We start from the raw sequence: 57,671 nt of genomic DNA on the forward strand, positions 1-57,671 counted from the left end.
AGAATAATTAAAAGTGCATAAGCCAATTGATAAACATGCTAGTAATTTTATTCCCTTAGTATTTTTCTTGATTTTCAAAAAAATCAACCCCTTCCCTTTTTTCGTATTAAGGTATGATAATTATCTATAAATAATTGCTAAATAGTAAACTTACATAAATGCTTTTAAAAGTTCTTGAACGAATGGAAGTACTCCACCTACAAATTTTAAAATTGCCATTGCGATTGTCATATGATTTCCTCCTCTGTTGTTGTTGCTCAGATGTGATTTATCTTTATGCTCTTATTATAGTAAGCGCTTACATTTTTATCAATACATTCTTGTATGCAATATTGCATATAAGAATATAACAGGTTCCCTTTGCATTGTTAATAAGGGGTACAGCCGCATTGCCATCAACTTAAGAAATGCATTGTTCCTCAAAGCAGAAAAAATGATATCAATTCCTACGGACAACTATAAAGAGATAAAATCTTTGTTTTGTGGATATTTCAAAATCTTAGCTTGATGGTCATATGTCGGCACCCCATGCCCATCAATAGAGAAAACGGCAGAACAAAATAAGGAAAAAAGAACATCTCTTTTCATCGAGATGTTCTTTTTTCCTTATACCTAAATCAATTCTTCTGTTATATTATTTCGCTTCATCTTCTGGAATTAAAAAGCTTATATCATACTCTTCTAACTTCGCAAGTAATGCTTCTCCATCGATTTTCAATAAATTCATATGAATATTAAATGGTATAAATCCAGCACGTTTATTAACTCGATACAGCCGTTGTCCTTTTGATGGTATAGAGGAGATATATCGCTCTTCAACATCATCTTCCATCACAATTCCTAAATACCTTTGCCCTTGGATTGTATAAGGTAAAACACCGTATACATCCTCCAAAGCAATTTTTACAGGATATTTTGGATTATTAGTAATTGTAATATATTCTGGCTCTAAAATGACGGCTGGTTTTCTTGCAATAATTTTTTGAATAACCTTCCAAAGAGCAATTAGTACAACTAATGCAAGAGCTCCAAATAAAAATCCAACTATAAAATTAGGCTCCTCAGATGAAAATGCATACGTAACAAAAAAGAGAAACATCGCTTCAATTACCAAAATCAAAAAAAATAATCCGACTACTTTTAGCTTTGATTCATAAATATAATATTTCCCCATACGATTCTCCCCACTAATATAAATCCACTTTGATTTTCCAACATATCGCTATGCAGAACCAAAAACACAATGCCTATCCTATCTAAAAAGAAAATTTTATGTGGTTTTTCAATTTATATAGATGATTTATTTCGCCTAATAGGACTGCAACATACAACACACATTCTCAAAGCGGCGATGTGTTAATTTATACTTGTCAATCAATGCTTCAATATGTTTTTTCATAAAAAATTCCTTGTTCAAAAATTGGTACCTATACATCATACCATGAAAACACTCATCACCTACTTTGTTTATCTCTTAAAATAAAGAAACCAGTTATGTACAAATGAAGTTGATACAGTTTCCTTATCTCTAAATACTTTTAATCTTGGGGTCTCATCCCCCATCCAGCAACTTAAGAAATGCATTGTTCTGGAGCTAATTGCTTCTGATAGTTCGGTTCGATAGTGATGAAGTGGGTTATTGGGAAAGAGAAAAATATATAAGGTGTTTAAAAAGCCATCATAAATTGCAAATGAGTAAGTAATATAGGCTCTATTTTCTTTCCAAATTATTTTCGTGACAGAGTCCCTTCTGACACAAACCAAGTTATACCATCATATCCTTATGATGAAAGGATGTGATGAGTTGAGTTACTTTACTTGTGTTCCGTATTATCAAGCCTATCCTTACTTATATTATCCTCCCTACCATGGAGCTAGAGTAATTTATCCAATGGATATTTATCATACTTATTCACCTTATCAAGATTATCGTAATTACCTAAGTTCTCCATTTCCTTCATATGAAGGAGAATATTATTACGAAAATCTTCGTCAGGCGAGTAAGGTACTGTACGCTGCGATTTGGGAGCAACAGAGTGGTCCAGACTGGCAAGCTAGACATGGTCTGACAGCAGATCAATATCAGCGGACATTCAACGAACTAGTTGCCCAAGGCTATCGTTTGACTTATATAAGCGGCTACACTGTGCACGGGCAGGATTATTATGCTGCGATTTGGGAGAAACGTGGTGGTCCTGCATGGCAGGCTCGGCATGGATTAACGTCTGCTCAGTATCAACAGACGTTCAACGAACTGGTTGCGCAAGGTTATCGTTTAATACGCGTGAGCGGTTACGGAAGTGGTGGGCAAGATCGCTATGCTGCGATTTGGGAGAAAGGGAATGGCCCAGAGTGGCAAGCCAGACATGGTTTGACAGCAGATCAATATCAGCAAACGTTCAATGAACTGATTGCACAAGGCTATCGGCTTATCCACGTTAGTGGTCACACAAATGATGGTCAGGATCGTTATGCTGCGATTTGGGAGAAACGTGGTGGTCCTGCATGGCAAGCCAGACATGGTCTGACAGCAGATCAATATCAGCGAACGTTCAATGAATTGGTCGCGCAAGGCTATCGGCTGATACAAGTAAGCGGCTATGGTAGTAATGGTACAGATCGTTTCGCGGCAATTTGGGAAAAACGTGGTGGTCCTGCATGGCAGGCTCGGCATGGGTTAACGTCTGCTCAGTACCAACAGACGTTCAATGAACTAGTTGCCAAAGGTTACCGTTTGGTGTCGGTGAGTGGTTACTACTCGCATAATTAAGTGTCTAACACTCTGCTTAAGGACCATATAAGATTGCAAAATAATAAAACTATAGGAATACGAGGTGCTATAAAGCACCTTTTCTACTTTGTTGAAAAAAGATTATGTCAAAGAAAATGCCAAATTTTTTTGGCATTTTTTGATTTCTATTTGTTTTATAAAGTAGTTCCCTCTATAATTTGATGTGTTAGGTGTAAAACAACTTGCTTAAGTGAGCGAAGTTTGGTCCACTTTTTTAAGCTTTGTATGATGGCAGTCATCAAAACTTGTACTTTAACCTTTTGAACCCCGCAGTATGGCGCATAGCACAAACCGTGGAGTTCTTTACTATGTGCAAAATTCAATTCCACCGTAGATGGACGAACAGAACGGAGAATTTTTCCTCTCATGGACAAGCGCTGTTCTATATTGATCATATGCATAATCAGTCTTTGGATTAAGGTCAAATGTTTTTGTAACTGTACTTTCTGAATTTAAAGTAATACCATAACCAAAACTTGCAGTTAATAATTGATTTACTGTTGCACCCCCCTCACAAGACCTACTTCCATCCCAATAGTATAAGATAACCCTACAGTTACATTATGCGAAATACCACTTGTAACCGCTTTGCTCCAATGATAACCTGAATTTGAATCAATTAATTTCCAATTTAATTCTTTTTTCAATTTAGTATCTTCTAAAATTGGATCGTTTTTAGGAATTGCTAGTGAATATAATAATTCCCCTTTAAAAAATTGAATTTGTATTGTATTCTCTTTATTAGTGTTATTTTTTGTATATGTGTTTTTAAGGCAAGACTGTCATTATCAGTCTTGTTTTTTATTTGAATATTTTCTCGATTAATGCAATAGGTACAAAGGAGATTTTAGATGGGATTAACAAAGCTACATAGTGTGATAGAAGATAAAAAGAGTGAATTAGTTCAACTCGCTCTCAAATATGGTATCAATCATAAAAAAGTACTTACATTAAGCCAAGAATTAGATTGTTTAATTTTTAAGTTTATGAAAAGACAATGAAGAGTTCTTTCATGAGATTTATATTCATTATATTTTCTCTTTTGGGTATTCAGCTGGGATACCTGTAGAACTAAGTTATCGATAAACATTTTTCAAAGATTTCTAAAAAGGAGTTCATAACCCCATAGTTTCGACTCTCTGTTTAGGGTGTAAAGGTTCATATACTCAATATGGGTTTAGTTGAGGATACATCAACAGCTGAATTTTGAGGTGGGAGTATTACTGCCCACGAATAGCGGGATAAATAAGTTGAAGGGATAACAGGAATTAGCAAGGGTACATTAATTCGAACGAAGAAAAAAGCGCAGATCAGTATAGTTAGAAACAAATGATATATGTTGTATATTGAAATTATTAACAACAAACATTTTAATAGATTAATTTACAATATTTTGATATTATAAAGTTATAGTTAATATATGTAAAAAAGAATGAACTTGAATACTATTTTTGAAGGGGGATATTGTAATTTGAAGCGCACCGCAGAATTTATAACTGGCTTAATTGGAGGAATCTTTGGAGTACTACTTTCTTTCCTTATGGTAATTGGTAGTGTTTCCTACATTAATTCTGGAGATAGTTTTTCCTACGATAATTCTGAAGGTTTTGAATATATGATCGTTCTTTTTAGCAGTTCCTTAATCATTCAAATAGGACTATTAGTATTAGCCTGTTGTGTAAATAAAATAAATAATACAGTTTATGGTATTTGTATGATTGTATTAAGTGTAATATCGTTATTGTTATCGGTTTTTGTATTAACTCTTCCAGTGATTTTACAAATCGTTTCAGGTGCATTAGCATTTCGAACTTTACAACAGAAATCTAATTAAAACAAACCCTTTACAAAAGTACACGATGTACTTTTTATAATTTTATTTGATTATACTTCGCAGTTTATGACAGCAAGCCTGTCACTACCCCATGCTCATCAACTTAAGAATATTCACTATCCTAAAAAGTTAAAAACGTTATTCTTTCTAAACAAGCTAAATGATTAGAAAGGATAACGTTTTTTGTCCTTTAGATTCTTACATATAAGGTGATCAATATGAATTAAAGGCTGAAAATTGCTTATTTCCTATTCACATTGATTTAACTCCGTTAAATTCAATGAAAGACTTTTGTAACATTTACGAAAGCAATTTGAAAGATATTTAAAGTAAAATAAATTTATCGCTAATACATATGCAAAACACCCTCTAAACTGCATATTTTATTTTTCTAATACAATAGTAATACCGAATTTAATATTAAATATTTTTTTGTATCTTAGTAAATTTATGAATTCGGAAGTGCATTTGGTGGAAGCATCTTATGAAGTGAGGAACAAATCGCTCAGATGTGTTAGAAAAATAAAATGGATCAAACCGAGCTTTCCCCTAAGCTCCTTTGAAATAACCAAACCCCACAAAGAACATTCTTGTTCTCCGTGGGGTTTGTTATATTTATATTTTTTCTTGAAATAAGTGTTTTTTTATAAGGGTCTCGCCGCATGCCCGTCAAGCTAATATTTTGAAGTATCCCCAAAACAAAAATTTTATCCCCTCATAAGGAACTGGGTAATGCTCCGAACACATTATCTTTCCTCTCTGCACAAATGAATATATTGACCAAATTCAGGGAATACGTCCCAGTTTCTCTCAAGGGTATCGCTCGTCCCACGCTCTTCGACTGAACCAGTCTTAAAATCCCTCTTTTCCATCGCTATATAGCCATATTCTTGAAAGCCCAAAATTAAACTACTTACCTCCTTGTCAGTTTCATCATCATATTCCCAATACATGGCTGTTCTTAAAAAAATTTTACCTTTACTCATAACTTTAAAATCATATTTTAAATACTTACGATTCAAATCATCATAAAATCCGACCGAAACCCATTCATTTGTCACATTTACAATATACTTAGGTTTTTCATCTTCGCTTAATACCGCCGTATATGGTTCATGTTCTTGATGGCACAAATATGCAGTACGGTCATCAAAAATGTTCCAAGGCTTCTTTTTGATGTCGGACCATTTGTCACAATAATAAACTTTCATAATCGATTATTCACCTTCCCCTTAATACCCCTAATAATCCTATTTTTTGTTATTTCATCAAGAACTATTTATAAAACTGGTACCTCTAATATTAATTCACCTTTAAGAACATTAGGATTAAAAGTACCATCTAATATTTTGGAACCTAAAGAATATTTTTTAGTAACCTTATTCAAGTACCTTAGTGCTGCCTTTTCTTGAACTTCACTAAATTAGGTAAACCTCAATACGATTTCCTTATTGTGAACATATGAGTCAACTAGGTGAAATAAGCCTTCTAAATTTATCAAGCGTATTTGTTGATTCTCTTTAAAAACAGCTCTTAGGCCTTACTCAATTTATGTAGAATGCCTTCTCTTTCTTCATATTTGAAAGAAAGCTCTAAGCTAGATTTATAGTGCTCCCCGATGTTCATAATTCATTAATCTTTCTATAAATGTCATATTCAAATTGCAACATCCTGGTAACCTACTTCAGTTACTTTTTCATTTAATAAACGAAGCCCTAGTCCATTTTCCATGTCCCAGGCACAATTAAATGTAATTCCGATATCTCGACCTTCAAAAATCCCCGCATATGAAACAACAATTCCATCTAAACTTATCATTTCTAGTATTTGATCAGTCGTTTCAACTAGTGGATAATTTTCATTTAACTCAATATCATAACCTAGTTTATATCGCGTTTGTTTGTAATAGTCTAATATTGGTTGCAAAAAACTTTGTTGTAAGTGTTCCCAGTTTTGCATAAGTGAGGTATATGCTGCATATTGTTCTTCATCAAATTTACCATCCCCATCACCATCGACCATCAATGCTATTTCGACTTCCTTTCCAAAAAAATTAATGATAGTATCCTTAGACCAAGCATAATCATATTCAAGTTTACCGAAAACCGCATCGTTTATTATCATTTTAAAATCCCCTTTTTTATTGACAAATTCTTCAGACTTAAATGCCCCTGTGTTTATGCCAAGATATCCAAATATGCTGTTTGTCTTTGATGGTACAAGTTGCATATTGTTTATATCATTTAACTCATGCCAAGTTAATGGTAGTTATATTTTGCATTAACATTCTTTTCTATCATTTGAAGCAGCTATTTCTAGCATCTCAAGGCAAATTATTAGTTTGAAGTTATAATCAAAAGGCTTCTTTCATTTTGGAAAGAAGTTGATAAACTCCCTCCTTTTCATTCGGAGATGTTTTTAAATAATTGCTGACTGCAATTTGAAAATACTTATAAATAGTTTCATAATCAATCACTACTTGACTATCTCGATAGTCGACTTCAACCCCTGTGAACTCTTCTTCGTAAAAAGCTTTGTCATAGTCATCTAAATCGCTCCAAAAGGTAAATCCTCCGGAATAATCCAATCCACACCCATTTCCATCACTTACATTCTCTAACACCCATTTAAAACTATTACACATTAAAGAAGAGTCCAATAGATTTTTTATTGGCAGATGCTCAGGGGTTATTAAATCATTAACATTAATTAATTCAATCATGATAGACCTCAATTTTTAGTTAGTTGGAAAAAGGACGTTATCTTTCTATTTTCAAAATACCCGTTCCATTTTCACTTCTGTCAGTTCACTAAAGAGAGTTTCTCTTCTCAATAAGACTACGTTTTCGAAAATCATTATAATTTATCCTTTTGCTTTTAAATATAATATTTCATTTTTACATATTATAGAAATTCTATATTTATTCTATCAACTATTAATTTAATATATTTCCCATATAGGTATTCATAATCCTCTAAAATCTCATCTTCAATTCGTATTCCTATATCAAACATCCCATCTGAAGTAAGTAAGCCTTTAAGCTCGTATTTAAAGCCATCACCTAGCTTTGTAATTTGCTTTTCTTGACTATCTTGTATATCAATTGCAAAATCATCTAGAAACCAAAGACTTAATTCCACAGGGTAGATTCCCCCGATTTTTATCTCATATGGAAAAATATTCGCAAAGCCGGTTAATTCAATATCTTTAATTTTCACTACAATTTCTTCTTCAATACATGAGTCTATCTCCTTAACTAACGCCTCATATCTCACTATAAATTCCTCTTTCCTTATTCTATAGGATTAATTTCTTGTACAGTTTTATCATGTAACATCTTCCAAAAACTCTTGCCTCTTTAATATTACTTTTGATACATATTTATTGTGGTAAAAGTACACTTTTTTATTGTAGTTATCAAACTTACTACCGAACTGAAATCATTCATCGTAATTCTTGTATTTAAACATAATTTGATCCGTAACATTTATAGTATTTTAATTACTAGAGTTGTTTTATAGTGTACTTTATGTGGTAAGATAAATTTATTTTATCGTTAGCCTAGTAATGTTTCCACGATAGTTAATTTCATTTTTTTCAACCTCAACGATAAGCTCTCCTAATATAATTTTTTCTAAATGCCACCACCAGTATTCAATTGGAACATTACTATTTCCCCATACTTTTAATGGTTTGAAATACTCATAAAACTCTTTTGCCCGACTAATTAATACCGTATCGTAATATGCTAACCTTTTTTTATCTTCACTATCTAATAATTCATATTGTGTCGCTAAAAGTTCTCTAGTTCTAAATGTATAAGCAAATTCAAATGGACTAACATCTAATTCATCTTCCACATCTATACCATAATTCTTTATTAACTTTTTTAGTTCTTCACTCATCATTATCTAACTCCTTATTTTATTCCAATATCCCGAATCTCCCTGCCAAGATGCCCAAATTTACTCCTTACTCTGTCGGTACAAGCTGCACTGTCTTTACATCATTCAATTCATACCAATTTAAATGGTCTACACGCCAACACTTTCTATTTTCTTATGTAATCCCACTGGGTTCCACCTAAAATTGACGTGCTAATTCAGGAAATTTATGAAATTGCTCAGCTTAAAAATCAAAGCATTTATCGAGTCCTTTTCAATCTTAGAAGGGACTCTTTTTTATATCAAAAATCGATAATCAGCTTGACCCTAACGCGACGTGATAGATTAAGTTCATTTTAGGAGGTGAATTCAAATGGTAACAATAGGAGATGTCAAACAGGCTACTGGTTTGTCCGAAAGAGCAATAAGACATTATTGTGATTTAAATACTCTGAAACTATCTTATGAATGTAATGAAAAATATATAAATAAGCGGTGATTAAAATGAAAATCGATATGGAAGATACTTTAAGTCAATACGAAACTTTACTTTCATTACCTCTCAAAGAGAGAGAAAATTTCTTTAGATATACAATGATGAAACCTTTTGAGGGGATGTGGCATACAATTAACGTGCCACTTAAGGCCAAACAGCCAAACGGATATGACGTTATGATGGCCACGAAAATGTTAGGGTATCTCGATATAAAAGAAAGTGATATAGCAAAACAAGCATTGTACGATTTAAAAACAATAAATGCTCTAGAGATCGCTCAAAAAACATTAAACAGATGCATAGCGTTTGCAAAAGCTACTAACTTGGAAGTACGTGCAGAAGAATTAAAGTTTGGAATGTATATTGCTGACCCTGAAAAGCTAAAAAATCAAAATGGTTACTGCGGTTTTGGCGGAATACCTGGATATGTCACCATAACCGTTCACCCAAACAATTATAACATTCCGAGAATACCAGCGCTCATTGCTCATGAATTTCATCATAACCTCCGTTTTTCCTATTTCGATTGGAATCATGGAGACGTAACGCTAAGTGAATATTTAGTTATCGAAGGACTTGCTGATTCGTTTGCTACTGAGTTGTATGGTGAAGAATATTTAGGCCCTTGGGTCACATCAATTGATGAAGAAGAACTTGAATATTCGATTCATGTCATTCGGGAAGGTTTTCATTTAAAAGGATTTGCGGAAGTTAGCAGTTACATGTTTGGAGATGAAATTGCTAAAAAAGAAGGTTATTCACCAGTAGGATTATCACCTGGCGCAGGTTATGCCGTAGGTTATTACGCCGTACAATCTTTTATGAAAAAAAATAATATCACAATTCAAGAAGCCACATTGTTAAGTGCAGAAGAAATCATTATAGGCTGTGGCGTTTTTTAAGAAAAGAGCACTTTAAAGTTCTAGATATTATAACGCAGAATGTACATTCTGCGTTATTTTATAAAAATCGCTAATAGTCTCTATTTTTTAAATAACAATATCTTAATAACCAACCTCGACTACTTCTCCATCTTCCATTGGGGTTATTTTGAAATCTTCCACTACTTCATTCATTACCTTTACTCTCAATTTTTTAAAATTAGAAAAAGAGCTTATGTCCCTTATTTGGAGCACTAGCTCTTATCATTTTTATAACCTATATTTACTTTCCTTTTCCCGTATTCTCAATATAGACTCAATTATTCTTTATTACCTTTCTATTACTTCACATTTTTATTTTTGTGTACTTAATATTTTATACTAAAAAATTTGGCAAATCCTCTATCCATACCTTAAAGCTATCACAATATTCCTCGAATTTTCCTTTATCATCATAGTAATAATATACCTTTGACTCTAGTACATGTAAGCAAAAATAATCTCCATTCCCTATACCATAAAAAGGTATCATATTTGAATTCCAATTATTATTACTCATTTCATGATTATATACTTCTTCTATTGTATCATTTCCATTAGTATTACCTTTTGACACATTATAAATATCACCTGGAAATGACCATATTGACATCAATTCAATAAAACATTTAAATTCATCACTAAATGAATAATTAAACTTATCACTTAATTCTTTCCACTCTTCATTTGTCGGTTTATCCAATATTTCTGCTTCTCTTTCTAGAACAGTCGCTAATATAGACTCTACTTCAGTATATTTCATTTAGTTTCACCTCTATTGTTAATTTTAGATTCCACAAGACCTTACGCGATACTGACAACTAGTTAGAGTATGTCTCGTAAAGGAAGCTGTTACGACAACGCCGTTATTAAAAGTATCATAAAATTAGAATTTCTTTATCTAAAAGAATTTAAAAATGTTAAACACCTTAAGCAAAAACTAGCAAAACGCATAAATTCCTACAACAAAAAAAAAATTAAAGCTAAACTAAAAGGCATGAGCCCGGTGCAATACCCGAGCTTATGTCAAAAAATCAGTCTAACGAAATAACCTGTCCAACTTTATGGAGTCACTTCAATATTGCACTGCATCTTCAATTTGTTGGACTGTGTCTAACAAATTTGTAGCCGTACACTATCCCTTTTGGAGGAATGCTTGTTTTAACTAATAAACTCTTTAACACTATTTGAATTTTTCAAGGTCATGATATGGATTGGCTATGTTGTCTCCAACCTCATCGATGGTTTCTTGGATTTCCTGTAGTATCAAGTTATCAATATTGTGCTCCTGACTAATGGAATCTTTAATTTTTTGGAAACAACTTTTTAATCCAAGGTTTACAACAATTGATAAGATTATATCCACATCATCATATGAATCAGTATTCCATAACTCACAAAGTACATTATCTATTTCATTTCTTATCTCATCTCTCAATAACTCATAGGTCATTACTTGCCGATCCATTAATTGACTTAAAATCTGTAAGAATACTTCTTTATCCGTATTTTTTTTACTAAAATCAGTAAGAGAACCTTGAAAATATTGTTCTAATTTATCCACCGAAAGGATATCAGGTAATATCTCATATTCTTCTAGCTTCATTATTATTTCTCCTTTATTGGAATGTGAACCTCATTTACCTTTTAATCTTCTTCCGATAAATTCCATTAAATAAGTAAAACCTACTGCTAATCCACCAAAAATAAGTATCCAGAAAAACGCAAGAATACGGTCTCCTAATGACTGTGGAAGAAGAAACATAAGAATAGCAATAATAGGTACTGTTATTAAATATATAATTCTCATTTGTTTGAACGGACGCATATATTTACTCCTTTTTCTCTAGTGTTACAAGAAATTCAACAGCAAATTCTTTATATAAGAGCGTATAAAATTCATTTCTAACCATTTGAATTAAAAACTACATTATTTATTAAATGGATAATGCTCTTGTGTACATTCAAATCTAACTGTTCGATGTTTATCTGCAGGTCTCACATTAAAATGTGACCTCAGCCTGCCTTTAGAATGGTGTGCATTATAAATCAAAGTATCTGTTTCTCACCAAAATTATGGTAATCTTATTAAACCTGGGGTTACCCCTTCTACTCTTGCCCACTCAAATAAACATTCAACTATCATTTGATTCTTACACTTAATTTTTAATAAACTCTCTTCTTCTGTCGTATTTATTTCAAAATGATCAATGATATTTTCTGTACCTAAACCTTCTATTGTTAAATTACGAATAGTAAAGAAAGATATTTCTATATAAATTACATCCCACTTATTCCTATCTTATAAGTATTCCATGACAAATCTTTTAATAACCGTCTTCAAATAAGCAGTGAAATACTGTTACTTTTTCCTCTCTAAGTTCTAATGAAATGTTAGGTATTTCTATTTCTAATAAGTTCTTTTTAAGTAATTGTATGCCTTCATTCTCTAAACACTTCAAAATCTCATTACCAATTTGTTTTGTAGTTTCATCGAATGGTTCATATTGTTCCTGCATTTCAATATCACCTTCAACATACTCATATTTAATATATTTTGCTGCAGCATATGGAGCGATTGCTGAGATGTAAACTAATAACCCATTTAAATAGGAATTCTCTCTAATATATGAATTAAACTTATCCGTACCGATTTGTAATCCAGGGTATATCGAAGATTGAATATATAGCGTAAAACATTTTGAGTAATTAAAATCTGTCAAATTATCAATGTGAAGATCCCTAATTTCATGAGTGAATTTATTAGTCCAAACATTAGTATCAACATAATTAAGCAAAACATATCCAAAATCACCACAATGGTAAAGTTCTTCAATGGTATTTAAAACTTTTTGTTTCATAAATAGCCTCCATTTTTCCAATAGAATAGCAATTGGCAATGCTCCCCCAAAAGCCCCTGCTTTCACAAATAGAGTAAAAACATTAAAACTTGATGTGGTAAGTTGTATGTAAATGTCACCGCAACCACTCTCATATGAAACTGGCTCAATGCGGAAAGCTTATTCCTATATATGATTCGTGTGGGAATAAGCTTTAAAAAGGTTATCAATTATTTGCTAAGGATTTTAGTGTTTGAATTTGTTGGTTGTAAACAATTAGATTCTTTAAGAATCAATCTTCACGAGGAAATCTTCAAGTATTTTCTTTACCGGTATGCTTGCTTTTGGAAGTATTTCATTTATTCGATGCAGTATGGATGGATCGTTCAATAGCATTTGCTTATTTTCTAGAGTCGTAAAGCTTCTTAGGGTATCTATACATATCACAAATAGTTCTTCAGCTTCAATGCTAAGCAATGATAGTAATATTCCGAATTCATATACATTACAGTTACTATCCATACAGTATGCCAGTTTTTTCTGCCATTCTATCGGTTTAGTAAGTGTCTCACCTGCCAATTCCTCCCAATCTTTTTGACTAAACTCTAATAATATCTCGCTTGCAATTATACAACCATCATCGTACCATGCGTCCTCAGTTGTATCCCCAGATAAAAGATTATCTAATTCTCTATACATTTTTATCACCTTTCCATTTAAATCTTAAAATCCCGATGAACGAGGTGCACTCACACTTCCTGTTGAGTAACCGCTAATTACATCATCACCAATTTTGATAACATCAATCTCAACTCCATTTATTATTACTCTATACAAAAAGGAATCTAATAAGACATTCCATATAGCAAGTAATTTTTTGTCCAAATGAGTTACAACATAGCTTAGGAACTCTTAGATGTCTTCTTTTACAATTCTATATCTTTTCCTTCTGCTACTATCTTATCTCTCCATAATACTAGTAATTTTCTAAATTCAGAGGTTTCAATTCTACACTGGTTATTTGGAGGGCTCATAAAAAGGTTAATTGCACTTGTATAATTAGATTCTATATAAACGGCTGCTATATTCCCCTCTATTTCATAATGTGGGAATTTTTCGTCTACTACATTATCTAAAATCTGTACATATTCATCTACCTCATCGTCTAAAGTATCTTCTAAAAAATGAGAGATAATAAAAATTTCTTTTGGTAAACGTATTCTCAATCCCCCAAGCCCATCACGATAAAATTCATATGTATATTTCATTTTTCACCTCCTTGTATGAATAGGATATGCTGTTATTATCTCATTATTTTCTATAGCTATTACTTCTTCAATTTCAACTTCACGAACTTTGTCATTACCCTGTTTAAAGTATAATTCAAGTAATAAATTTTTTAGGCACTGCAATTAATCTCGTACGTTTGTTACCTTCGTGGTCTTTTGATTCAAATGTCGATTTACATTTCATTTAACTATAAACTTTTTATAACTATAAAAAACCTTGAAAGGCTAAAAGCCAATCAAGATCAAAATTTAAATAGCGACTATTATTTATGTATTTCCCTTTCCCATACTTTCTTTCCGTCGGTTAAGAATATTGCACTTGGCGAATCATCATAGAGAGAAATTTCAACCAATGAACTTTTTTCTTGTTTCAACCAATTATATACACTGCCTTCGTTAATGGTAGGATGGGATAAAATATGATTTACTTGAAATGCAACTGCATAATATTCTGTATAATTCACATCATCGTCATCCAACCCATTGTCTGTTTCAAAGAGTGTGTCTGGTTTACCGATAATCTTTAATCCACTTTGCCATTCTATTATCAGTTCACTACCTCCATACTCATCTAATGTTTTTATTAAAGAATTATATTCCATTTGTATCATCCTTTTCATATGGTTCTAATGGTTTTGAAGAAACTATGTGCGCACCGTCTTTTCCATAATGTATCATGCCTCTAGTAGTCTATATATATTTCCCAGTTTGCATATCATAGTATTTTCCTATTACTTGACCAAAGTCTACTCTTTCTCTACCGTTTTTTAATACTGTACCTTTCCCTGCAAATTTATCAAGCAATTCTTGTGCTGTTTTATTATCACCATAGAATATACTCTTGTTTTTACCGTTTGCTACTTCCTGTTTATAGTTTGGTGTATCAGGAATATGCTTTTATTGAGCTCCAGCTTTCACTTTTAATGGGTAACCATTTACTTCACGGTATGGACCTTTAGGTACAGAATCTTTTCCATAAGAAGGTATACGATTAACCGTACCCTTACCTCCACCAGAAGACTGGAACCTTTGAAGAGTATCAATACTATTTTGAACGGTATTATGCCAGACAAATGTTCCATGTGTAGCAACACCCGCCCTGCTACTGTAAGAACTGCGTTAGCTGGAAGAGCAATTGGTGATGCTGCCCCAACAGTTATTCCTTCTAACAATACGGTTCCAATATTAGATCCTGTTGCGAGAGCACAACCACCTAAAATTTCTACAATAGACCACGTTCCTGATAAAACATTTCCCGTAAGCTTTCCAGTTTGATAAGCTCGCTTGCTTTCTAACTCATCGCTTACAGGTGGTGTTAGTCCAACAACGTTTTTGACAATCAAAATGTCAAAACCTTGAGAAAATTCTTTGATAAATTCCCAAGCACCGATAGCTGTTTTTTGATATCATGGTTTATTGGCTTCTTGCTCTTGTAAAGACACTAACAAAAATATTAAAAAACTACGAACTGAACAAAACATTACACAGAAGGAACCTGTTGAAAACTCGATATGAATATTTAAAGTATTTCACAGATGGAAAGAGGGGTTTATAAGCCATCAATTGAGAAATTAGTAGAATTAAGCGATATTCTTAATGTAACGCTAAATGATATTTTAATGAAGGATTATGAATACTATCAGTGGAAAGCAGAACATTTTACAGCGCTCAATAACCCTGTAACTGATATTGCGGATATTATGAATACTGTAAAAAATTTAAGGGCTAAAGCTCAACTTACACGAGAAAAAAATAATAAAATTGAAGAACGTGCTTATCTTGACCAAATCATTGGCATTTTCGCTTGGCGAAATGATCATATAGATAAAATCGCCAACCATCTTTACTACAAATGACTGAACAAAATTGTCCGCAATGGCTCTAATGAACTTAAAAATAATAAATCTATGAACAAAAGAATTTTGAAAGATAAGAAACAAGAGAGCCTAGAGGATTAATACCTCCAATGACTCTCTTGTTGTTGTTATTTTGTTACCTACAATACTTACAAAATTTCACACACACTTTCTACTAACTTTAAGTAATGCTTAAATTTTTTTTTATCTTTTCAATACAATTTCGAACTTCATTTTCATGTTCTGGGTGCCTTGTTAGATAGTTTAAACTAGTTTCTTTTAGAAATCGGTAAAATGTTTCGTTATCAACCACTGCATATGTTTCATCATCATTTGCGGCAGAGAAAGAAGAGAAATTAACTCCTTCTTTACCAAAATAACCATCTTCCCCTTCACTAAACTCTGTCGCAAAAGAACAACAAACGTTCGCTATCCCATATCCCTTACTCTCTCTAAAATTCCGAATCGCAGGCAAGAATTTACTATCACCAATGAGTAAAAAATAATATTTCATCTCTTCTATCTTATCTTCATACTTTTCTATATAAAAAATACTGTCTTCCAAAAAATATCTCTCCTTTATGAAATTAATCAATTACAGGATAAAAATTTGTGATTTCTCCTGTAGATTTGTCAATAAATCCAATAAATTTTAATTTTGAATTACCTATTGTTGCATAACCTTCTATTGCATCCGTTATTGCACCTGATCTATTATTAACAATTATGCGTTTATTCTTAATTCCTTCTCCATTGCGTTTTTACCTAGTTCTATCGTTTGTGAGTTTGAAATTTTTTTTGGATTGTAAACTGTTTTAGGAAATTTGTATTCTTTCCAAACTCCAGTAAAACTCCCTTTCCCGCCATTTGCAGCCCTCATACCCCTTCCCCAAAATTCAAACTCAGTACCTCTAATCATTTCTTATAAAACTACTTGACTAATCATAATAAAAAGCTGTCTTTAATGTAAAACTTGCTAAAATTCTTAAAAGATATAATGATTACTTCTACTATGATATAAACAAAAAAACATTGAGTGGGAACAAACATCCCAATCCTTATACAATCCCAAAATACGAAAACTAGCACTTAATGATGATTGAAAAATCATTGAGCGAATTCCTGACAATCCAGATGATTTTGAAGATTAATCTATCCTTAATCCTTGTAAAAAAGACAAAACCGTATGGCATTATATCCATACGGTTTTGTCTTTTATTCATGGTAATAACGATATGTTTATCCTATTTCGGGTGTATCTTTTGGGTGATATAAAGCTTCGAAAGCCTCGTCATAATTATCTCCTAAAATTGTAAGGTAATCGTCATATCCTCCATAAATTTTACCTGATGGGGACATCATTAAGATAAGTTGTTCGTTATAAGCTTCTCCTATAACAACAAGTGGCTCTTCAACTCTTTCTTCATAAGTTTCAACTCTTTCCCTATAAACATGCTCACAAATAAGTATTGGATCAAAATGTAATTTTTCTAGTTCGTTCAGAATTTTGAAAGCTGGTTGATTTAATACTAATCCCCCAAATTGTTTCAAAAATTCTTGACTTGCCTCGCTTACAAAATAACCTTCTTCTTCAAGGATAGTAGTAAAAGGAGAAATGTCTGTCTCCCTATTGGACATCCAGCCTCCTTGTCTTAAATAAAATTCTATTTCTTTAGATAAAGCGAAACTAATCACCTCTTTATTTAATCACTTGTTACATGTGCACCATCAATAGTGATTTTATAATTCCTACATCTTGGGAACGGTTTTCCAGTTTTAGAATCTACCGCTGCAGATGAAGCTGTTGGCAATTTGCTTTTTGAAAGTGTTGCCTTTAATTCTTCTACCCTTTCCTTAGCAGCCTCTTGTGATGCCTTTAGCCCCACTACTTCCTTTTCCTCCACCAGAAGACGAAGAAGACTGGATTTTTTGAAGAGTGTCCTTACCATTTTAGCAACTACATCCAATGAAATAACAATTGGCAAAACCTCTGCTTTTTATGATATGAAATTCGCTAAAGTACTCAAAAGATACGATAACTATCTGTGTTACGACATTTTTGAAGAAACAATGCGTGGAAATAAACAACCTCATCCTTACATCCATGAAAAAGGCGAACAAGTTATTTTTAATGAAGATTGTAAGCTTATTGAACGGATTCCAATCAATCCTGATGATTTTGAAAATTAATTATATAACAGATAACAAAGAATAGCCCACAATGATTAATTGTGGGCTATTCTTTGTATCCTAGCTTCAAATCACAAAACGCAACAAATTAATTACTCACCAAAAATTGTAATAAATTAAAAATCTATTCTAAAAAATCCTTTATTTCATTACTTGATAGTCCATTTTTTAATTTCCCCCCTATTGTAATACTTGAATCTACAAAATGCACTTCATGAAAGTCAGTAACATTTTGGAATGTCGAATCCTCAAAATGACAATTAATAAATTGTACATTTTTAAATGTTGAATTATTAAATGTTGATGATAAAAACTTTACATTCTCAAACTTTACATTTGAAAATATCGATTCATCCAAATAACATCGTTCAAGTTTAGAATCTTTTAACATTACATTTAAAAACTGAGATTCATAAAATGATGTTCTAAATGAATCCAATTCACCTAGATTTGTTGAATTGAAAATCGAATAGTCAGCTTTGCCTTTTCTAAATGTATTTTTTAAAAATATACATTCATTAAAGGTACTACCACATATCGATGCTCCACTTAAATATACATTTGAAAAGTCACAACTATTAAATACTACTTCTAGAAAACTGCTGTTGTTCAAATCATATCCTGTGAATACAATTCCATTAATAAAAGTATCTTGATAAATCAGCTCGCATACTTCTTTGGATTGTCCCGTTGAAAATTCAGTGTATTTTTTAAGCTGTGTATATATATCCACTTCATCACCATCCTAAGGCCATACAACTATTTTATCTGTTAGGCCTTGATTTGTAATTTCTTGCAAAAGCTCTGCCTTATTGACTTCACTTAAATTTGAGACATCAAGCATTACATTTTCACCCTCACTTAGGGATTTATTAATGGATCTCATGGAACTTGAAAGGCTATATCCTCCCTTTTTAGGTGGATAATTTGAATTAAAAGATTTCACATCCCAAGCTTAACCGTTTGCATCAAAAAATTCAGCTTTGCCTGATGGATCCCGAGTAATTGGTCCTTTTACTTTTCCCGACTCTTCCAAACTTAAACCAACTTTTCTTTCAAGTAATCCTTGATCAATATCGTATTGCCTTGTTGAACCCGCATGAGCAGGATCATCTGCAAGGACATCTAATTCCGCTTGACTTCTTCCGCCTGTATAATTTCCAGCCTCATCATACAACTTACCCCCACTACCACCCTCACCTTTAAAAAACTGATAGTTTGATAGCTTTTCCTTAACTTGTTTAAAGACATCGTTATCCGAGAAAGAGTCTACAACATTTGCATCTGCAAGAGCAAATTTGTCTTTTGGCATTAGCAGATTATTCAACCTGTCAACGAATTGCCTATACTTATCGGAATCCATTACGTTTTTTACACGTTGTATGAGGTTTACACTTTCCCTAACTTTTGAGACTTCACCCAACTTTGAAACTGTACCTAATGTTGAAATTTTATCTGCACCTTTTGTTCCTGCCACTAATTGAACAGCTGCTAGCTCGACTTGGGCCTCTACATTTCCAAACCATTTAGCTCTGCTATTCCAATCTCCATTTACAACATCTTGATTTCACGAATTAGAAATAGCTTGTTTTATAGCATCCTATGTTTCGTCTAGGTGAGAAAGGGCATATATAGCACTTTCAATACTATCTATTGGGTGTAAGATAGTATTTGCCAATCCTTTAAGTTCATCTATAACAGCTTCACGTTTTCCTTCTCTGTAGCTATGATAGAGTCCGAAAATATTTTTCGCCACTTCTATTCCGTCCTCAGCAGCATCCTTAAATTGATCAAATAACGATTCGTCTTTTTTACTCTCTTCCTCAGCTTCACGAGCTTTATCTTCTGCAATTTTTTGAATAGGCCCCGTCCACTCCATATTCAACCCTTGCGTACTAAATGTTCCTGATACGGGGCTATTTCCCGCTTTGAAATTCTACAAAACCTTGCGTGATACTCGCAGATAATCGGAGAATGTCTCGCAAAGGAAACTGCTATGACAAAACCATTATTGAGAATTTCTTTATCTCAAAGAATTTAAAAATGTTAAACACCTTAAGTAAGAACTAGCAAAATACATAAATTACTGCACCACCACAGGAATTGAGGCTAACTTCAAAGGAATGGGGCGATTTCATGGATATAGAGTCTACCCTTACATGCAATTTAAAAGCAATTCAGACTTTTTAAACAGTAGCTCAGACAGAGTTGGCTGAGTTATTAAGCGTAACTCCTCAATTAATTTCTAAATATGAAAGTGAAGAAAAATTTCATACAGGAGAAAAGCTCGGAAAACTTCTTGAAATACTCAAAGTAACACCAGATGAGTTGTTTGCTGAAGAATTCAAAGTTCACGAACGAATGGGAAATGAAATCATTAAGTTTCTCGAAAAAGAAGAATCATAGAATGTTGAAATGGAACGTGAGCAATATGATATTGGGCTACTATTAGAAGAATGGAGAAAGTATGAATTACAACAGTTGAGGAAATATATCGAAAAACATGTCGATTCTCCTAAGCGTCATCCTAATAATCTTTACTCAATCAAGAAAGCCGTTTTGATGTAAAACTGGCTAAAGTCCTAAAAAGATACGATGACTATCTTACTTATAATCCTTTTTCTGAAACAATGAGAGGAAATAAGTATCCTAACCCTTATAGTTATGAAAAGGGCGAACAGCTAATATTCAATAACGAAAGGAATCTTATTGAACGAATTCCTGATGATTTTGGAGATTAAATATATAACAAAGGATAGCTTGCAATGACTTACATGTCAAAGTTAGCTATCCACTTGTTTAATTCATTTAAACTTGGTATTTAATGAGAATTATAATTTGTATAAACAATGTTCTCTTATACTTAAAGTATTCAGCGTGATATTACAGTACAGACTCTCGTTCAATATTGAAAATGTCTATGTCATTTTGCACAAATAAATCTTCAAGCTTATTTGAACCGTTTTGCTGAGCAAATAAATATTCTTTTTCTGATATTGGAACAGCAAGCAACCATGCGACTTTTTTATCTGGGAAATCAATTGTTTGTAACTGATCTTCCCACAGAAATGGTGGCACAAACAACATATGTTTCATTTCACTGTTAGGATAATAAAACTTCAACACATCCAAAAATATTTGACCTGGATAGATTGGCACTTTTGAATTGATTACACAAAAAGCACATGTTGCTAATACATTTGAATAATCTTTATAAGTTGTTGCACTCGCACCAACAATTTCTACTCGCAAAGATTTTTCATCTATAGATCGTCCTATTGAATGCATATACAAACCAATAGTAGAATACGATGTAACCCCCTCACAAGGTCTATCCCCTGTTGATAGAATATCTATATTACTTATACTATTATCATCCCAATATTTAAAAACTGCAGGATTACCTCCAAACGCTTTTAAAGCTGATTTAGCAATTATTTTACTTTCATTTGGTATCCCCATTATACTCTTCTCTCCTTCACTAATACTTCTTAATAATTTTAGTCTCCAAAATAATTATCCGTTAAATCTTTACCTTTATGACCTCTATTCGATGACGGAAGTTCAGGGCGGAAATGATCAGGATTGTTATGCTCATCTAAAAACTGTTTTCTGGTTATCCCTCTTTCTTCAGCACTTTTCTGATGCTTCCTAAATTCATAACCTGGTTTATGCCCCATATCCCAAGGCTCATCTTTATACATTATTTCCTTGGTTTCTGGATCCCTTACTTGACCATCTTTACCTTTAGCATTATCCCAGGCAGTATCTCTTACGCCCTTTCTATATCCTGAAGGTCTTTCGTAAGTTTTATCGCCTGAGTTACTTTCAATGCCATTTTCTTTTTTATACTTCTCCCAAGCTTTGCTCATTTCATCTTTACCATATTTACCTTTATTAGTATTCTGAAATTCATTCCACGTCATGGGATTAGAGCCACTACCATCCTTAACTCCACTAACAGACCCACCAGAAGACGAAGAAGACTGGAACCTTTGAAGAGTATCCTTACCATTCTGAATGGCATTACGCCCAACAAATCCATCATGTGTAGCAACACCTGCTCCAACCGCTGTAACAGCTACATCCAATGGAATAGCAATTGGTGTTGCTAACCCAAGGGTCCCTACTTCCACTACTAGAGTTAAAAGATTAAAACCTGCTATGAAGATAAGAGCTTCTTGAATTTTCTACAATGGATGCCAATCCTGCTAAAACATGTCCTGCAAAACATTACGTGATACTGGCAGCTTATTGACGTGCTGTATCATAGTTACTACTAGATGTTTGATCGAATGTATATAGATATTCTAACTTCTCTTGTAGCTTCTTTTTTATAATAAGTTGTTGTATTGGTATCTATCATATCAAGAAAAGACACTTCATTTATTTTTATACAACAAAGGGACTGACCACAAAAAACATTTATGTGCCTTTTGTGGTCAGTCCCGGTTGGTTGAAATTTATCCATTTTCTTAACTTAATGACTTGGAACTCTTAAAGGTCTTCTTTTTCAATAAATTCCGCATCAATTACTCTATAACTTTTTTGTACTGGTGCTCCTCCAAATTCGTGGAGTATTTGAGCAATAACCTTAAATAAGCCCATTTCAGCTGACATACCTTTTCCTTTATAGTTCCGTTCATTGATGTAAGATACTTCAACTTTATAACTTAACCCATCATAGGATAAAGTGAATTTACAATCATTTTCCTCTAGCCAAGTTATCAAATCTGTCATTGAAGGAATCCATGTTCCTTGTCTATATACTTCTTCATCACATAGCAACTTACTAGATGGTACAATTCTTCCTCCTACTGTCCAAGTGGAATTTTGGTACTCATATACATCCTGAGGATATACTTCATCGGCGTATTTAGGTCTCTTAAATCCTAATTTAAATAGTTTTTCTGCTTCTGTTTTGGATAAAGACATTTGTCGGCCCCTTTACTTATTTTATTTTTATTACAGTCCCTGTTGAACTTTTATGTTTATCAAGAATAAAATTCCCATATTTATCAGAATCAGCTATCCAGTGAAGTTCTTTTCCTCCCTTTGCCTCTTTAAAGACTTTAAAAGCAGAATCGCCATGACCAGTTGTATCTTTCGCCCACCATAAACCTGTTTTAGGATCGCGATACGCTGTAACCGTATCACCATTGAATTTATATTTCACTTTTTTATCTGCTGTTGTTTTAATATCCCATAAAGTTGTAGTATTTTTTGTAGATTTACCTTTAAAAAACTGATAGTTTGATAGCTTTTCCTTAACTTGTTTAAAGACATCGTTATCCGAGAAAGAGTCTACAACATTTGCATCTGCAAGAGCAAATTCGTCTTTTGGCATTAGAAGATTATTCAACCTGTCAACGAATTGCCTATACTTATCGGAATTCATTACGTTTTTTACACGTTGTATGATGTTTACACTTTCTCTAAGTTTTGAGACTTCACCCAACTTTGAAACTGTACCTAATGTTGAAATTTTATCTGCACCTTTTGTTCCTGCCACTAATTGAACAGCTGCTAGCTCGACTTGGGCCTCTACATTTCCAAACCATTTAGCTCTGCTATTCCAATCTCCATTTACAACCTCTCGATTCCATGAATTAGAAATAGATTGTGTTATAGCATCGTATGTTTCGTCTAGGTGAGAAAGGGCATACATAGCGCTTTCAAAACTATCTATTGGATGTAAAAGTGTATTTGCCAATCCTTTGAGTTCATCTATAACAGCTTCACGTTGTCCTTTTTTGTAGTTATGATAGAGTCCGAAAATATTTTCCACCACTTCTATTCCGTCCTCAGCAGCATCCTTAAGTTTATCGAGTAACGATTCATCTTTCTTACTCTCTTTCTCAGCTTCACGAGCTTTATCTTCTGCAATTTTTTGAATAGGACCCGTCCACTCCATATTCAATCCTTGCGTACTAAATGTTCCTGATACGGGGCTAAAACCTTTCCCGCTTTGAACTTCCGCAAGACCTTTCGCGATGCTCGCAGCTAGTTGGAGTGCTGTATCATAATCACTACTAGAAGTAGAATTGAATTCACGCAGATGGTTTAGCTTGTCTTGCAGCTTTTGTTTCATCATATCAAAAATACCCATCATAGCTTGCATGCCGGGAATGGTATTACTAATGACTTCAATACCTGCTTTCGTTTGGTCAATCCCTCGCATTTGTTCTTCTATTTCTTGTTCAATAACATCTGTTGAAGCTACTTTGGATTGAAAATCGTTTGGGAAGGCATCATTTTGACGGATCAATTCTTCACACAAGTAAATAATCCCTTGCGCTAAAGGGCGGAATGTTTGAGCGAAGAATGCTTTTGCACTGTCGTAAGTTTGCCCTTGCAAAACGGCATCGAATACAAAAGCATCAATCGAATTGATGACTTGTTCCATACCTTGGATCGTTGCAGTACACATAGCATTCATACTTTGTGTTTGAGATTGTACTTCTCCTAGATACATGTTTAGGCTCATGACCTCACCTCCAGTGCTAATTTTTGGCGCTGATGGTGAATGTCATTTTCTAGATTGCTTAGGTTTTGTTTTTCCTTTAGCAACGTTTCTTTTTGGTCTTCCAATTCGTGGGTAAGCTTTCGCTCAATTTGCCCTGCATCTTGACGTAAATTATGAAAAAATTGTCCTAGTTCTCTATCATTATGCCAAGTTTCTAATATACGGTCAAACAAGCGATAGCTTCGCCCTTTCCATTGATAAAAATCAGCTTCCGCTTGTCCTTGCCTTTGAATCGCGCGTTGATTTTGATATTGTTCTTCAGATAGACTTCTTAATTTTTCGTTCAGTTGATTCATTTGTTTCTCTATATCTTGGCTCATCTTTTCCCTCCTACTTTTTTACGTTCACATAGGTATCAGTTAAAGGGACCTTTATTAAAGGGTAATTGTGAAAAATTGTTTTGAAGTGCGTTATCCATACGCTCGAACTCGTTAGCTACAGAATGAATGTTGCTAACGGCTTGTTGAAAGGCGCTATAAAATTGTTTCGTTAATTCCAAAGCTTGTTGATTCGCTTCTTGGGCTTTAGCGTTGACAGATAACGTTGTACGTTCCGATTTGGTTATGGATCTACTTGTGGCACTTTGAATCGTATTGGCAGCTGTTCCCATTTGCGTTGCGATTTGTCCTGCCGTTTGAAAATTACTTTGAAATTGTCCCATCGCTTGAATCCTCTCTCTCTTTTTCTGTCCAGTCTTTCTGAGTTTATTCGAAGGCCTCCATACTTCTACATAACTTTACAAACTATGAAAATTATACCATATAAAACGGTTTTTTTATGAATAAATCCCAATGATTGTATATTCATCCTCGAAGCACTTAACTGTGTTAAATAGTATAGTCGCCACAGTCTTTCTGATGTAGCCTGTTTCCATCTCTTTCAAACGTTTGGACAACGGATTAAGTTTTATTTAAAAGGTTTTCGGAAGAAGAAATTAGAATACTACTAACTGAGGTTTTACGTTATCGGAATAAATAGGAGGACTTCCACAGTGCCATCAAGTTAGGATTTTGAAATGCACGCAAAAAAGCCGTTCTCCTATAAACTATGGAAAGCGGCTTTTGTAATGTATCATTTATTATGAACATCCCTGTTCATGTAACAAGGATTAAGATTTATTCGCTATTATCATAAAACGTTTTGAATTCGTACGAATCCCTTTTTCAGTGTTGTTTATTGCAATAAATTTTTTCAAAATGTCAAAGTCCTCTTTCGTTTCACCAAATCTTGGTATGATCGGTGTGTGTTTTAATAGAAAAATGAGGTCTTCAGGTGTTTGGTAATAGTCATTCCCATCATACTCTAAAATTTGCACATCAGCAAAACCTGCCTGTCCTAGCTCACGGACATATTTTTCTTTTAATGTGCCATCTTTCTCCCCTAAGCATTGTCCTCTTCCAAACGCTTCTTTTAAATTCAATTTATCATGTTCGCTAACTTGCTGTGTTAAGAAGATACCGTTCTTTTTGATCACTCTTGCTACTTCTGCCGCCGTAAAAGGAGCATGGCAACTAGACACAATGTCAAAAAAGGAATGCGGAAACAACAAATTTTCGGATTCCATTTTGCAAAATCTAACGTTTGAAACACGTGCTTTTTCCAAGTTAGACTGTGCTGTTTCTAACATTCCACTTGCATTATCAATGCCAATCATGAATAAAGCAGCCGATGCAATTTTTAGTATATTCTCTCCCCCACCTGTACCAATATCGAGCAACACATCTGAGGGTTTGCATCTTCTAATTACTTCTTCATAAAAATCCCAAGCAGCACCTTCAGTTACATATTTGAGTTTACTAAAATCCCAGCCATTTGATCTTCCGACTGTATCATAAAAGTTTTTATAATCTAATTCATTCATTTTGTATATCCACCTTCCAAAAGAGTATAAAATCTAAGGTTATAAGACTTGTTACTGAGTCAAGCCCGCTCCTTGCTTTAATAATGGTGACTCCCGAAACAGATTCAAAGTTTACATTTCCGAAAAAGGGCAGACTTCTCCCTTGATGGCTGGTACGCGTTTTACCCAACCCGAAAACTAATTACTTCGAACAATACGGAAAGACATCCACTTCACCCCATTTGAAAGATTATCTTTATTATACTCTATGACATTTTTTGTGTACATTGTAAAATACAGACTATTAGATAAATTGTTCTGTTATCATAATGCCAAAAGAAGATCTACATACAAAAACGAAACATAGCTAATTCATAATATTATTAATCTAAAACCTTTTTGTTACAAAAAAATACAGAATATAATTCCAAATTAATATGAAATATTGCATATATAAATACATTGAAGTTTATTTAGGTGCTCATTATAATTTATCTAGTATAAAGCTTTGTACGTAATTATTTTAATATTTTTAGGAAAATATTTGAAAAACAAAAAAGTAGAGGGAAAATGAATGAAAATTTTAAAAGGAATGCTAGTGTCTACAGTTGCAATTACAGCTTTTACGGGACTAGGAAAGACTACTCATATAGTGAGTGCTGCTTCAAACAATTCAGTAGTACAGCAAAAAGAAGCTAATGTAGAAAAAAAAGATGAAAAACAAATCATTGTAAAGTTTAAAAATGAGATCAATTTACCGTATGAGGATGGTATAGAAAAGCGAATAAAACACGAAAAAAATGATGTGGTACTAGAAAACTTTTTTTCCGAATTCCCAGATTTAACATTAACTCGCTTATTTACTTCTGTAAGTCCGGAAGAAATTCAAAATCTAGATAAAAATGCGAAAACCGATAATAATAATTCATCTTCTAACCTATTAAATTATTATATAGTTCAAGCTTCAAAGAATGTACAAGCAGAAAGATTAGTAGAAAAATTAAAACAATCACCTTTGATAGAGGATGTATACATTAAAGAACTAGAAAATTTAACACCGCCTGAAATACAGCTGCCAAATTTATCTCTTAACCCCTATGATGACCCTAGATTTAAAAACCAAGGATATCTAAAAGAGGCACCATATGGTATTAATGCACCTTATGCGTGGGGAATAAAAGGGGGAGATGGAAAAGGTACAACATTTGTAGATATGGAGTATGGATGGGTATTAAATCATGAGGATTTAAAAAATCAAAATATTGAACTTATGTCTGGAATAAATACAGCAGATCACGCTGCACACGGTACCTCAGTTCTGGGAATTGTTTCTGCGGAAGATAATCAAATTGGTAATATTGGTATCGCACCAAAAGCTACAGTAAAGGTAATCTCTCAAATAAGGGATAATGGTCAGTATAACACAGCAGATGCCATATTAAGTGCTGTAAATCATCTAAATGCTGGTGATGTTTTATTGTTGGAGGCACAATCATCTTATGTTGGATACGGCAAACAATATTTACCAGTTGAAGTGCAACCGGATATATTTGATGCGATTCGTACTGGAACAGATAAAGGAATCATAATCATAGAGGCTGGGGCAAATGGTTCAAATGATTTAGATCAATTTAAAGATATAAATGGAAAACAAGTCTTGAATCGTAATAGCAAAGATTTTAAAGATTCAGGTGCAATCATGGTCGGAGCTGGTTCATCAACCGTTCCTCACGAACGTTTATGGTTTTCAAATCATGGAAGTCGAATTGATGTATATGGGTGGGGGGAAAATGTAGATACAACTTCTGCAGAGCCAAGTAAACGTGTTACAAATTTATATACGTCTAGTTTTAATGGTACATCTAGCGCTTCACCAATTATTGCTGGGGCAGCCACTTCCATACAAAGTATCGCTAAGGAACGTTTGGGTCAACCTTATAAACCAAGTGAGTTAAGAGCTATCTTAAGTAACACAAACACAGGAACACAATCTAAAAATCCATCTGTCGATAGAATTGGTGTTTTACCAGATTTGAAAGCTATATTATCAGATTTGGGATTTAAATCAAACGCATCTGATTCAGAATCAGAACATCCCCAGACTGGACAAATAACAGAACAAGAGCCAAATAATCAGCCTATACAGGCAAATATATTAGATTTTAATGCAACTATTAAAGGAAATCTTAATGACAATGATAATGTAGATGTGTATACTTTTAATATTGATTCCCAGCGCAATATTGATATTTCTACATTAAATGAAAAACAGATTGGAATGACATGGACACTTTATCATGAGTCAGATCTACAAAACTACGTAGCATATGGACAAAATGATGGTAATATGATCAAAGGAAAATATGAAGCGAAACCAGGGAAATATTATTTATACGTCTACAAGTATGAAAATAAAAATGGATCGTATTCATTAAACGTAAAATAGATTTTATGCATAAAGGAACTCCAAAAATGAACTGTACTCCAATTGTTAGACGCAACTAACAATTGGGGTGCAGTTTTTTATGACCAAATCTCCTATCATTCTCAGAGATTGATTTGCAGCGTAAACATCTATTAAGTTGCTTTCATGATACGAAATCAACTGTATTATTACATTTTCTGTGAGTTACTTTGTACCTCACATCACGATTGCTCCCTCTACCCCCTAATATGCAATATTGCATATCAAAATGTATTGATAAAAATGTAAGCGCTTACTATAATAAGAGTATAAAGATAAAATCTTAACACAAAAAAAGAGGAGGAAATCATATGGCAATCGCAATGGCAGTTTTAAAATTTATCGGTGGAGTACTTCCATTCGTACAAGAGCTTTTAAAAGCATTTATGTAAGTTCATTATTCAGCAATTATTTATAAAAATTATCATACAAGTGATCTGTATATCAAAGATGAATTGATGTGCAGATCACTTGTGTGAGCAAAGTCCCTTTAGGTGAAGGGGCTTTTTTTGATTCCTAGATATATAGATTGCTGATAAGTGGGGGTATGTTAACTGATAACCGCCTATAAGGGATATACTCAGGAATTCCATAAAAGTATTCCCTTTGTGCTGTAGTAAGAAGTTCTCTCGTTTTTAACTTCCTATTCTCCTTTTTTTATAGAGTGGAACAATGGTCTTGCAATTTAACCTTAAAAAGCCCCTCTTACTTCTATGCTTGTTTCAAGAAAAAACATAAAATATAACAAAACCCACAAAGAGATTCTTCTCTGTGGGTTTTTGTCATTTCAAAGGAGCTTGGGGGAAGCTCGATTTGATTAATTTTATTTTTCTAACACATCTGAACGAACTAGTTTTAAATCATCTGTTTTAATTGCACCTGTTGAAGTAGATGATGGTTTAACTGTCGTAGCTGTATCCCAATACCCTCCACCTTGCCAGAACTGTGCGAAAGGTGAATTGATAGTTTTATTTACAACTCCAGCAACTACAGAACCTGGTTTTAAGCTATATTCAGCAGTAACTTGGTATAATGCAGCTGTAATTGTTCGATCTGAATCGTTAGTCAAACTAAATTTACGTGATACCGTTTGTTCTTCACTTAGAGAGATGCTTGTACCAAATGTACTTTGGAACTCATAACTTGCTCCAACTTCAAAAATATCTTCAATACCCACGCCAGCATTTACACCTACAGTGTGAGCAAATGATTGTGATTGTTCTTTCGTCATCCCTGTTTTGATGTCAAATGTTACTTCATATCCTGTATTTTTAGCTGGAATGGATGCTGATCCACCAGGGACTTTCTTAAGGTATTTCTTTTCAGTTAATTCAGCATCTTTTAGTGGATTAAATGGTGTCTTCGCTGAATAACCAATTGTTACAGCCTTTTCAGCGCCCCAATTATTGTCACCCCAAATGACTTGGATTCCAAGCTCATCTAAACTTTTCTTTCCAAATTCCTCTAGAATGGCTCTTTTTAAGCCACCTTCACCTTGGAAAAATTCTGGTAACCAAAATGAATCTTCAGCTTCACTTTTTTCGTAGTATTTAGATTGTAATATTTTTTGTACATCAGGATCATTTGGATCTTGCGCATATCGAGTTTGGAAAAAGTTTTCTAATGTTTCCAAAACAAGTCCTTTTACAAAAGCCTCTCCATAAGTGCTTCCAAAATACTCTTCTATTTGAGATTGACTATATCCCATGAATTGTAAATCATAATAAAATCTTGGTGGTGGATCCATATGCTTTAGCTCTTTATTTCTCCAATCCCCAATAATTTTGTTGTTATTTTTATAAAAATAATCTAAATATACATATTGAAGCGGTTTTGCATCCTTAATATGAGGCGGTGTAACAGATGGAAAATTCGCTCTAATAATATTATTATTGATATAATTCGCATCAAATTCTTGATTTACAACGGAATTTTCTTCAGATACTTGTCCCTCTTTAAGATTTAATGATGGGTTTTCTTTTTCAACAGAAGTAATGGCACTAGAAGCTGAAGATACTGTACTTGCTTCTGCTTTTAAAGAAATAACTGGACTTGCTAGAACAGCAAATGCTAATGCTGCTGGAATTACTTTTTTCTTATAATTCATATTCTCTCTCCCTTTCTTTCATCATTTCTACAAGATTACAAAAAATGAAATTATACTGTACATTGCTTATACTTTTTACTTCGGCTTAAAATAAAACTATTTCCACTACAGTTATCTTAGTATACAAATCTTTCAATTTACTTTCGTAAATATTACAAAAGTCTTTCAACCGTATTATTTCTTTCATTCGGACAATCCCGAATACCAATTTCCCCCTTGTACATTTCAACTAGCAATTTTGTAATAGCTAGTCTGGGTTCAGTGCTTCAGTAGCATAACCTTTGTCAAATCATAAGAAAAGCGATCCTTCCTATTGAAGAATCGCCCCCGCTCTTTAAGCAATCTTTTTCAAAAGCTTTCGATTGAATAAGATATGGATTACTGTTTAAATGAAAAAAAGCATTTCTGACTTAACTAAAATGTGTCCCTATGACTATACTAACCTTAAGGAGATGCTACAATCTTAGTAGCACCTCTACTTATTATTTCTACACAAATAGGTTGTATACAAAGTTGAAATCTTGTTAGAAAAACCAACTTATTGGTGAAGTAACTGGGCCAAAAGTTGTTATAAAAACATCCACTATTGTTACAATATAATTACCATTCAAAAGAAACAACTACATATATATTCAGGAGGAGAAATACTTTGGAAATAGATAATATTAAAAATATCCTAAGAAAAAAAGCAACTATATTTCAAACAGGTGGAAAAAGACCCGATCTATCTATAAATGAAAGTTGGATTGGAAAGATTCCTTATTCATTGCCAAATGAAACGTACCCAATCGACCGTTATCAAGACAAAATGTATGCAATCATGATGCTTAATTTAACTCAGGTCCCTTTTGTTCCAGAAGCATTAAAAGATATAAAAGTCATCGCAGTATTTCTTTCCCCAAACTTTGCTAAAGATTTATCCAACTTATCAGGAAGTTTTTGTATTAGAGAATATGATTCTTTAGAGGAATTAGTACCGAATGAAATGTCATTTACGTTTCCAAATCTAAAACCATTCCCTTTAATACCAAGATTAGTAACCGATGAGTTTCCAGAATGGGATACGGAAGATTTCCCCAATAACATACAAGATAAAATTTTAGAACTTGAAAACACAATTGGGATTGACTACTACGAGGATATGTTTGAAGAAAATCGTTATATACACAAATTAGGAGGTTATGCTACCTTTGCTCAATCAGGTATCCAATGGCCCGCCGATTATGAATTTATTTTTCAAATAACAGAAGATCCAAAAGCAAAGTTTGGAATTATTCACGGCGGCGGTATTTACTTTGCCAAAAATAGTAAAACAAATGATTGGATCGCACATTGTGATTTCTTGTAGGAATAGAATATGAAGGGACCACGTTTTTACTACCTAAAAAAAGAGGTGATTATTATTGAAAAAATTTTTAGTGGCATTCGTATATACTATATTAAGTCTATTAGTTTCAATGAATATACTTCAACTGTACTATAATCAAGATATTTGGAGAGAAGAAGATTATGTTAATGCTTTTATTCACAGCTTTATTAATGCTATGCAAATGACAGTTGTTGTTTTGTATATTGGAGTTCCTGTAATTTTACTTGGGTGTGTTCTCGGAGAGTTATTATTTAGATATATCATTTTACCTAATAAACTACATTTTAGCATTTCTTTACTACTATACATCCTTCTAGGCACAGGAATTGTATTTGTATTTGGGATTGTACTAGGGGCAAATACAGCGAACATATTTACTATTGAGATGATGCCATATATGGGGCTGACTGCTATTTGTTCTATTACATTTTTCGTGAGCAGAACCATGTATGAACGAAAATGATAAATCTATACCCATAACGAGTCAAAAACGCTATTCTTTTTAAAAAAATATACAGAAAAGATGACTTTGAATTTGCTGCACAACTAGGGATCATTTCTTACGTAAGGAAAGGGTATAAGGGGTTATTATGAAGAGAATGAAAAATATAATGTTGTTAGTGGTATGTTTCTTATTTTTAAGTGGTTGTAATTATAAAAATGAAGATCAGATAAAAAAATATATAAAGAAAAAACATGGCATCGATGTTGTTGTAACAAATTGGGGCGCTAGGGGCGCTATAGATGCAGGGGATATGGGACATACATATCATACTGTTCAAGCAAAAAACAACAAAAATATTCAATTTCGAGTAGAGGTAGATGGTATCTTCTATTCAACAATCCAAGGTGATGAATACCAATATGGAAAAAATACATATGAGGAATATAAGAAATTCAAACCAATTTTAAGAGAGATTAAAAAGTTAGGCTACGAGGAATGTGAAAAAGAAAATGCTCTTCAGTATACACTTGAATATGATAATAAGGGAGGAAAACCAACTGATGAGTTGTTATTAACTTTAAAAACAAGTAACAAGATGGATTATAGTCAATTTGAATCGGCAGAATTAGATCGTTTATATGCTCTATTCCAACTCATTCAGAAGAGTAATAAGAAGATAACAGAACTTAAAATTAAGGATTATAATGGTGAAGATATAGGTTTCCCTTTTTATAATGTGCAAAAAGTTATAACGAAAGAAGAACTGCTCCTAAAAATGAAAAACACTTTAGACAGTTATTGGACATATTTGATTCAAACCCAAACAAAAGTAGTAGACAGATTAAAAGAAGTTCAAAGCGACCGTTTTGTATTTAAAGATATTACTTGTTCACATCCGAAAGATGGGGAGTGTCCGGGGTATAAAGTGAATTTAGTTATTAGTAGTACGGAATTTAAAAACGATCCCCCTTTAATTGAGGATTTGACAAAGGTGACCACTATCCTTAAAGAGGAACTATACAATAAAGAATTTACCATATGTTTAACCAACAAGGATGGAACAAGATATAAATCCTGGTTATCATCAGAAGAAATCAAACAAAGTAATAACATCGAAGAACTTGTAAAAAAACGGTATCCCGAGGAATAAATCTAAAGCACTTTTTACATTTGTTATTTGGTGTGAACGCATGATATAAGTTAGTAAAATAAATCATTTGTATTAATAGTGTAAGAGCATATTTTGAAATATGCTCTTTCTTTTTATGCATTTGCTAAGATCAATAACATGACTAAGTCTACTTTTATGTATTGTCAAACGGAAAATAAATGAAATTCCCCTTTCAAAAGAACATAAGTTCGTATATAATAAGAACAAACGTTCCAATTCGTAGGAGTGATTACTTTGTATGACTATTCTCTATTACCAAGCTGCCACTCCAACCGCGGAAACATATATGAGATGTTCGAATTCCATAACAAGATTAGCTCTACAATAAGATTTTCACCGATATTCTATTAACAATTGCTCTCTAGATATGAAACAAACAGCAAATATATTAACAATTACAATGGATGGTAAAAATTCGATTATGAGAGGTGCAAGTTACATACAAGGGACTACACAACATGTTAGAAACACATGATTAGGAGGAAATAAAACATGAATAACGCAAATATGCCAAAAGATAGGAAAATGGTGAAATGGAGTCCGTTTTCTGCAATACCAGAACAATTTACTGGAATCCGCAAAATTATTGAGGAAAAAACGAAAATATCACGACCAGTATTAACAAAAGAGGCGAAAGAGAGAATTGAAAACAAGTTATTATGCTCATTCCTTTCAGAAGAAGAAATATTAATTACTTATTATGAGGATGATCATCTACTTACAAACTATATAACTGTAATTGGCATAGATCCTTTGAATAACTCTGTAATATGTACAGACGCATTTTATCATAAAATGACTTTTAAGTTTATTGACATTATTGATGTACAAGGAATAAATGTTTGAAAATTCATACCTTTCTCTCCATATATGATATTATAAATATATATCACTTCATTTCGTTTACTAGGGGGATTATTTTAGTGTTTTGGAAAATATTTTTTCTTTGTGCTAGTTTAATATTGAATATATGTGCGTTTCCTGCCGCAATGTTTCTTGGTACAATGGCAACAGATGCTCCTGGAAGCGGTCTTACCGAATTTTCCATTGGATTCTTTATGATTCAGGGAATCCCTCTTATTTTACTCATCATTAGCATATTTTGTTTGGTAAGGAAGCCGAAAAGTAATCAGAAAGCCAATTGAATGTATTGTAAAAAACAATAGAAACTGTAAATAAAGGTTTACTCCTCATACATATATGTATTACGCGATTCTATTTTCTGGTTATAACATAAAAATAGGAATCGAGTGATCCGCACTCAATTTCTGTGGTGAAATCATTTGCCAACAGAATACCTAATAAAAGAATCCTGCTTTGTGCAGGGTTCTTTTATTTTGCCTTCAACATAAAGTGTAATACTATATAAGCCATCTTCCGTGTGGAACATCCTCTTTAATGTATATAAAGAAATTTATCGGAATAGGCCCAATATATATAAAGTTACACAAAAAATAATATTTGCTACAATTGTATTGATGTGTATCATTTGATATTTCGTTCATCGTACCCAAATATGCAATATTGCATATTAAAAAGTGTTGATAAAATTGTAAGCGCTTACTATAATAAAAGCATAAGGATTAACCACATCTTAGCACCTACGAAAGAGGAGGAAATATTATGGCAATCGCAATGGCAGTTTTATCATTCTTAGGTGGAGTAATTCCATTAGTTCAAGAACTTTTAAAAGCATTTATGTAAGTTCATTATTCCGCAATTATTTATAAAAATTATCATACAAATGATCTGTATTGCAAAGATGAATTGTTATGCAGATCATTTGTATGAGCAAAGTCCCTTTAGATCAATGAAGGGACTTTTTTAGATTTCTATATACTTAAACTGTTGATAAGTGAAGTTATGTTAATCCAGAAAAGATAATTCAATACAATCGAAATCTTAGATAGAAAGATAGTGGTAGATTGACAGAATTATACCCACTTTATGTAAAGAACATACTACAAATAACCCTATCAAGTTCTAGGATTTAATCAAACCATTTGTCTCCATCAGTAATCCATTTACTGTTATGTAAATCAAAGCATGGATCATAATCATGAAAACTAAAGTAGGTAGGCATTTTAACGCTTGTACCACCTGCTTTATTCCAACACGCAGCAAACCATTCCACAATAGCTTCTGTTTCAATTTTAGATAGTTCCTCACCATTTTGATCATAAAACTCCCAAAATTCATCTGATTTGCCATCATAGTATTCTATATCTTCTATTAAATCGTGACTACCTGAAAAGATGCTGCTATCGCTCCCTTCATAAAAGACTTCACTTGCTCCCCCGTCCATGGAATACATTATAATGGACATTCCAAACCCCTGAACAAAAGCTGTGAAATCCAATAAATCTATTCCCTTATAATAATTAAAATGAATTGTCTCTTTTATATTTCGAATCAGATTATCGGAATGTTCTTCAAGACCCTTTTTTAAAGAACTTGTGTAATTTTCTATTGTAAACAAACGATTCACCCCATATTCTAATTAAATTTCCAATATATTCCCCTCATCTAATAATACAAAAATTAAGTATTAAAAATATGCACTACCTCGTCAAACATACTCTCCCATCCTTAGAAACAATCCCAATTGTATAACACATCTGAAAAGTCTAATCGAGCTAAGTCATCTTTATTAATAAAAAAGTTTGCAACACCCGAATCTCCCCACATAATTCCTAAATCATCATCTGTATCAATCTGTAAAAGCAGCGTATCATATTTGCTACCCTCATCTCGTGGATCATACTGTGTAAAGAACGGATACCCACCAATCCTATGTCCTATATTACTCATATGATCAACGTATAACTCCCATAACTCAACCGTTCTATCACCGTCTTGTACCTCTTTTTCTCCCTCAAAACCCACAAGGAACTCACTTCCGAATCGATAATCACAAGTTGTAACTGGCTGTAATCTTTCTTCAAATACAAGTTTCGCTTCCAAAGGAGAAATGAACTCTTCTTCATCTTCCCCAATATCATAGTTAAACTCAGTAACCAATTTGCTTTTGTCTTTGATAATATCTTGACGATATATAACTCTAAACCCTTCTTGGGTTGTAGGATTATCAAAATCCGCCCCAACTAGATCATCTGTAGCATCTACAAAGAATTGCAAGATGCCCTTTGTCGGCATGTTATCGATATGCGGCACATCTTCAAAATTAATTTGTGCCAGCAAACGCAATGCCTCCCCTTGTTTGTTTTTAGGCAGTTCCTCACCAATTAGCAAATAAGGATCTCCACCAATTTTACTCCCCCATAACTCTGTAGTCCCTACTTTACCTGTCATTTTTAGTGTGGGTTTTAATGATTTTAAAATATCCTCTTTATAGCTTTTTAATTGTTCTGGAATATATAACTCTGTATCTTTCATTTAGAATCCCCCCCTTGTATTCATCAATGCCACCTTGTAATAAGAATCGTACTATTGAATCGCCAATATTTTTTGGAGTGAATACAAAAATATGATGAAGGTACTCAAATTTAGTAAGTAATTTAGAAAACTGGGATAAATTACTTACTTCTCTACTATCCTTAACACTAAATACGTTATCACTCAATAAATTGCTAAATAATTCAAATTGAATAAGTTGATAAAATAATCCTGAAAACGCATAGTCTAAGTTTTTATTTAACGTCACATGAGCTCTAGCTTTCTCTTTACACCAATTTAACAAGTCTTGATTTTCTGGCTTTCTTAATTCCTCCGCAAATGCTAATAAACAAGCATCATAAAAATTCCATTCAGGAAGAAAGGCGCCATCCTTCCATTTTCTAAGTTGTGCATACATTGGAAATAAGAATAAGATTGCGCCTAATGCCAATCGAATTTCTCTTCTCTCAAAAAACAGATTCGAACGAGGTGAATAAACTGGAATACCTCTTTCTTCTAAATAACGAGAAAGATTCAATATTTTTGAATTCTTTACTGAACGAAAAAGAAATGCAACTTGATTCCAATCAGAAATTTTGCCTTCAGTTTTCATTGCTTGAAGAAATAAATATACTTCACCCTCCCAATCGCCTAGGCCGTTTCACCTGAAACTTTAACAATAGTTTTTTGATTTACCTTATTCGATTCGTGTGCAGTAATTTTTTTATCAAAACGATAAGTGATACCGTTTTGTGACCAATTGTTCTGTTCCATCCAATGATTATAAAACTGAACAATTGCTGGATTTGAGCGATAGTTAGTAGAAAGTTCTACTTGCTGACAAATACCCTTCGGGAAGTTTTGTGAAAATTCTAAAACATCACGGATTATAGCTCCCCTAAATCGATATAAACCTGATCATCATCACCAACAACATAAATATTTTGCTGTTTACCTGCTAGTAAAAACATTAGCTTCTCTTGAATCGTATTCGTATCCTGAAACTCATCAATCATTAAGTAGTGTAATTTTTCGTTTAGATTATTCCTTACCTCTTGATGATTCTGAAGAAGCTTATATGTTTCAAGTTGAATTGTTGAAAAGTCTAATGCATTTTCTTCAATTAATAATTGCTCATAAACTTTGTAACATTGTCCTAAAACTCTTAACCTTGTGTCCTCACAAGAGATCAGTTTATCAATATCAACTATTTCCTCACTTAATTTATTAATCCATTTTAATAATTCTTGTGATTGATTCCAACTCGATGTATTAAAATTTAATAATGATTCAATTTCATCTAACTCTAAAAATTGGTTTAATTTTTGATAAAGCATATACTATTGATCAAATTGATCCATATCATACTTCAGACCTTTCTCTTCACAAATATTATTTCCCACTATCGTAAATCTCCTTTTATTTACAACTATCAGAAATATTATACAAAAATATTATTAAGTAATTTATCTTAAAATTTTCCTTATATTAAAGAATCCCTATTCATTTCATTGTTAAATAGGGATTTTTTAATAAACTCCTATGATATTACCTTATCTATATTTAATTGATTAGTAGGAAAAATACTCTGTTCCTAATTCAGTTAGTTTATCAAAACGAGTTACTGCTTTACCACTAAAAATATTTTGACTTTTTTTATAAAATTCTTGTTTGTATAAAACTTTAATTTTATTTCTTAAGTATTCAATTGGATTTTGAAGTCCCAATATATAGTCTAAATTATTAGCAACACCTATAGCAATAAGCTCAAAGCTTGTAAGCATAACCTTTCCCTTAAATGTACCCTCTGTAGAATTATATTTTTTAAATGAATTTTCTCCCGTTGCTTTATTTAACAATTCAAAAGTCTTATCAAAAATTTCTTTTTCTTTGGCATAATCTAAAATTTCTTCTTTACAAAACTTCTGCATTTTCCTTGTTAATACAATCTTTATATCATCATTTAAAGTATAATCTGCTCCATCTTTAATGTTACCTCTTACACTCTTTCTATAAACAAAAAAGCGCAAAGCATATTCCATATCTTCTTGTTGATTTTTTGATGTATCACTAAGAGGAAGAGTATGAACAAAATCTGGATTTAACGATAGTTTTCTTAACCAAACATAAAAATCTCTATTCATCATAATTGCCATACAGTTTCTTATTTCTTGTGGTTCCAGTGTAGTTCCACCAGAATTTAGACGATCAAACAAATCATATTTTGCATCCTCTGTACTCTCATTACTAACACGAATAACTTTTACTTTTGAATATAAGAATTTATTCGCCAATTCAGAATTATTTTCAAATGCATATCTATTCTCACAACCTGGTACTGCATTACTCCATACTTTCCCTTGTAAAGCAGGTAACCTTTCTGTGCCTTCTAAAAAGTATGGTTTAACCCATTGATCATCCTCATCATAAAGAACACCCATAAATTGAAAAAACGTAGATAATCTTTGAACACCATCGATTACATCCCATGCAGCATCTTTCGTTTCTGCAACAAATAAAGGCGGAATAGGGATTCCTAATAAAATAGACTCAATTAATTTGGACTTTTGTTGTGGTGTCCATCTGTACAATCGTTGGAACTCTGGATGAATATCTAAAACCTTTCGAACATTATACATATTTAATAGCTCAGAAATTGTAATATCAATTTCATCTGTCTTAACTCGCTTTCTTTCTTCCTTAATTTGTTCCGTCAAATCACTTAAGGTACCTTGATTCTCTGGACCTTTAATTTGAATATCATTACCAACATCTAAAGAAAGCTGTTCTTGATAATCTCTCTTCAGACTTGATTCTTCATCATTTTCAACCTGTACTTTGTAAGTTCCTGTTGCTAAGGGCATACCTAATTGATAATAAATTTTAGCAACATCATCTTTTTCAATTTTTTTAACAATCAGATTCTCATCAATTTCAAATAAATTTGATAACTGAAACGCCCTTTTAGGTGGAATTTTTCTCTTCTCCCTAATCCAATCACTAACAGTTTGTTTTGATACCTCTAATACTTCTGCTACTTCTTGAAATTCCATACCCTTAGATTTAACAATTAATTCTAAACCTATCATAACGCCCTCCCGACTGACCGAATAAGTCTTTCTTTAAAATGCGTACTTTCCGTAAGTCAAATATACAACAGACTTACTGAGTAAGTCAAATGAATTTTATAATATTTTTCCAATTATAAAGCCAGATAATTACGAATAATTATCTGGCTTTATTTCAATTCTTCATTCATAATTTGATCAATTATCTCCTGCGTAGGTAAATAATCACCATAGAATTCACCTAATTTTTCAAGGGTTTTAAATGAAGGATACCGTAAACTTTTTAAATCTGCTACATTTACTTGTGTACTACCACTGAAAGTCCTAAAATAAAAATCCACAAGTGAAGAATTAAGGTATAAACATAGACCTTTAGCCAAGTTTAAATTATCAAAACCCGCATTTTCGATGTGAAAGTAATTCAATTTGTTATCAAATGCTACTTTTTGGTCTGGATTAATTGAGTTATCGAACATCGCTGCCACTATACGCTTTTTTTCTTCTTTAGATGTCATACGTTTTACTAAAACATATATACCCGACTTTCTAAATCTTTTATAATTACTCTCATCTTCGAGAATAAATCCGGGTTTTTGTCCTTCAATAGGCCACTCAATTTTACCATTACAAAAATTCTCCTGATAAATCATAGGAAATGCCCACAACTGCTGATTGAATAATAATATTCCGGGTTTTTCTCTAAAATCTACTACAGGACCTGTAGATACATTTATACCTAAATCCTCTAACCTACATGGTAACGAATGCATTTGATCTACAACCTTCTTATCTGTGGTATGAATTATTCTAATTAATTTTTCCGGATCAAGTGGAAAGATTACATTATCAAACCTTTTATGTGTTCTTTTAATTTCAGTAAAATCATCTTTTATTGACTCCGTTATTTCAATGGTATCATTCAGTTTTTGAGCTATTTTCTTTAAAGACAAAATAATTGTTTCCTGCAAAATATCATCATAAAATAAATCTTTTCTAGATTTAAAAATATGAATACGTTCTATTTTTACATTGTTAACTAAATCTTCTCTAAATGACTTAAAATATGTTCCACTACAAAAACTTCTTGGAACAATTGTAACTAATTCTCCTTTGGATTTTAATAATCTATACGCTACTGCCATAAAACCTGCATAATAGTTAGGAACATCGATTCCATTACGTAACAATATTTTTTTATGAATAGACTCGCTATTAAGCTTACGATATGGTGGATTCATTACTATATAATCGAATAACTTATTTTGTTTTACGTTCATCATATATTCAAGTGCATAACTTATAAAATCTTCATGCTTTATACTAAAATTAACTTCAATATCATAAAAATCACATAACTTTTGTACCTCTTTTAAATTATTGATTAAACTATCAGATAGTGTTACATCGATTTCAAAAAGTTCTACATTAACAACCTTAGGTTTACTTTTCCAAGTACATATAGAAGCAAGAAGTGCCACAGCTAGATTACCTGTTCCACAGCCAGGATCTAAAATATTTATTTCATTTTTTTTTACTGCATTAAACCTCGAACTCATAAATGTGGCTATAGATATTGGAGTAAAATACTGATCATTTTGCTCCTTATTTTCACTTCTAGCTCTATTAGAAGTTGTATCAATGGAACTTTTATTTATTCGATCTAGAAATACATCAATCATTAAGAACAACCTCCATAAAATTTAATTATATATTATTTATCATTGCCTTTAAATTACTATGTTTATTAAATAAAAAAAGCTTGAACTGTAAAATTACAGTTCAAGCCTAAAAACCACCTTATTTATTGATATGGTTCCGCTTAATTAATACTAAATACCTTTAAATAATTATTATTTACCAATACCAACAGGTCCTCTCCTAGCTCTGATGTTACCCTTTGAACACATTACCACTTATTCACTACTATACTGCATAATGATAGAGAACTACGTAATCTTCTTAGAGAGAACATAAAGACAACAAGCTCCACACATCTATAAATGGAGATATTTAGAATTCACAAAGCGTTTCACTACCTACCCATCTCCTCCAAAACCACCTTAAACAACACCGAAGAATTCCTCACAACCAAATCCAAAAGCAGCTCTCTAAATGTTCCTTCCTTCCCAATCATCACATTCCCCAATTCATAATCAATCCTAATATGAACATCTTGAACATGATAACTCTTAATGGCAGCTGCCCGATCCAAATATGAATGATCCAACTCAACCCTAACCTTCTTCGTAAACCTACGAAGTGTTCGCCAAAGAATTCTTTCTTCATTTGACTTCATAAACAACTCTGGAAGTTCTTGTACATCTTTTAATAACGACATGTTCGTTAGTGTGTATACTTGAATTCCATACCCTACTGGACGAATAAGATGACCAAGCTTTTTCCATGGAAATAGTTCAAAATAAACGTAATCGTTTGTTTTGCTGCTCGACAATTCATGAATTTGATTTCGCTTTTTGATTTGAACATTTTTAATTTTTGCGACGTACTGAATACCACCGTTTTCTCCGTACCACTTTTTCGGTGCATACAATGCTACGTATTTCGCTTCTTGCCAGCCTTGTTTTAATTGTGAAACAGGAATATGATAGAAGCCTTCTTTCATATGTGCCTCATAATGTTCTTTGTTTTTCACAACGCCGACGAGTACCTTTTCATCTAAAGAAGATTGCCATTCCTCTCTTGTTCCCCTTGGAAGGATTCCTTCTTTTATAATTTCTTCAGGGCTTTTTTCAATTAAATGATCCAGAAATTGTTCTACTAATCTTGTTGCATTTGGTAAGAACGGAAACCCACCAATGTTCACTTTTTCAATGCTTTTATAGAAAGGATGATTCTCGTATTCTTCTTCTTGATTCCACGGAAATAGTACGTAAGCACCGTAAGCAGTTCGCTCAAATGGGCCTCCTTGGTCTACGACTAATGCATCCCGGTAGCGGTGCATCGTATTAATATCTTCTTCCATCGGGCCAGGAGTTCCATACTGTCTGTTATAATGCGAACCATCCTTTGCGAAATCGATTCGATATTTGGCATCGAAAATATACTGATATTGATAGTTTTTTCCCTTTTTCTCAATCGCAAGCATTGTATCTGGTTTTTGTGTGACTGTTGGTAATGCTTTGCTTCTCTTTTGAAAGTAAAGCTCAATTGTTTCTTTTGTTGCAGGATGAATAAATATTCGTTTTGCAGTGGCGCTTTCATCAAGTGTTACATATAGTCCATCCTGCCGCACTTTTATAATATCTTGCTGCACCGTTGCATATTTTTCCGATAAAATTTGTCCGAGCTTTAAATACGTCCAGTATTCATATAACCTCGCGACATCTTTTACAGACATTTTGAAGATCTGTCCTCTTAACGTTAGTCCTCGCGATAGCATTAAAAAAATTTGATACGCATCCCGGTAACCGGGTGCCATTTGAATCACAAGAGAAAAGACAGAACGATCCATCTTTCCGATTTCACTCCAAAACGGGTCATTTAACTCATTTTTCAATCGTGACTTCATCTTTTTTACGTTTTGAAGGAGATCCTCATCGACTGACAACCGCTTGAAGGTAGAAGCTGGTTCCAACGTTTTGTATAAATCATCCACTTTATGTAAAACCCTCTGCATCATCCACTTCACAAATCGATTCTCTAGTGTATCGTACGACACTTCTTTACGAGCTGTAATTCCTTTAGATGGGATCATATTTGTTCCTTGGAACAAATGTGGTCGTTTTCGTAAGTAATTCATTCCGACAGAGTCAAGACGACGAATTTTTTCTCCTTGTACGAGCTGATGCTTTGTAACAAGCGCATGATGTGGCTGCCTTTTTATATGAGAAATAGCCTTCATAAATCTACTAAAAGAGTCATTTAAAATACGATAAAATTCACTTTTAGAAGGATTAGAAGCTTGAATCGTTGATGCTCCTAGATATGTTCTTTTCAGTAAATGAAATGCTAAATTATATATTTCATCATTCACTTCTTCCAAAAGTGCCCGGTAATCTTCTTTATAATCAAGCTTGGATGGAAAAATCTCTAATTTAACTGTTAATAAAGATTTTTTATCGCCTCGAATTTCAAAGTCTGTATATCCTACTTCATTAGGAAATGAGAGGTTTCCCATTAATATCTTGAGTGGGCCCATTTTAGTAGCGCTAATTGCCTTTCGAAGTGATGGATGCTCATGATAAAAGGATAGCTCTTTATTATTTTTCGGAATAACAACTAACTGATAGCTCCTATTTTCAAAGAATATAGGCGGATGTTCTGTCCAATCTACTAGCTCTTTTGTTCGAACATCGTACACCAAAATAGAATCTGTCTCTCCAGATACATGAAAATACATCATTTCATCGGAAGCAATTCCTTGATGTTCTTTTAAACCCTCATATTTTTCATGATACGGATTTCCTTTGATGGTGAGTGATAAGTCTGCCGTCTCAATTTTAATAAGCTCTATATCATCATTAGATCCAGAAAGAGGTGAAACCATCGTATTCTAACCTCCTTAACATATGAGACAGCTTTTTCGCAGAACGTACATACTTAGCATTTGAAACATCTTCACCATCATATTCTCGATTCGAACATAGTTCATATAATTTCTTTAATGCCTCTTCTGTTCGTCCATCACTTCCCGTAATACGAGGTAAAATCTTTTGGTAAATTTGATAGTCTAATGCCTCGTCAAACGATAATAGTTCATTTTTTTCATTGTAAGCCATGTAAAAGCAAATCTCATCGCGTATCCGGTACCCAACTTGTGCTCCAATCGGTTCAAGAATTTCATTGATTCCAATTAAAATATGAGATACTTTCTTCACGAGATCTTTATTGAGCTGAAAGCATTCTTTCAAATGAAGAAACGTGGCTGTCAAAGAATTATTAGAAACACGCTTTGCCTGCACTTCTTCTGCATCCATTAAAAACTCAAAAGAATCTAACTTCACTTGATTAAATTCAATCGTATTCGCACGATCCAGTACTTTTTTACTTAACGGATGCGTTGTTTCATCCATATTAACGGTTCCAACGACGTACACGTTTGATGGGATCGTAATTCGTTTCCCAACAATCGATTCTGGAAGAACAGCCGATGTAACAATCTCTCTTCCTTCCCATTTCCGGCTTTCAATAACACTTAGAAAATCACTGAAATAGTACTCTACACGTGCTAAATTCATCTCATCAAGCACGACAAAATAAGGCTTGTCCGGATTCTCTGCAGCTTTTTCAAGAACTTGAATTAACGGTCTTTCCTGAAATTCACCTTGAATATTCACGTAGCCAAGTAAATCAGAGCTATCGCTCCAATCAGGGCGCACAGGAATCAATGTGAACTGTCCGTTTTTCTCAGTTGCCCCTAAGCTCTCAGCAAACCACTGAACAATTTTTGTTTTTCCCGTACCTGAAATACCAGACAAAATAACAAAGGGCTTCGTTTTTAAAGAGAGAAAAAAGTTAATAATGTCTTGCTTATCGTAATAGAAACCTTTGCTTTTCATATAAGAAGATACATGATCTACAATTTCTTTCCCATTCAAATCCATTTCTTTTTTCTCCTCATGAATGACTTCAGGATTAGTCCCTTTCTCCCTAAAGGCAATGTATCCCTCATAATAGCGAAGCATTTCTTTTAAATCTTCCACTAATTCTGCTTCACTTGGCATTTTGTCAACATCATATGGAATGTATGCCGCTGTAGAGTTTGCATATCCCTTCGCTTTTGGGCTTATACCAAGGAAAATATCATCATCTTTTTTTATTTTTTTAGACATATGTATATGTTGACGGATCTCAGACTTAATCTTTTCCATTTCCTCTTTAGAAGTTTCCGTTACTCCTTGCGCTATCGTTAAATATAGTCGCTTCATATCCTCACTAAATAAATAAACGATATAATACCCTCTCTGCGTCGATGTCGTAATATCTTTATTCATAATAGCGAGCCATGGAACAGCCGCCCAATTTCCTTGCCCAACTGAACCAGTAACAATGTATTGGTTATAATCTACAAAAGGTAAGCGGGTAATCTCCGTTGTCATTTCATTTCTAACAAAAGAACCTAGTTTATGACCTGCGAAGCTTTCTCTTCTCGCCTCTAAGTACTCATTCATAACAGTTAAAAACTTTTTACGTAAATTACTATTCATAGTATCTTCCTTTTCACTGTTCAATTTTAGATATTGTTTAGCAGGAATCCACTCATCATTAATTAATCCGACCTTTTCAAGCCACATTAGCAGGTTATGAGTTCGTTCCTTTGCGACTGATTCAACCATTAAGTTATCCCCACGTGAGTTTCGGACAATTATCATTCCTAAATCTACGAGGGCTTCTTTCTTCTGAGCTTTTGAATAGTTACTTGAAAGATCCAGTATAAATAGCGCAATTCGAAAATATTCATGCTTTAGAATCAAATCACGAATGAAAGTGTCTTTATGATTTGATTGCATATATTCATTCAAAAGCATTGTATTAATCTCATGATCTTCATTTAGAAAACCTAGTAATCTCAAGTCTTGGCGCCCTCTAGATTTGACTCTATATAAACTCCCGTCTATTTGTTGACTCAAATTTTGCGGATCATAAGTACCTTTTATTACCTCGTCTAAAAACACGATTACTTTATGATATTGCTCACACGGTAAGTCATCCGTTTGAAATTCCTTGAATGTAATGGCTGGTGAATTGTTACTTGTTGTTACTTTTACAAAAGGAAGTTGCGAAAAGAAAGCCAGCAAAAAAGCCCCCTGTCCGTTTGCTTGCAAAAAATCTTCAGCAGTTGCTGTGCGAACATTTATAAAATCTCGCCAAGCTTGCTGAAGAAGTTCAAAAGTTACCATAAAATACGGGTATGATCCTTCTCCTCTTTCATACCTCTCACGTGAGGACTCTGTTTCAACATATAGTCCTTTATCATCTATTTTTGTGATCCAATTTGGTTTATTGGTACTTACATCGTTCATCTGTTTTATTCTTCTGGAAAATTCAATGAGTAGTTTCTCTAGCATTTGCTTCCTCCATGACGATAATTCATTACAATTACTTCAAACATTTCTTTTTCGTTAATTGCGTAGGTTTAAGCCTCTTCATATCATTCTATTTATCTACAAGTATATAATTCCAAATGTAAATATTAAACAAATAAAGCACTATATTTTAAAAATATAGTGCTTAAAAATGTAACCTATAGAATGTTAGGCGCATTAAAAAATAACTCAATAAACATCAAAAATGGCTCCAATGTAATACCGAAACCATCTTTTCACCGCATAAAATTACAGATATAGTATCCACTTATAATGTACAATTCAAGAATATTCCTAATTAGATAGATAAACTAATTTTTTAATCTATATCATACTTTCTATATTTGATGTCCATTAAACTAAAATCATGTGCGGATTTATTATTGAAAATTTCAAATTCGAGAATCTGGATAATGAGTGTTTCTCCCCATTCATCCCTTGGAATTATTTTATGATCTTTTAAATACTTGATTCCTGAATCGATTCCCAAATACTCATCAACCTTTACTTTACCCAGAAATGTTGTAAAGTAGTTTCTGAAAATTAAATCCTCCGATATATAAAAACTTTTTACCTTAAAACCCTTCTTTGCTAATTCTTGAGGGTATGCATCGTTCATTAAAACCCTACTTAACGGGTCAATGATAATAATCCAATTGTTAGCATATCCTACTCCAAGACTATTTCCCATAGAAACAGATGAGATATCTTCAAAATATACATCAGTTTGTCCTAACTCAAACACATCTGGAATCACATTTTCAATCTCGTTTTCATCTGCATAAACAGCCATTACACCAATATTCCAAGACATTTTCCACCTCTAAATTTATCTGATTTTTTTGTTCACCTTAACTTGCTCTTATTCATTAGATTACAGTTTTGTATAACCCTTATTATAAAATGAGGAAATGTGTATATATCCTTATTTTACGAAATGTAATTGGTAGGCCCATTCCTTTTAACAACTCTATGGAAAATATCCAAATTGCATACATATTCATTTTAAGACCTACTAGCAACAATCAACTCAATTAACCTTCTTCTTACCCGTGAACAACTGCGCCGTATACCGACAAGAAGGGAAATTACTACAACATAAAAAAGCTCCTCTTGAACCTTTTTTATGTTTCTTAATAATTTATATGAAGCATAAATTATTAAACAAAGAAAAATACTTTCTATAAGATACTAAAAGAATATGAAAAGAACAAATTACAAACTAACTAATTAAAGAATAAGAGCCGAATGTTTCTTAGAATAGGAGATTCAGCTCATTTTATGTCAAAATTTACTTAGCGTATTTTTCATTAAAGTGTGGGCGGTACTCCATACAGAAACTGACATATAAAAATGCCATCCTTTCTTATGATCCTATAGAAAGAATAGCGTATTTTTCATTTTATAGGATATTTTGTTTGGATAGCGATGTGGTAATACCACAATAAGAAGTTTTGAATTCCAGTTACTACCTCATTAAATGATTAAATACTTATATTTAAATAATTGACTATTTATGTTTTAATATTTATATGTACATAACAGGAATTATTGGAAAATTATGTTTAATATACTTTAAGAAAGGGGAATGTTTTTTATATGGAAACTCCAGAAAATCAATTTAAAAGTACACTTAATCCTTGGTTCTCCATTTGGATAAAACCACGTGATACGATGAAAGAAATTTTTATATCCAACCCTAAGAATGTGTTTTTACTCATTTTATTAGGCTCATTCGTACACGCTTTAGATCAAGCATCTCTTAGAAATATGGCGGATTCAATAAGTAGTCCATCTCTACTGTTCCCAATAATTATATTAGGCACCTTCATTGGTTCCTTAATTTATTATTTTTTGCTACCCGCTTTACTAAATTGGGTAGCAAGAAAATTGGGTGGACAAGGTAACTTTGAAAAAACACGTTACGCTACTGCCTATTCTTTTATCCCTTCCATTTATTCTCTTATATTAGTTTGGGTGCCTTCATTTTTCTTGTTTGGGATAGAAAACTTTACAAGTGAGACACCAGAAATGGATAGTAGCATAACTTTAATAATTTTGTTCGGTATTTTTGCCCTAATTGATTTCGTTATTGGGATTTGGACAATCATTATTTCCTTAAAATGTTTAGGAGAAGCACACCAATTTTCAGCATGGAAAGCATTATTAACAACAATATTGTCCTTTATGATTATCATTCTCCCATTGGTAATAATAGTAATACTTATAGCACCGTTTATATAACCCTTTAATAATTTATTTGCTTCTTATAGACTTTCCAACTTCAAATTCAGGCAAGTTTATTTAGTAAAGATTTCTTTTTTATTTCTTGCTGCACTAACGGGCACGATTGCTAAACAATGAGCAGACGCTATATTACTTGTCTGTTCTATAAATGATTGAATGTAAATAATTAAGAAACCCAGCTAATCTTCTCATGTGAAGGTAGCTGGGTTTTTAAAGTTGGATATGCAAAATAACACTTAAAAATAGAGATATAAAAGAATCATCGAGGCCACTGAAAAACTTCCATTTTTCATCTCATAAAACAAGAAAGGCAACTTTTCTTTCAAAATTGAACGGAAGGTCGCCTTTCTTTCTATCTTTTGTTCCTTTTTTCTTTTAATAGGGGCATGATTCGTTTTAAGTTAACAGCAAATATAGTCATTGCTCCTCGTTACTAGACTAATAAGTTTAATCTACCACAGCTGGAATAACACATTCCTTAATCAACTCCCAACTATCACGAGGATTAAAGGTGAATTCTGATGCAATCGCCACAACAAGATCTTTTCCTGGAATACAACAAATAACATTCCCACCATCTCCCCGTGCTAAGTACGCAAAAACCCCATCCTCTTCATGTACCCACCATAAATAACCGTAATGATTTGGGTTTATCATTGTTGATTCATCAATCCATGTCTTAGAAATAATCTCTTTATTATCCCAAATACCACGGTTCAAATATAGAAGACCAAAGCGTGCCATGTCACGAGGAGTTAGCGTAAGCCCCCATCCGCCAGTGGAGTTACCGTTTGGATCTTTAATCCACCCTTTCACATTTTTCCCGAATAAGTCTTCAAATCCAAATGATTTCATTTCATAATCCGGGATTTCTTTCATGCCGATGGGTTTAAATAAGCGTTCATTGGCAAACTCACGGGCGCTTTTTCCTGTACTACGCGTGATGATGGCTGAAAGCAGATGTGCTCCTGCGGTGGAATATTTAAAAGCGCCAAGTTTTCCTTTTTCGCCTAGCATATCGAGAGTATATGTTACCCAGTCTGGTTGTTGGCACAACTTGTCTAATGGCTCATGCCAGTCCTCAAATGGATATGGTACTGTCATGGTGAGAAGGTGGCGTATGGTGATTTCCTGCTTTTGGGCAGCATTGAAAACATATTCAGGGAAAAAATCTAGCACTTTCTGATCTACATTTTGAATATATCCTGCATCTATAGCAATCCCAATAAGGGCAGAAATGATACTTTTCGTTACAGACGCCACATGATGCGTATCATCCGGACCGTAACCATTATAATATTTTTCATAGGCAATATATCCTTTTCTCACAACAACAATGCCGTTTATATTGCTGTGATCGGATTTTATCATAGATTCAAGCGCTGAAAGTTTTTCAGGGTTCATTCTCAAGGTTGCCGGATCTGCAGTTTGCCATTTTGTAGGTGGCAAGTCATTTCTTTTCATGATAGATACCTCCTGTTTTATTTAGCGAACACTGCTATTTTTTCTTTACTGGAAAATACACCTCTGTCACAATATCTTCAGGAACGGCGGCTTGATTAGGGTCGGTTACGTATACTTCATATGGCGGGTGTATTAATTCATATCCTTCCTTTTCAATCCATTCCATCAAGTTAGCATATACCGATGTCAATTCTGGATATGCCCCCTTTAAAACAGACTTTGCACAAAGGCCTCCTGGCAAATCTCTCGTTCCTTTTACAGCCTCTTCTATAGGGACGGCAAACTCCGTATCATTGCCGGCAGGATTGTATTCAGAGTTGTAATAAATAGTCATTGGCATACCAAGCAAAGTGAGTTTTTCCCTAGCAATCTTTTCATATAGCCTACTAAAATATTTTCCATATCCTGCAGCATAGTCATCGCTACTCATCATCTGACGCATAGAAAGAATATTCATTGTCTTTGTTTCAACAAGTTGTACTTCTATATTGTCAAGGTATGACATAATTGGTATGCCGTTCTCTAGATTGAGAATGTCATTACCCATTTGATTTAAGGTATATGCAAAAGCATTTAGTTTTTCCTGTATTTCCTTTCTTTTACGATTAAGAGCAGAAAACAGTTTCTCTTCTGACTGATCCTCTTCCAATTCCAAAATGACCTTAATTTCTTCCAGAGAAAAATGATAAGATTTTAAACGGTTGATAAAGAGCATCTTTTTTAGTTGCCTGATGGAATAGTACCTATAACCATTTTCAGGGTTAATCTCATCAGGGTGAATTAATCCAATTTCATCATAATATCGAAGTGTTTTTGTCGATACTTCGCATATCTTTGAAAATTCTCCAATCGATAGCAAGAGGCCACCTCCATTTTTCATATTTTTATACGGACGAAATGCTTTGTTCTATTCTTTTATACACTTTACCCTAAGGGGAAAGTCAACTGGAATAATGATCAGATATACTCCAGGGATCTAAGCTTCTATATCAACCAATAAAACAATATCGACCATTCTTACCAATGTATTGGCGCTTTTCAAAATATATCAACCGTTCTTTGAAATATATCGGCGATTGGACACAGAATAAGGACCCTCCGACAAATTTCACCACATAAAAGAGACTATCCCTCAAGGATAGCCTCCTTCTAACTAAGCTTTTACACAAAATAACCCCACCTGACTCACTCTATCCGGAACTTGCTCAGCAATCGCCTCTCCAATTTTCAAGCTCGCTGTTGCGGCTGGGGACGGGGCATTGCAGATGTGCATGGAGTTAATACCTGGAATAATACAAAAGTCATCTACCATGTTTCCATTAGATAGAATCGCCTGCGCCCTTACGCCAGCATGAGTTGGAACGATATCCTTCTCTGTGAGTTCTGGGATTAGGCGCTGTAAGCTTTTGAGAAATGATTGTTTACTGAATGAGCGGATCATTTCTTTCATGCCTTCTTTCATGTTTGGCATGGCCATTTTCCAGAAGCCGGTGTAGGTCATAGTTTCCATGAAGTCTTTTAGGTTAAAGTCTTTTTTTGTGTAGCCTTCTCGTTTGAAGCTTAAGACGGCATTGGGGCCTGCGTGTACGTATCCGTTTATCATTCTTGTAAAATGCACACCTAAGAACGGAAAGTCCGGATTGGGTACGGGGTAGATTAAGTGTTTCACGAGATGGCGTCGTTCTGGAATGAGTTCGTAATATTCGCCTCGGAACGGGACAATTTTCATATCTGTTAGTATCCCTGCTTTTTTGGCGATTCGATCGCTGTGTAAGCCAGCGCAGTTAATGAGAAATTTCGTTACAAATACGCCTTGGTTTGTTTCGATTGTAACAACGTCCTTTTTTTCAAAGATATGTTCTGCTTTTGTTCCTAGGTGCACTTCTCCCCCGTTTTTCTCAATGAAGCGAGCAAATGCATAGCTAACTCCTTTGTAATCGGCAATGCCGCAAGACGGAACGCGAATTGCTCCTAGTCCTTTAACATGCGGCTCGATTTCGGATAATTCTTCTGGACTAATTTTCGAAATGTCTAGGCCATTTTGCAGGCCCCTTTCATATAGGTTCTGTAGGAGCGGAAGTTCTTCTCTTTCTGTCGCGACAATGACCTTTCCGCACATATCATAGGCAATTCCATTTTCTTTACAAAACTGTACCATTGCAGCATTTCCTTCTTTTGCGAATTTTGCTTTGAAGCTGCCTGGTTTATAGTAAATGCCGGAATGGATGACACCGCTATTATGTCCCGTTTGGTGATGGGCAAGTTCGTTTTCTTTTTCAATGATTGCGATTTTGGCATGAGGGAATTTTTTCGTTAAGGCCATCCCTGTTGAAAGCCCGACAATTCCTCCGCCGATAATGATAAAATCGTACATGTTGTTATCCCTCCTAAAAAAATATCTATGTATATTATGAAAGGCAGGCCTTGTTTCAAGACCCGCCATGCAGATTATGATTTGGAAAAGCAGCCTCGTTGGCGCATTAACTCTCGGTATAAATCTTTATTTTTCTCAAAAGGAGCTCGCCCGTGCATCCAAAATAGATTATTTAAAAGAACTAAATCACCAACTGGTAATTTTAATGCATGTGTTGCTGGAGAGTTTTCGACTGAGTGCGATAGCTCTTTCAGATAGTTTGCTTGTTCAATGTTATCAGGGTAAGCAAATTGATCAATAAAGCAAATACACGGCGCATTATTTACATCAAAAAATGTTTCACGGTGCACGATTTCTTGGGCATTTTTACTTGGAGGTGCTTTGTATGTGATTTTGACAGATGCTAGTGGATGGTTTCGAAATGTATCAAGCTCTTCCCAGTCATCTAAATGAAGTAAACGTGATTCGCCGCCCACTGCATTTTTTTCCTCTATTTTCATCATTAGCAGCCAATCTGTCGGTTCGTCAACAAATGTTCCGTCTGTATGAAGTGTGAATAAGCGATACGCTTGGCGCAGATAAGAATCGCTGCTGTCTGTATCTTTCACGTTAAATCTCGCATAGTACGTTCCTGTCATGGCGTCAAAGTTAGGCGTCCCAATGAAATGCGTTAATGCCGTCGCAAATTTCACATAGTCTTCTGCCGCTGTCGTTTCGCCCTGGACACCAATTGTAAATCCGCCCGTTTCGCGGTCATGAATAATCCCGCGAACATTCTCCATAAAAGATGTACCAAAGATTTTTTTCATTTGATCAGCAAGAATAAAGCGGGAATAAGGAATGTATTGCAATGATTGCTCAGAATGTTCTTTGACCTCTTCGAAAAACTGCCCAAGCAATTGCTGATTTAACACAATATGATACAAACGTTTATGTTCTGGATGAGGCATAATTTCATACCCCTCATATTTCTTTGCGAATTTCATGTTCATTTTTTGTTCCGTAATCATTGACATCTTCCTCCTTAGTCTTGATAAACTAAAAAGCCAGTCATACGCATCTACAATATATACATTGTAGAAACGTACAACTGGCTTAAAATTACGAATGTCTTTAATCTCTTAAAGTACAATAATAATAGACAGTTTTTCTATTCAACTATGTGCAAATCAGAAAGTGAAGATCGGATGTAGAGAAGGCTCATTTCTCGTATGGATCTTATCACTTTATAATTAAATGTTAATTCAAAATTTTCTGAATGTCAATGCGTTTTTATTATTTTGTGTAGAGATAATAAAGAATAGTATTTGTTACATATAATTTAAAAGTTGTGAATTAACGCGACCTCGCATTATTCTTGCAACTTTTATCTAATTAAAACTACACCTCTGCACTTAATAACTTGTAATCATTATCAAAACAAGCATGTATCCTGTGTCCTCCAAATAAATCTCCATCATGATATTCACAGTATATATCATTTGCTCTAATTTCGATGTCATAGAGAGTAATTGCTTTTTCAAATTCTTCTTTAGTTACATCATATTCTCCTGCATCTACAGCATCCCAATTTAAATGTTCATCATTCTCATCATACTCAGGCCAAAAATCATTTTTGTAATCAATCAATTTCTCTGCTATGGCTACTTTAGCCTTTTTATCAAATTCTTCTCTGCATAAAAAAAGCTTCTCTGCTCTTTTAATCATTTCATTAACATCTACATATTCATTTCTCATGTCCAATTGCCAATGTATTTTCCCCTTATTTTGCTCATATACTTTACAAGCCTCATTAAAGGTAAACACTCCAATCAATTCACTTTGTATTGATTTTTCCATCTCCTAATTTCCTTTCTATTAATATATAGTCCTCCATTGATTACATTGACATTTTCTTGCTTTTTTATCTCTAATTCGTTATAGAAATGAATCACTCCTTCTTAAACTAAACTACACGTTAATTTAGGAAAAACCTTCACAATCTCTTCTAAGCTATTACATAGAAATCTTATTTTTTATAAGGTATTGTTCAACAATCTAGCTCGATAGTTGAAGAAGAAGAATACAATACGCTCATATCATTCTGGGAAAATTGTACGCTAAGGACTACAAAACCTTATCATTACAGCGACCAAGTAAAAAAGCGCCCTATAAACAGGGCGCTTCCACTTTTAATTAATGACTAATATTAGCACTTGGGTATAATGTTGTTCCTCCAATTGAAACTTTCATTTCATTTGTTAATGGAACATTTTGTTCATTAATAATTGTTCTCCACCATTCCCATGCAAGACCTGTACATTCTCTTGCTACGACTTTTACATTTTTTGAATTCGCTGGAAGTGGTATAACTGTATTGAAATGAGCAGTTCTGTCTCTGCCATTTCCTTCCCAAGTTTTATGAGTTAGTACTTCTTTTCCATTTTGATCATATGTGAATTCATCCCAAGATACATCAAATTGAGCAACATATGCACCAGTATGATCAAGCGTCATTTTAGCACTAGAATATTCTGTAGTTTTAGTCTCGATATAATCTGTATTGTTATGAACTGCAGCAGTTGAATTATCTTTTAAGAAAGAGCTAGTATATGAAATTGGATATGCTGGGTTTTTAGAACTTAATTCTGCATTATCTTTAATGATATTACGGATTTCATCAAAGTCTTTTGTAACAACTTTGTTATGCTCTTTTGCATCTCCGCCTAATACTACGGCAGTAAAGGTACTGTCTTCAAAAATATCTTTGTACTGTCCACTCGCTTCAACGCCTTGACCCTTAATTAAAGCTTTAAAAGCAGTTTGTACATCTTTGCTCTTAGATGATGTTTCTAATTTCACATAAACTGTTCTACCATAAGCTACATTTGACACCATAACAGGCGGAGCTGTATTACTTACTCCTTTACGAGTTAACTCATCAAACGTAACACTATTATCAAAAAGATCTGATGGATTGTTAGGTAGTTCTGCACTTACGGTATAAAAGATTTGCTTATATGCCGCAACCATCACTTTTTTCTCTCCATTTGCAATCGCATTAAAGTCAATGTTCAGTGAATTGTCAAGATATTTAGCGTTAACATTAAGAGCACTTGCTATTTGAGATTTACTATACACCATAGATTCTGTATACTGCATTCTTGCAGGTAACGTATGTGTTTTTGAATACTTTTCATTCCAAGTAGATACTAATTCATCTACTGCTCCAGACACATTACCATATGTAGGATTTTGGACAGTGATTGTATTGTCTTTTCTCATGCCAGGTAAGTCTATACTAATATTCAAAGGTTTTCTCTTAGCTACTAATAGACTAGGTTGATTATCTGCAAAAGCTTTATTCGCAAGTTGTACTGCTCCTGGATAAGTACGATTAGCCACAGAATCAATAATTGAAATGTCCACTGGTGAAGTTGTAAGTGATTTTTTCTCACGTTCAACCACTACAAATTTACCATTTGAATTTGTACTTTCTTTCGGAACAAAACTCTCTACTTTATCACCATTTACTGCTAGAACCTCTTGATTATTATATTTTAGATTTTCTATACCAGTATCAATGTTAATTGCTTTTTTTGCCTGATCAGCTGAATTACTTTTAGGTGTTTCAGCGAAAGAAATAGAAGAATAATTAAAAGTGCATAAGCCAATTGATAAACATGCTAGTAATTTTATTCCCTTAGTATTTTTCTTGATTTTCAAAAAAATCAACCCCTTCCTTTTTTTCGTATTAAGGTATGATAATTATTTATAAATAATTGCTAAATAGTAAACTTACATAAATGCTTTTAAAAGTTCTTGAACGAATGGAAGTACTCCACCTATAAATTTTAAAATTGCCATTGCGATTGCCATATGATCTCCTCCTCTGTTGTTGTTGCTCAGATGTGATTTATCTTTATGCTCTTATTATACATTTCTATTAACACATTCTCATATGCAATATTGCATATGAGAATGTAGCAGGTTCCCTTTGTATTGTTAATAAGAGTAGCATTAATCATATTTTTCATTCGCAGATAATGGTCTTCCTGTAAAACGTAAGTAAGC

At 33.4% G+C, this 57,671-nt stretch carries 60 protein-coding genes and 8 pseudogenes (1 of these 68 running past the window's edge); 17 read left to right on the top strand and 51 right to left on the bottom strand.

Translation table 11 applies throughout. The annotated features are described in order from the left end of the window. Positions 1–150: 150 nt before the first annotated feature. Together ACIGHG_RS21325 and ACIGHG_RS21330 are read right to left on the bottom strand one after the other, a co-directional pair. Positions 151–338, bottom strand: a pseudogene (locus ACIGHG_RS21325) (hypothetical protein). Positions 339–634: 296 nt separating this feature from the next. Further along, positions 635–1,174: an STM3941 family protein gene (locus tag ACIGHG_RS21330; protein WP_336474099.1), complete on the bottom strand. Its 540-nt coding sequence runs from the start codon at positions 1,172–1,174 to the stop codon at positions 635–637. Positions 1,175–1,783: 609 nt separating this feature from the next. Between ACIGHG_RS21330 and ACIGHG_RS21335 the strand changes: the two genes are divergently transcribed. Next, a complete protein-coding gene (locus tag ACIGHG_RS21335; protein ID WP_396550429.1) occupies positions 1,784–2,770 on the top strand; it encodes a hypothetical protein in 987 nt (328 codons plus the stop codon). Positions 2,771–2,925: 155 nt separating this feature from the next. Here the strand turns inward: ACIGHG_RS21335 and ACIGHG_RS21340 are convergent, their stop codons facing one another. Both ACIGHG_RS21340 and ACIGHG_RS21345 read right to left on the bottom strand, forming a co-directional pair. Continuing rightward, positions 2,926–3,192, bottom strand: a complete 267-nt coding sequence (locus ACIGHG_RS21340; protein ID WP_336474101.1) for a transposase — start codon at positions 3,190–3,192, stop codon at positions 2,926–2,928. Continuing rightward, positions 3,155–3,501: pseudogene (locus ACIGHG_RS21345) on the bottom strand (hypothetical protein); the annotation flags it as partial. The gene ACIGHG_RS21340 and the pseudogene ACIGHG_RS21345, both read right to left, overlap by 38 nt. A 141-nt stretch (positions 3,502–3,642) precedes the next feature. On the opposite strand from ACIGHG_RS21345, the gene ACIGHG_RS21350 reads away from it, so the two are divergent. Beyond that, a complete protein-coding gene (locus tag ACIGHG_RS21350) occupies positions 3,643–3,792 on the top strand; it encodes an aspartyl-phosphate phosphatase Spo0E family protein (protein WP_336474102.1) in 150 nt (49 codons plus the stop codon). A 470-nt stretch (positions 3,793–4,262) separates the two neighbouring features. Next, on the top strand, positions 4,263–4,625 hold the full coding sequence (locus ACIGHG_RS21355) for a DUF4064 domain-containing protein (protein WP_396550431.1): 363 nt from the start codon (positions 4,263–4,265) through the stop codon (positions 4,623–4,625). Between the two features lie 746 nt (positions 4,626–5,371). On the opposite strand, the gene ACIGHG_RS21360 is transcribed toward ACIGHG_RS21355, so the two are convergent. The 5 genes from ACIGHG_RS21360 to ACIGHG_RS21380 all read right to left on the bottom strand — a co-directional run bounded on the left by ACIGHG_RS21360 (position 5,372) and on the right by ACIGHG_RS21380 (position 8,534). Next, a complete protein-coding gene (locus ACIGHG_RS21360; protein ID WP_396550433.1) occupies positions 5,372–5,836 on the bottom strand; it encodes a hypothetical protein in 465 nt (154 codons plus the stop codon). 445 nt (positions 5,837–6,281) lie between these two features. After that, positions 6,282–6,749, bottom strand: a complete 468-nt coding sequence (locus ACIGHG_RS21365) for a DUF6985 domain-containing protein (RefSeq protein ID WP_396550524.1) — start codon at positions 6,747–6,749, stop codon at positions 6,282–6,284. Positions 6,750–6,978: 229 nt separating this feature from the next. Beyond that, entirely contained in the window at positions 6,979–7,347 is a 369-nt protein-coding gene (gene cdiI, locus ACIGHG_RS21370) for a ribonuclease toxin immunity protein CdiI (RefSeq protein WP_396550435.1), read from the bottom strand. A 182-nt stretch (positions 7,348–7,529) separates the two neighbouring features. Continuing rightward, complete coding sequence (locus ACIGHG_RS21375) at positions 7,530–7,901, bottom strand: hypothetical protein (protein ID WP_336474105.1); 372 nt, start codon at positions 7,899–7,901, stop codon at positions 7,530–7,532. Positions 7,902–8,171: 270 nt separating this feature from the next. Then, the gene (locus ACIGHG_RS21380) at positions 8,172–8,534 is read right to left on the bottom strand and encodes a hypothetical protein (protein ID WP_396550437.1); all 363 of its coding nucleotides are present in this window, start codon (positions 8,532–8,534) and stop codon (positions 8,172–8,174) included. Positions 8,535–8,883: 349 nt separating this feature from the next. On the opposite strand from ACIGHG_RS21380, the gene ACIGHG_RS21385 reads away from it, so the two are divergent. Next, positions 8,884–9,009: a hypothetical protein gene (locus ACIGHG_RS21385; protein ID WP_280141415.1), complete on the top strand. Its 126-nt coding sequence runs from the start codon at positions 8,884–8,886 to the stop codon at positions 9,007–9,009. A gap of 5 nt (positions 9,010–9,014) precedes the next feature. Further along, positions 9,015–9,908 carry a DUF2268 domain-containing putative Zn-dependent protease gene (locus ACIGHG_RS21390; RefSeq protein WP_396550439.1) on the top strand — a complete coding sequence of 298 codons (894 nt, stop codon included), beginning with the start codon at positions 9,015–9,017 and terminating at the stop codon, positions 9,906–9,908. Positions 9,909–10,263: 355 nt separating this feature from the next. Here ACIGHG_RS21390 and ACIGHG_RS21395 read toward each other — a convergent pair whose 3' ends face one another. Next, the gene (locus ACIGHG_RS21395; protein WP_336474109.1) at positions 10,264–10,689 is read right to left on the bottom strand and encodes an SMI1/KNR4 family protein; all 426 of its coding nucleotides are present in this window, start codon (positions 10,687–10,689) and stop codon (positions 10,264–10,266) included. Positions 10,690–10,755: 66 nt separating this feature from the next. On the opposite strand from ACIGHG_RS21395, the pseudogene ACIGHG_RS21400 reads away from it, so the two are divergent. Further along, positions 10,756–10,977: pseudogene (locus tag ACIGHG_RS21400) on the top strand (IS3 family transposase); the annotation flags it as partial. Positions 10,978–11,109: 132 nt separating this feature from the next. On the opposite strand, the gene ACIGHG_RS21405 reads toward ACIGHG_RS21400, so the two are convergent. From ACIGHG_RS21405 to ACIGHG_RS21445, 9 genes and pseudogenes are all read right to left on the bottom strand, one after another. Next, the gene (locus tag ACIGHG_RS21405; RefSeq protein ID WP_396550441.1) at positions 11,110–11,532 is read right to left on the bottom strand and encodes a hypothetical protein; all 423 of its coding nucleotides are present in this window, start codon (positions 11,530–11,532) and stop codon (positions 11,110–11,112) included. Between the two features lie 30 nt (positions 11,533–11,562). Continuing rightward, on the bottom strand, positions 11,563–11,754 hold the full coding sequence (locus ACIGHG_RS21410; protein ID WP_090919833.1) for a hypothetical protein: 192 nt from the start codon (positions 11,752–11,754) through the stop codon (positions 11,563–11,565). 102 nt (positions 11,755–11,856) lie between these two features. Further along, positions 11,857–11,979 carry an HNH/endonuclease VII fold putative polymorphic toxin gene (locus ACIGHG_RS21415; protein WP_396550444.1) on the bottom strand — a complete coding sequence of 41 codons (123 nt, stop codon included), beginning with the start codon at positions 11,977–11,979 and terminating at the stop codon, positions 11,857–11,859. 21 nt (positions 11,980–12,000) lie between these two features. Further along, positions 12,001–12,222 (bottom strand): annotated as a pseudogene (locus ACIGHG_RS21420) (Imm50 family immunity protein); the annotation flags it as partial. A gap of 31 nt (positions 12,223–12,253) precedes the next feature. Beyond that, entirely contained in the window at positions 12,254–12,787 is a 534-nt protein-coding gene (locus ACIGHG_RS21425) for a hypothetical protein (protein ID WP_396550445.1), read from the bottom strand. 264 nt (positions 12,788–13,051) lie between these two features. Beyond that, a complete protein-coding gene (locus tag ACIGHG_RS21430) occupies positions 13,052–13,465 on the bottom strand; it encodes a hypothetical protein (protein ID WP_336474121.1) in 414 nt (137 codons plus the stop codon). 227 nt (positions 13,466–13,692) lie between these two features. After that, on the bottom strand, positions 13,693–14,034 hold the full coding sequence (locus ACIGHG_RS21435) for a hypothetical protein (RefSeq protein WP_396550447.1): 342 nt from the start codon (positions 14,032–14,034) through the stop codon (positions 13,693–13,695). A 284-nt stretch (positions 14,035–14,318) separates the two neighbouring features. Beyond that, positions 14,319–14,657 carry a hypothetical protein gene (locus tag ACIGHG_RS21440; protein ID WP_396550526.1) on the bottom strand — a complete coding sequence of 113 codons (339 nt, stop codon included), beginning with the start codon at positions 14,655–14,657 and terminating at the stop codon, positions 14,319–14,321. Continuing rightward, positions 14,647–15,359, bottom strand: a pseudogene (locus tag ACIGHG_RS21445) (polymorphic toxin type 50 domain-containing protein); the annotation flags it as partial. The pseudogene ACIGHG_RS21445 and the gene ACIGHG_RS21440, both read right to left, overlap by 11 nt. A 231-nt stretch (positions 15,360–15,590) precedes the next feature. Between ACIGHG_RS21445 and ACIGHG_RS21450 the strand changes: the two are divergent. Beyond that, entirely contained in the window at positions 15,591–15,911 is a 321-nt protein-coding gene (locus ACIGHG_RS21450; protein ID WP_396550448.1) for a hypothetical protein, read from the top strand. 181 nt (positions 15,912–16,092) lie between these two features. Here the strand turns inward: ACIGHG_RS21450 and cdiI (ACIGHG_RS21455) are convergent, their stop codons facing one another. From cdiI (ACIGHG_RS21455) to ACIGHG_RS21490, 8 genes are all read right to left on the bottom strand, one after another. Next, complete coding sequence (cdiI, locus tag ACIGHG_RS21455) at positions 16,093–16,476, bottom strand: ribonuclease toxin immunity protein CdiI (protein WP_396550450.1); 384 nt, start codon at positions 16,474–16,476, stop codon at positions 16,093–16,095. 159 nt (positions 16,477–16,635) lie between these two features. Continuing rightward, positions 16,636–16,830, bottom strand: a complete 195-nt coding sequence (locus ACIGHG_RS21460; protein WP_396550452.1) for a hypothetical protein — start codon at positions 16,828–16,830, stop codon at positions 16,636–16,638. Between the two features lie 320 nt (positions 16,831–17,150). Beyond that, complete coding sequence (locus ACIGHG_RS21465) at positions 17,151–17,606, bottom strand: SUKH-3 domain-containing protein (RefSeq protein WP_396550454.1); 456 nt, start codon at positions 17,604–17,606, stop codon at positions 17,151–17,153. Between the two features lie 8 nt (positions 17,607–17,614). Further along, positions 17,615–17,896, bottom strand: a complete 282-nt coding sequence (locus ACIGHG_RS21470; RefSeq protein WP_396550456.1) for a hypothetical protein — start codon at positions 17,894–17,896, stop codon at positions 17,615–17,617. 329 nt (positions 17,897–18,225) lie between these two features. Further along, positions 18,226–18,834: a pentapeptide repeat-containing protein gene (locus ACIGHG_RS21475; RefSeq protein WP_396550458.1), complete on the bottom strand. Its 609-nt coding sequence runs from the start codon at positions 18,832–18,834 to the stop codon at positions 18,226–18,228. A 12-nt stretch (positions 18,835–18,846) separates the two neighbouring features. Next, positions 18,847–19,047: a hypothetical protein gene (locus ACIGHG_RS21480; RefSeq protein WP_396550459.1), complete on the bottom strand. Its 201-nt coding sequence runs from the start codon at positions 19,045–19,047 to the stop codon at positions 18,847–18,849. A gap of 9 nt (positions 19,048–19,056) precedes the next feature. Beyond that, the gene (locus ACIGHG_RS21485; RefSeq protein ID WP_396550461.1) at positions 19,057–19,578 is read right to left on the bottom strand and encodes a hypothetical protein; all 522 of its coding nucleotides are present in this window, start codon (positions 19,576–19,578) and stop codon (positions 19,057–19,059) included. A gap of 123 nt (positions 19,579–19,701) precedes the next feature. After that, positions 19,702–19,986, bottom strand: coding sequence for a hypothetical protein (locus tag ACIGHG_RS21490; RefSeq protein WP_396550463.1), 285 nt, complete (start codon positions 19,984–19,986; stop codon positions 19,702–19,704). Positions 19,987–20,309: 323 nt separating this feature from the next. Between ACIGHG_RS21490 and ACIGHG_RS21495 the strand changes: the two genes are divergently transcribed. Together ACIGHG_RS21495 and ACIGHG_RS21500 are read left to right on the top strand one after the other, a co-directional pair. Then, positions 20,310–20,507, top strand: a complete 198-nt coding sequence (locus tag ACIGHG_RS21495; protein ID WP_396550465.1) for a helix-turn-helix domain-containing protein — start codon at positions 20,310–20,312, stop codon at positions 20,505–20,507. Between the two features lie 9 nt (positions 20,508–20,516). Beyond that, entirely contained in the window at positions 20,517–20,669 is a 153-nt protein-coding gene (locus tag ACIGHG_RS21500; protein WP_396550467.1) for a hypothetical protein, read from the top strand. Between the two features lie 315 nt (positions 20,670–20,984). Here the strand turns inward: ACIGHG_RS21500 and ACIGHG_RS21505 are convergent, their stop codons facing one another. The 7 genes from ACIGHG_RS21505 to ACIGHG_RS21540 all read right to left on the bottom strand — a co-directional run bounded on the left by ACIGHG_RS21505 (position 20,985) and on the right by ACIGHG_RS21540 (position 26,488). Further along, positions 20,985–21,563: a suppressor of fused domain protein gene (locus ACIGHG_RS21505; protein WP_396550469.1), complete on the bottom strand. Its 579-nt coding sequence runs from the start codon at positions 21,561–21,563 to the stop codon at positions 20,985–20,987. 38 nt (positions 21,564–21,601) lie between these two features. After that, on the bottom strand, positions 21,602–22,192 hold the full coding sequence (locus tag ACIGHG_RS21510) for an HNH/ENDO VII family nuclease (protein ID WP_396550471.1): 591 nt from the start codon (positions 22,190–22,192) through the stop codon (positions 21,602–21,604). A gap of 406 nt (positions 22,193–22,598) precedes the next feature. Next, entirely contained in the window at positions 22,599–23,036 is a 438-nt protein-coding gene (locus tag ACIGHG_RS21520; RefSeq protein ID WP_396550473.1) for a hypothetical protein, read from the bottom strand. Between the two features lie 16 nt (positions 23,037–23,052). Then, a complete protein-coding gene (locus tag ACIGHG_RS21525; RefSeq protein WP_396550475.1) occupies positions 23,053–24,588 on the bottom strand; it encodes a T7SS effector LXG polymorphic toxin in 1,536 nt (511 codons plus the stop codon). After that, a complete protein-coding gene (locus tag ACIGHG_RS21530; RefSeq protein ID WP_396550477.1) occupies positions 24,585–24,947 on the bottom strand; it encodes a DUF3958 family protein in 363 nt (120 codons plus the stop codon). The genes ACIGHG_RS21525 and ACIGHG_RS21530 overlap by 4 nt, the downstream gene beginning before the upstream one ends. 35 nt (positions 24,948–24,982) lie before the next feature. Next, positions 24,983–25,288 carry a TIGR04197 family type VII secretion effector gene (locus tag ACIGHG_RS21535; RefSeq protein ID WP_396550479.1) on the bottom strand — a complete coding sequence of 102 codons (306 nt, stop codon included), beginning with the start codon at positions 25,286–25,288 and terminating at the stop codon, positions 24,983–24,985. A gap of 447 nt (positions 25,289–25,735) precedes the next feature. After that, positions 25,736–26,488 carry a class I SAM-dependent methyltransferase gene (locus tag ACIGHG_RS21540; protein WP_396550480.1) on the bottom strand — a complete coding sequence of 251 codons (753 nt, stop codon included), beginning with the start codon at positions 26,486–26,488 and terminating at the stop codon, positions 25,736–25,738. Positions 26,489–27,041: 553 nt separating this feature from the next. Between ACIGHG_RS21540 and ACIGHG_RS21545 the strand changes: the two genes are divergently transcribed. Both ACIGHG_RS21545 and ACIGHG_RS21550 read left to right on the top strand, forming a co-directional pair. Continuing rightward, on the top strand, positions 27,042–28,913 hold the full coding sequence (locus ACIGHG_RS21545; RefSeq protein ID WP_396550482.1) for a S8 family peptidase: 1,872 nt from the start codon (positions 27,042–27,044) through the stop codon (positions 28,911–28,913). A gap of 227 nt (positions 28,914–29,140) precedes the next feature. Further along, a pseudogene (locus ACIGHG_RS21550) lies at positions 29,141–29,323 on the top strand (hypothetical protein). Positions 29,324–29,754: 431 nt separating this feature from the next. Here ACIGHG_RS21550 and ACIGHG_RS21555 read toward each other — a convergent pair. Beyond that, complete coding sequence (locus ACIGHG_RS21555) at positions 29,755–31,038, bottom strand: hypothetical protein (protein WP_336474156.1); 1,284 nt, start codon at positions 31,036–31,038, stop codon at positions 29,755–29,757. A 649-nt stretch (positions 31,039–31,687) separates the two neighbouring features. Between ACIGHG_RS21555 and ACIGHG_RS21560 the strand changes: the two genes are divergently transcribed. The 5 genes and pseudogenes from ACIGHG_RS21560 (at position 31,688) to ACIGHG_RS21580 (ending at position 35,727) form a co-directional block, all read left to right on the top strand. Next, positions 31,688–32,386, top strand: a complete 699-nt coding sequence (locus ACIGHG_RS21560) for a DUF1963 domain-containing protein (RefSeq protein WP_396550484.1) — start codon at positions 31,688–31,690, stop codon at positions 32,384–32,386. A gap of 55 nt (positions 32,387–32,441) precedes the next feature. Beyond that, on the top strand, positions 32,442–32,870 hold the full coding sequence (locus ACIGHG_RS21565) for a hypothetical protein (RefSeq protein ID WP_396550485.1): 429 nt from the start codon (positions 32,442–32,444) through the stop codon (positions 32,868–32,870). Positions 32,871–32,997: 127 nt separating this feature from the next. Beyond that, positions 32,998–34,002, top strand: coding sequence for a hypothetical protein (locus tag ACIGHG_RS21570; protein WP_396550487.1), 1,005 nt, complete (start codon positions 32,998–33,000; stop codon positions 34,000–34,002). A gap of 513 nt (positions 34,003–34,515) precedes the next feature. Continuing rightward, positions 34,516–34,869 (top strand): YolD-like family protein, encoded by a 354-nt coding sequence (locus ACIGHG_RS21575; RefSeq protein WP_396550488.1) that lies wholly within the window; start codon positions 34,516–34,518, stop codon positions 34,867–34,869. 670 nt (positions 34,870–35,539) lie between these two features. Beyond that, positions 35,540–35,727, top strand: a pseudogene (locus ACIGHG_RS21580) (hypothetical protein). Positions 35,728–36,013: 286 nt separating this feature from the next. Here ACIGHG_RS21580 and ACIGHG_RS21585 read toward each other — a convergent pair. The 9 genes from ACIGHG_RS21585 to ACIGHG_RS21625 form a co-directional block, all read right to left on the bottom strand. Next, entirely contained in the window at positions 36,014–36,502 is a 489-nt protein-coding gene (locus ACIGHG_RS21585) for a hypothetical protein (protein WP_396550490.1), read from the bottom strand. Between the two features lie 110 nt (positions 36,503–36,612). Next, positions 36,613–37,419, bottom strand: coding sequence for a YwqG family protein (locus ACIGHG_RS21590; protein WP_396550492.1), 807 nt, complete (start codon positions 37,417–37,419; stop codon positions 36,613–36,615). Then, positions 37,373–38,032, bottom strand: a complete 660-nt coding sequence (locus ACIGHG_RS21595; protein ID WP_396550494.1) for a hypothetical protein — start codon at positions 38,030–38,032, stop codon at positions 37,373–37,375. Before ACIGHG_RS21595 ends, ACIGHG_RS21590 begins: the two co-directional genes overlap by 47 nt. A 274-nt stretch (positions 38,033–38,306) precedes the next feature. Further along, positions 38,307–38,756 carry a UvrD-helicase domain-containing protein gene (locus ACIGHG_RS21600; RefSeq protein ID WP_396550496.1) on the bottom strand — a complete coding sequence of 150 codons (450 nt, stop codon included), beginning with the start codon at positions 38,754–38,756 and terminating at the stop codon, positions 38,307–38,309. A 234-nt stretch (positions 38,757–38,990) separates the two neighbouring features. Beyond that, a complete protein-coding gene (locus ACIGHG_RS21605; protein WP_396550498.1) occupies positions 38,991–40,508 on the bottom strand; it encodes a GmrSD restriction endonuclease domain-containing protein in 1,518 nt (505 codons plus the stop codon). 149 nt (positions 40,509–40,657) lie between these two features. After that, positions 40,658–42,166, bottom strand: a complete 1,509-nt coding sequence (locus ACIGHG_RS21610) for an Eco57I restriction-modification methylase domain-containing protein (protein WP_396550500.1) — start codon at positions 42,164–42,166, stop codon at positions 40,658–40,660. A 353-nt stretch (positions 42,167–42,519) separates the two neighbouring features. After that, positions 42,520–44,994 (bottom strand): DUF2357 domain-containing protein, encoded by a 2,475-nt coding sequence (locus ACIGHG_RS21615; protein ID WP_396550502.1) that lies wholly within the window; start codon positions 44,992–44,994, stop codon positions 42,520–42,522. Further along, complete coding sequence (locus ACIGHG_RS21620; protein WP_396550504.1) at positions 44,969–47,515, bottom strand: MrcB family domain-containing protein; 2,547 nt, start codon at positions 47,513–47,515, stop codon at positions 44,969–44,971. Before ACIGHG_RS21620 ends, ACIGHG_RS21615 begins: the two co-directional genes overlap by 26 nt. Before the next feature lie 337 nt (positions 47,516–47,852). Then, positions 47,853–48,347 (bottom strand): hypothetical protein, encoded by a 495-nt coding sequence (locus ACIGHG_RS21625; RefSeq protein ID WP_396550506.1) that lies wholly within the window; start codon positions 48,345–48,347, stop codon positions 47,853–47,855. A gap of 785 nt (positions 48,348–49,132) precedes the next feature. Between ACIGHG_RS21625 and ACIGHG_RS21630 the strand changes: the two genes are divergently transcribed. After that, on the top strand, positions 49,133–49,777 hold the full coding sequence (locus ACIGHG_RS21630; protein WP_396550508.1) for a Yip1 family protein: 645 nt from the start codon (positions 49,133–49,135) through the stop codon (positions 49,775–49,777). Positions 49,778–50,227: 450 nt separating this feature from the next. On the opposite strand, the gene ACIGHG_RS21635 is transcribed toward ACIGHG_RS21630, so the two are convergent. The 7 genes and pseudogenes from ACIGHG_RS21635 to ACIGHG_RS21665 all read right to left on the bottom strand — a co-directional run. Further along, the gene (locus tag ACIGHG_RS21635) at positions 50,228–51,244 is read right to left on the bottom strand and encodes a serine hydrolase domain-containing protein (protein WP_396550510.1); all 1,017 of its coding nucleotides are present in this window, start codon (positions 51,242–51,244) and stop codon (positions 50,228–50,230) included. Between the two features lie 34 nt (positions 51,245–51,278). Beyond that, positions 51,279–52,103, bottom strand: coding sequence for a MerR family transcriptional regulator (locus tag ACIGHG_RS21640; RefSeq protein ID WP_396550527.1), 825 nt, complete (start codon positions 52,101–52,103; stop codon positions 51,279–51,281). A 294-nt stretch (positions 52,104–52,397) separates the two neighbouring features. Then, positions 52,398–53,618 (bottom strand): L-2-hydroxyglutarate oxidase, encoded by a 1,221-nt coding sequence (gene lhgO / locus ACIGHG_RS21645; RefSeq protein ID WP_396550512.1) that lies wholly within the window; start codon positions 53,616–53,618, stop codon positions 52,398–52,400. A 74-nt stretch (positions 53,619–53,692) separates the two neighbouring features. Continuing rightward, positions 53,693–54,634, bottom strand: coding sequence for a glutarate dioxygenase GlaH (glaH, locus tag ACIGHG_RS21650; protein WP_336474182.1), 942 nt, complete (start codon positions 54,632–54,634; stop codon positions 53,693–53,695). A gap of 364 nt (positions 54,635–54,998) precedes the next feature. Beyond that, a complete protein-coding gene (locus ACIGHG_RS21655) occupies positions 54,999–55,457 on the bottom strand; it encodes a DUF2262 domain-containing protein (RefSeq protein ID WP_090919519.1) in 459 nt (152 codons plus the stop codon). Positions 55,458–55,793: 336 nt separating this feature from the next. Beyond that, the gene (locus tag ACIGHG_RS21660; RefSeq protein ID WP_396550514.1) at positions 55,794–57,332 is read right to left on the bottom strand and encodes a thiol-activated cytolysin family protein; all 1,539 of its coding nucleotides are present in this window, start codon (positions 57,330–57,332) and stop codon (positions 55,794–55,796) included. Positions 57,333–57,626: 294 nt separating this feature from the next. Then, a pseudogene (locus ACIGHG_RS21665) lies at positions 57,627–57,671 on the bottom strand (DUF4158 domain-containing protein); its annotated part runs 51 nt beyond the window's last position; the annotation flags it as partial.

Origin of the sequence: Bacillus sp. NPDC077411 (assembly GCF_044543425.1) — a bacterium.
Classification (GTDB): domain Bacteria; phylum Bacillota; class Bacilli; order Bacillales; family Bacillaceae_G; genus Bacillus_A; species Bacillus_A bruguierae.

Excerpts from the sequence above, each read along its gene's own strand:
- ACIGHG_RS21330 (WP_336474099.1), bottom strand. The coding sequence starts at position 1,174 with ATGGGGAAATATTATATTTATGAATCAAAGCTAAAAGTAGTCGGATTA.
- ACIGHG_RS21335 (WP_396550429.1), top strand. The coding sequence starts at position 1,784 with ATGATGAAAGGATGTGATGAGTTGAGTTACTTTACTTGTGTTCCGTAT.
- ACIGHG_RS21340 (WP_336474101.1), bottom strand. The coding sequence starts at position 3,192 with ATGCATATGATCAATATAGAACAGCGCTTGTCCATGAGAGGAAAAATT.
- ACIGHG_RS21350 (WP_336474102.1), top strand. The coding sequence starts at position 3,643 with ATGGGATTAACAAAGCTACATAGTGTGATAGAAGATAAAAAGAGTGAA.
- ACIGHG_RS21360 (WP_396550433.1), bottom strand. The coding sequence starts at position 5,836 with ATGAAAGTTTATTATTGTGACAAATGGTCCGACATCAAAAAGAAGCCT.
- ACIGHG_RS21365 (WP_396550524.1), bottom strand. The coding sequence starts at position 6,749 with ATGATAATAAACGATGCGGTTTTCGGTAAACTTGAATATGATTATGCT.
- cdiI (WP_396550435.1), bottom strand. The coding sequence starts at position 7,347 with ATGATTGAATTAATTAATGTTAATGATTTAATAACCCCTGAGCATCTG.
- ACIGHG_RS21380 (WP_396550437.1), bottom strand. The coding sequence starts at position 8,534 with ATGATGAGTGAAGAACTAAAAAAGTTAATAAAGAATTATGGTATAGAT.
- ACIGHG_RS21385 (WP_280141415.1), top strand. The coding sequence starts at position 8,884 with ATGGTAACAATAGGAGATGTCAAACAGGCTACTGGTTTGTCCGAAAGA.
- ACIGHG_RS21390 (WP_396550439.1), top strand. The coding sequence starts at position 9,015 with ATGAAAATCGATATGGAAGATACTTTAAGTCAATACGAAACTTTACTT.
- ACIGHG_RS21395 (WP_336474109.1), bottom strand. The coding sequence starts at position 10,689 with ATGAAATATACTGAAGTAGAGTCTATATTAGCGACTGTTCTAGAAAGA.
- ACIGHG_RS21405 (WP_396550441.1), bottom strand. The coding sequence starts at position 11,532 with ATGAAGCTAGAAGAATATGAGATATTACCTGATATCCTTTCGGTGGAT.
- ACIGHG_RS21410 (WP_090919833.1), bottom strand. The coding sequence starts at position 11,754 with ATGCGTCCGTTCAAACAAATGAGAATTATATATTTAATAACAGTACCT.
- ACIGHG_RS21425 (WP_396550445.1), bottom strand. The coding sequence starts at position 12,787 with ATGAAACAAAAAGTTTTAAATACCATTGAAGAACTTTACCATTGTGGT.
- ACIGHG_RS21430 (WP_336474121.1), bottom strand. The coding sequence starts at position 13,465 with ATGTATAGAGAATTAGATAATCTTTTATCTGGGGATACAACTGAGGAC.
- ACIGHG_RS21435 (WP_396550447.1), bottom strand. The coding sequence starts at position 14,034 with ATGAAATATACATATGAATTTTATCGTGATGGGCTTGGGGGATTGAGA.
- ACIGHG_RS21440 (WP_396550526.1), bottom strand. The coding sequence starts at position 14,657 with ATGGAATATAATTCTTTAATAAAAACATTAGATGAGTATGGAGGTAGT.
- ACIGHG_RS21450 (WP_396550448.1), top strand. The coding sequence starts at position 15,591 with ATGGAAAGAGGGGTTTATAAGCCATCAATTGAGAAATTAGTAGAATTA.
- ACIGHG_RS21460 (WP_396550452.1), bottom strand. The coding sequence starts at position 16,830 with ATGATTAGAGGTACTGAGTTTGAATTTTGGGGAAGGGGTATGAGGGCT.
- ACIGHG_RS21500 (WP_396550467.1), top strand. The coding sequence starts at position 20,517 with ATGGAACGTGAGCAATATGATATTGGGCTACTATTAGAAGAATGGAGA.
- ACIGHG_RS21505 (WP_396550469.1), bottom strand. The coding sequence starts at position 21,563 with ATGGGGATACCAAATGAAAGTAAAATAATTGCTAAATCAGCTTTAAAA.
- ACIGHG_RS21520 (WP_396550473.1), bottom strand. The coding sequence starts at position 23,036 with ATGTCTTTATCCAAAACAGAAGCAGAAAAACTATTTAAATTAGGATTT.
- ACIGHG_RS21525 (WP_396550475.1), bottom strand. The coding sequence starts at position 24,588 with ATGAGCCTAAACATGTATCTAGGAGAAGTACAATCTCAAACACAAAGT.
- ACIGHG_RS21530 (WP_396550477.1), bottom strand. The coding sequence starts at position 24,947 with ATGAGCCAAGATATAGAGAAACAAATGAATCAACTGAACGAAAAATTA.
- ACIGHG_RS21535 (WP_396550479.1), bottom strand. The coding sequence starts at position 25,288 with ATGGGACAATTTCAAAGTAATTTTCAAACGGCAGGACAAATCGCAACG.
- ACIGHG_RS21540 (WP_396550480.1), bottom strand. The coding sequence starts at position 26,488 with ATGAATGAATTAGATTATAAAAACTTTTATGATACAGTCGGAAGATCA.
- ACIGHG_RS21545 (WP_396550482.1), top strand. The coding sequence starts at position 27,042 with ATGAAAATTTTAAAAGGAATGCTAGTGTCTACAGTTGCAATTACAGCT.
- ACIGHG_RS21555 (WP_336474156.1), bottom strand. The coding sequence starts at position 31,038 with ATGAATTATAAGAAAAAAGTAATTCCAGCAGCATTAGCATTTGCTGTT.
- ACIGHG_RS21570 (WP_396550487.1), top strand. The coding sequence starts at position 32,998 with ATGAAGAGAATGAAAAATATAATGTTGTTAGTGGTATGTTTCTTATTT.
- ACIGHG_RS21575 (WP_396550488.1), top strand. The coding sequence starts at position 34,516 with ATGAATAACGCAAATATGCCAAAAGATAGGAAAATGGTGAAATGGAGT.
- ACIGHG_RS21590 (WP_396550492.1), bottom strand. The coding sequence starts at position 37,419 with ATGAAAGATACAGAGTTATATATTCCAGAACAATTAAAAAGCTATAAA.
- ACIGHG_RS21595 (WP_396550494.1), bottom strand. The coding sequence starts at position 38,032 with ATGAAAACTGAAGGCAAAATTTCTGATTGGAATCAAGTTGCATTTCTT.
- ACIGHG_RS21600 (WP_396550496.1), bottom strand. The coding sequence starts at position 38,756 with ATGCTTTATCAAAAATTAAACCAATTTTTAGAGTTAGATGAAATTGAA.
- ACIGHG_RS21605 (WP_396550498.1), bottom strand. The coding sequence starts at position 40,508 with ATGATAGGTTTAGAATTAATTGTTAAATCTAAGGGTATGGAATTTCAA.
- ACIGHG_RS21610 (WP_396550500.1), bottom strand. The coding sequence starts at position 42,166 with ATGATTGATGTATTTCTAGATCGAATAAATAAAAGTTCCATTGATACA.
- ACIGHG_RS21615 (WP_396550502.1), bottom strand. The coding sequence starts at position 44,994 with ATGGTTTCACCTCTTTCTGGATCTAATGATGATATAGAGCTTATTAAA.
- ACIGHG_RS21620 (WP_396550504.1), bottom strand. The coding sequence starts at position 47,515 with ATGCTAGAGAAACTACTCATTGAATTTTCCAGAAGAATAAAACAGATG.
- ACIGHG_RS21625 (WP_396550506.1), bottom strand. The coding sequence starts at position 48,347 with ATGTCTTGGAATATTGGTGTAATGGCTGTTTATGCAGATGAAAACGAG.
- ACIGHG_RS21630 (WP_396550508.1), top strand. The coding sequence starts at position 49,133 with ATGGAAACTCCAGAAAATCAATTTAAAAGTACACTTAATCCTTGGTTC.
- ACIGHG_RS21635 (WP_396550510.1), bottom strand. The coding sequence starts at position 51,244 with ATGAAAAGAAATGACTTGCCACCTACAAAATGGCAAACTGCAGATCCG.
- lhgO (WP_396550512.1), bottom strand. The coding sequence starts at position 53,618 with ATGTACGATTTTATCATTATCGGCGGAGGAATTGTCGGGCTTTCAACA.
- glaH (WP_336474182.1), bottom strand. The coding sequence starts at position 54,634 with ATGTCAATGATTACGGAACAAAAAATGAACATGAAATTCGCAAAGAAA.
- ACIGHG_RS21655 (WP_090919519.1), bottom strand. The coding sequence starts at position 55,457 with ATGGAAAAATCAATACAAAGTGAATTGATTGGAGTGTTTACCTTTAAT.